Annotated in this window: 44 protein-coding genes, 3 tRNA genes and 1 pseudogene; 23 read left to right on the forward strand and 25 right to left on the reverse strand. The window is 71.7% G+C overall.

Annotation, left to right across the window (positions count from 1 at the left end; genetic code table 11):
• Window positions 1-116 precede the first annotated feature (116 nt).
• From ACME2J_RS11170 to ACME2J_RS11200, 7 genes are all read right to left on the reverse strand, one after another.
• Window positions 117-3,446 carry a Swt1 family HEPN domain-containing protein gene (locus ACME2J_RS11170; protein WP_495544993.1) on the reverse strand — a complete coding sequence of 1,110 codons (3,330 nt, stop codon included), beginning with the start codon at window positions 3,444-3,446 and terminating at the stop codon, window positions 117-119.
• A 3-nt stretch (window positions 3,447-3,449) separates the two neighbouring features.
• Window positions 3,450-6,260 (reverse strand): DUF1156 domain-containing protein, encoded by a 2,811-nt coding sequence (locus ACME2J_RS11175; RefSeq protein ID WP_495544994.1) that lies wholly within the window; start codon window positions 6,258-6,260, stop codon window positions 3,450-3,452.
• A 31-nt stretch (window positions 6,261-6,291) separates the two neighbouring features.
• Window positions 6,292-9,729: a helicase-related protein gene (locus ACME2J_RS11180; RefSeq protein WP_495544995.1), complete on the reverse strand. Its 3,438-nt coding sequence runs from the start codon at window positions 9,727-9,729 to the stop codon at window positions 6,292-6,294.
• 64 nt (window positions 9,730-9,793) lie between these two features.
• A complete protein-coding gene (locus ACME2J_RS11185; RefSeq protein ID WP_495544996.1) occupies window positions 9,794-10,327 on the reverse strand; it encodes a hypothetical protein in 534 nt (177 codons plus the stop codon).
• The gene (locus tag ACME2J_RS11190) at window positions 10,324-10,731 is read right to left on the reverse strand and encodes a hypothetical protein (RefSeq protein WP_495544997.1); all 408 of its coding nucleotides are present in this window, start codon (window positions 10,729-10,731) and stop codon (window positions 10,324-10,326) included. Before ACME2J_RS11190 ends, ACME2J_RS11185 begins: the two co-directional genes overlap by 4 nt.
• Window positions 10,732-10,739: 8 nt before the next feature.
• Window positions 10,740-11,837, reverse strand: coding sequence for a hypothetical protein (locus tag ACME2J_RS11195; RefSeq protein WP_495544998.1), 1,098 nt, complete (start codon window positions 11,835-11,837; stop codon window positions 10,740-10,742).
• A 233-nt stretch (window positions 11,838-12,070) separates the two neighbouring features.
• Window positions 12,071-13,093, reverse strand: coding sequence for a hypothetical protein (locus ACME2J_RS11200; RefSeq protein WP_495544999.1), 1,023 nt, complete (start codon window positions 13,091-13,093; stop codon window positions 12,071-12,073).
• A 158-nt stretch (window positions 13,094-13,251) separates the two neighbouring features.
• Here ACME2J_RS11200 and ACME2J_RS11205 point away from each other — a divergent pair, with 158 nt between their 5' ends.
• Window positions 13,252-14,121 (forward strand): hypothetical protein, encoded by an 870-nt coding sequence (locus ACME2J_RS11205; RefSeq protein WP_495545000.1) that lies wholly within the window; start codon window positions 13,252-13,254, stop codon window positions 14,119-14,121.
• A 99-nt stretch (window positions 14,122-14,220) separates the two neighbouring features.
• Here ACME2J_RS11205 and ACME2J_RS11210 read toward each other — a convergent pair whose 3' ends face one another.
• The 7 genes from ACME2J_RS11210 to ACME2J_RS11240 form a co-directional block, all read right to left on the reverse strand.
• A complete protein-coding gene (locus ACME2J_RS11210) occupies window positions 14,221-16,155 on the reverse strand; it encodes a DUF3732 domain-containing protein (RefSeq protein ID WP_495545001.1) in 1,935 nt (644 codons plus the stop codon).
• On the reverse strand, window positions 16,155-16,652 hold the full coding sequence (locus ACME2J_RS11215; protein ID WP_495545002.1) for a three component ABC system middle component: 498 nt from the start codon (window positions 16,650-16,652) through the stop codon (window positions 16,155-16,157). Before ACME2J_RS11215 ends, ACME2J_RS11210 begins: the two co-directional genes overlap by 1 nt.
• Window positions 16,649-17,881, reverse strand: a complete 1,233-nt coding sequence (locus ACME2J_RS11220; protein WP_495545003.1) for an ABC-three component system protein — start codon at window positions 17,879-17,881, stop codon at window positions 16,649-16,651. The genes ACME2J_RS11215 and ACME2J_RS11220 overlap by 4 nt, the downstream gene beginning before the upstream one ends.
• A 138-nt stretch (window positions 17,882-18,019) precedes the next feature.
• Window positions 18,020-18,093: transfer RNA gene (locus tag ACME2J_RS11225), tRNA-Arg, on the reverse strand.
• 126 nt (window positions 18,094-18,219) lie between these two features.
• Window positions 18,220-18,600 carry an FKBP-type peptidyl-prolyl cis-trans isomerase gene (locus tag ACME2J_RS11230; RefSeq protein WP_495545004.1) on the reverse strand — a complete coding sequence of 127 codons (381 nt, stop codon included), beginning with the start codon at window positions 18,598-18,600 and terminating at the stop codon, window positions 18,220-18,222.
• A 184-nt stretch (window positions 18,601-18,784) separates the two neighbouring features.
• Window positions 18,785-19,432: a hypothetical protein gene (locus ACME2J_RS11235; RefSeq protein WP_495545005.1), complete on the reverse strand. Its 648-nt coding sequence runs from the start codon at window positions 19,430-19,432 to the stop codon at window positions 18,785-18,787.
• A complete protein-coding gene (locus ACME2J_RS11240; RefSeq protein WP_495545006.1) occupies window positions 19,429-20,865 on the reverse strand; it encodes a hypothetical protein in 1,437 nt (478 codons plus the stop codon). Before ACME2J_RS11240 ends, ACME2J_RS11235 begins: the two co-directional genes overlap by 4 nt.
• Window positions 20,866-20,947: 82 nt before the next feature.
• Between ACME2J_RS11240 and nhaA the strand changes: the two genes are divergently transcribed.
• Window positions 20,948-22,813, forward strand: coding sequence for a Na+/H+ antiporter NhaA (gene nhaA, locus ACME2J_RS11245; RefSeq protein ID WP_495545007.1), 1,866 nt, complete (start codon window positions 20,948-20,950; stop codon window positions 22,811-22,813).
• Between the two features lie 54 nt (window positions 22,814-22,867).
• On the opposite strand, the gene asnB is transcribed toward nhaA, so the two are convergent.
• The 4 genes from asnB to ACME2J_RS11265 all read right to left on the reverse strand — a co-directional run bounded on the left by asnB (window position 22,868) and on the right by ACME2J_RS11265 (window position 26,152).
• Complete coding sequence (gene asnB, locus ACME2J_RS11250; protein WP_495545008.1) at window positions 22,868-24,394, reverse strand: asparagine synthase B; 1,527 nt, start codon at window positions 24,392-24,394, stop codon at window positions 22,868-22,870.
• A gap of 30 nt (window positions 24,395-24,424) precedes the next feature.
• Entirely contained in the window at window positions 24,425-25,309 is an 885-nt protein-coding gene (locus ACME2J_RS11255; RefSeq protein ID WP_495545009.1) for a carbon-nitrogen hydrolase family protein, read from the reverse strand.
• A gap of 51 nt (window positions 25,310-25,360) precedes the next feature.
• The gene (locus tag ACME2J_RS11260; RefSeq protein WP_495545010.1) at window positions 25,361-26,023 is read right to left on the reverse strand and encodes a TVP38/TMEM64 family protein; all 663 of its coding nucleotides are present in this window, start codon (window positions 26,021-26,023) and stop codon (window positions 25,361-25,363) included.
• Window positions 26,024-26,062: 39 nt separating this feature from the next.
• A tRNA-Ser gene (locus ACME2J_RS11265) sits at window positions 26,063-26,152 on the reverse strand.
• A 72-nt stretch (window positions 26,153-26,224) separates the two neighbouring features.
• Here ACME2J_RS11265 and ACME2J_RS11270 point away from each other — a divergent pair.
• The 4 genes from ACME2J_RS11270 (at window position 26,225) to ACME2J_RS11285 (ending at window position 29,452) form a co-directional block, all read left to right on the forward strand.
• Window positions 26,225-27,154, forward strand: coding sequence for a WD40/YVTN/BNR-like repeat-containing protein (locus ACME2J_RS11270; RefSeq protein WP_495545011.1), 930 nt, complete (start codon window positions 26,225-26,227; stop codon window positions 27,152-27,154).
• Window positions 27,155-27,208: 54 nt separating this feature from the next.
• Window positions 27,209-28,507 (forward strand): esterase/lipase family protein, encoded by a 1,299-nt coding sequence (locus ACME2J_RS11275; protein WP_495545012.1) that lies wholly within the window; start codon window positions 27,209-27,211, stop codon window positions 28,505-28,507.
• A 115-nt stretch (window positions 28,508-28,622) separates the two neighbouring features.
• Window positions 28,623-28,709: transfer RNA gene (locus ACME2J_RS11280), tRNA-Ser, on the forward strand.
• Between the two features lie 44 nt (window positions 28,710-28,753).
• Complete coding sequence (locus ACME2J_RS11285) at window positions 28,754-29,452, forward strand: CAP domain-containing protein (protein ID WP_495545013.1); 699 nt, start codon at window positions 28,754-28,756, stop codon at window positions 29,450-29,452.
• Here ACME2J_RS11285 and ACME2J_RS11290 read toward each other — a convergent pair whose 3' ends face one another.
• On the reverse strand, window positions 29,453-30,700 hold the full coding sequence (locus tag ACME2J_RS11290; protein ID WP_495545014.1) for a PucR family transcriptional regulator: 1,248 nt from the start codon (window positions 30,698-30,700) through the stop codon (window positions 29,453-29,455). It abuts the gene before it with no gap.
• A gap of 87 nt (window positions 30,701-30,787) precedes the next feature.
• On the opposite strand from ACME2J_RS11290, the gene ACME2J_RS11295 reads away from it, so the two are divergent.
• Window positions 30,788-32,311 (forward strand): flavin-containing monooxygenase, encoded by a 1,524-nt coding sequence (locus ACME2J_RS11295; protein ID WP_495545015.1) that lies wholly within the window; start codon window positions 30,788-30,790, stop codon window positions 32,309-32,311.
• A gap of 186 nt (window positions 32,312-32,497) precedes the next feature.
• Complete coding sequence (locus ACME2J_RS11300; protein ID WP_495545016.1) at window positions 32,498-33,784, forward strand: Glu/Leu/Phe/Val family dehydrogenase; 1,287 nt, start codon at window positions 32,498-32,500, stop codon at window positions 33,782-33,784.
• On the opposite strand, the gene ACME2J_RS11305 is transcribed toward ACME2J_RS11300, so the two are convergent.
• Together ACME2J_RS11305 and ACME2J_RS11310 are read right to left on the reverse strand one after the other, a co-directional pair.
• Window positions 33,769-35,229, reverse strand: coding sequence for a carotenoid oxygenase family protein (locus tag ACME2J_RS11305; protein WP_495545017.1), 1,461 nt, complete (start codon window positions 35,227-35,229; stop codon window positions 33,769-33,771). The two genes, ACME2J_RS11300 and ACME2J_RS11305, sit on opposite strands and share 16 nt — an antisense overlap.
• Before the next feature lie 54 nt (window positions 35,230-35,283).
• Window positions 35,284-36,519: a M28 family metallopeptidase gene (locus ACME2J_RS11310; protein WP_495545018.1), complete on the reverse strand. Its 1,236-nt coding sequence runs from the start codon at window positions 36,517-36,519 to the stop codon at window positions 35,284-35,286.
• Between the two features lie 97 nt (window positions 36,520-36,616).
• Here ACME2J_RS11310 and ACME2J_RS11315 point away from each other — a divergent pair.
• The 4 genes and pseudogenes from ACME2J_RS11315 to ACME2J_RS11330 all read left to right on the forward strand — a co-directional run bounded on the left by ACME2J_RS11315 (window position 36,617) and on the right by ACME2J_RS11330 (window position 40,623).
• A pseudogene (locus tag ACME2J_RS11315) lies at window positions 36,617-37,950 on the forward strand (D-arabinono-1,4-lactone oxidase).
• On the forward strand, window positions 37,947-39,149 hold the full coding sequence (locus tag ACME2J_RS11320; RefSeq protein WP_495545019.1) for an alanine racemase: 1,203 nt from the start codon (window positions 37,947-37,949) through the stop codon (window positions 39,147-39,149). Before ACME2J_RS11315 ends, ACME2J_RS11320 begins: the two are co-directional and overlap by 4 nt.
• Window positions 39,146-39,736 carry a TetR/AcrR family transcriptional regulator gene (locus tag ACME2J_RS11325; protein ID WP_495545020.1) on the forward strand — a complete coding sequence of 197 codons (591 nt, stop codon included), beginning with the start codon at window positions 39,146-39,148 and terminating at the stop codon, window positions 39,734-39,736. The genes ACME2J_RS11320 and ACME2J_RS11325 overlap by 4 nt, the downstream gene beginning before the upstream one ends.
• Window positions 39,737-39,774: 38 nt before the next feature.
• Window positions 39,775-40,623, forward strand: a complete 849-nt coding sequence (locus ACME2J_RS11330; protein WP_495545021.1) for an adenylate/guanylate cyclase domain-containing protein — start codon at window positions 39,775-39,777, stop codon at window positions 40,621-40,623.
• Between the two features lie 15 nt (window positions 40,624-40,638).
• Here the strand turns inward: ACME2J_RS11330 and ACME2J_RS11335 are convergent, their stop codons facing one another.
• On the reverse strand, window positions 40,639-41,097 hold the full coding sequence (locus ACME2J_RS11335; RefSeq protein WP_495545022.1) for a hypothetical protein: 459 nt from the start codon (window positions 41,095-41,097) through the stop codon (window positions 40,639-40,641).
• Window positions 41,094-42,353: a serine--tRNA ligase gene (gene serS / locus ACME2J_RS11340; RefSeq protein ID WP_495545023.1), complete on the reverse strand. Its 1,260-nt coding sequence runs from the start codon at window positions 42,351-42,353 to the stop codon at window positions 41,094-41,096. Before serS ends, ACME2J_RS11335 begins: the two co-directional genes overlap by 4 nt.
• A gap of 39 nt (window positions 42,354-42,392) precedes the next feature.
• On the opposite strand from serS, the gene msrB reads away from it, so the two are divergent.
• Window positions 42,393-42,794, forward strand: a complete 402-nt coding sequence (gene msrB, locus ACME2J_RS11345; RefSeq protein ID WP_495545024.1) for a peptide-methionine (R)-S-oxide reductase MsrB — start codon at window positions 42,393-42,395, stop codon at window positions 42,792-42,794.
• Between the two features lie 65 nt (window positions 42,795-42,859).
• Window positions 42,860-43,753 (forward strand): class I SAM-dependent methyltransferase, encoded by an 894-nt coding sequence (locus ACME2J_RS11350; protein ID WP_495545025.1) that lies wholly within the window; start codon window positions 42,860-42,862, stop codon window positions 43,751-43,753.
• Here ACME2J_RS11350 and ACME2J_RS11355 read toward each other — a convergent pair.
• Window positions 43,734-44,165 (reverse strand): c-type cytochrome, encoded by a 432-nt coding sequence (locus ACME2J_RS11355; RefSeq protein ID WP_495545026.1) that lies wholly within the window; start codon window positions 44,163-44,165, stop codon window positions 43,734-43,736. The genes ACME2J_RS11350 and ACME2J_RS11355 overlap by 20 nt on opposite strands.
• 77 nt (window positions 44,166-44,242) lie before the next feature.
• Between ACME2J_RS11355 and ACME2J_RS11360 the strand changes: the two genes are divergently transcribed.
• Window positions 44,243-44,608: a cupredoxin domain-containing protein gene (locus ACME2J_RS11360; protein ID WP_495545027.1), complete on the forward strand. Its 366-nt coding sequence runs from the start codon at window positions 44,243-44,245 to the stop codon at window positions 44,606-44,608.
• 168 nt (window positions 44,609-44,776) lie between these two features.
• The gene (locus ACME2J_RS11365; protein ID WP_495545028.1) at window positions 44,777-45,274 is read left to right on the forward strand and encodes a flavin reductase family protein; all 498 of its coding nucleotides are present in this window, start codon (window positions 44,777-44,779) and stop codon (window positions 45,272-45,274) included.
• Window positions 45,275-45,320: 46 nt separating this feature from the next.
• On the opposite strand, the gene ACME2J_RS11370 is transcribed toward ACME2J_RS11365, so the two are convergent.
• Window positions 45,321-45,776, reverse strand: coding sequence for a hypothetical protein (locus ACME2J_RS11370; protein WP_495545029.1), 456 nt, complete (start codon window positions 45,774-45,776; stop codon window positions 45,321-45,323).
• A gap of 151 nt (window positions 45,777-45,927) precedes the next feature.
• On the opposite strand from ACME2J_RS11370, the gene ACME2J_RS11375 reads away from it, so the two are divergent.
• From ACME2J_RS11375 to ACME2J_RS11405, 7 genes are all read left to right on the forward strand, one after another.
• Window positions 45,928-46,290 carry an NADH-quinone oxidoreductase subunit A gene (locus ACME2J_RS11375; RefSeq protein WP_495545030.1) on the forward strand — a complete coding sequence of 121 codons (363 nt, stop codon included), beginning with the start codon at window positions 45,928-45,930 and terminating at the stop codon, window positions 46,288-46,290.
• 15 nt (window positions 46,291-46,305) lie between these two features.
• On the forward strand, window positions 46,306-46,998 hold the full coding sequence (locus ACME2J_RS11380) for an NADH-quinone oxidoreductase subunit B (RefSeq protein WP_495545031.1): 693 nt from the start codon (window positions 46,306-46,308) through the stop codon (window positions 46,996-46,998).
• Window positions 46,991-47,500: an NADH-quinone oxidoreductase subunit C gene (locus tag ACME2J_RS11385; RefSeq protein WP_495545032.1), complete on the forward strand. Its 510-nt coding sequence runs from the start codon at window positions 46,991-46,993 to the stop codon at window positions 47,498-47,500. Before ACME2J_RS11380 ends, ACME2J_RS11385 begins: the two co-directional genes overlap by 8 nt.
• 41 nt (window positions 47,501-47,541) lie before the next feature.
• On the forward strand, window positions 47,542-48,759 hold the full coding sequence (locus ACME2J_RS11390; protein WP_495545036.1) for an NADH-quinone oxidoreductase subunit D: 1,218 nt from the start codon (window positions 47,542-47,544) through the stop codon (window positions 48,757-48,759).
• Window positions 48,756-49,409 (forward strand): NADH-quinone oxidoreductase subunit NuoE family protein, encoded by a 654-nt coding sequence (locus ACME2J_RS11395; protein WP_495545033.1) that lies wholly within the window; start codon window positions 48,756-48,758, stop codon window positions 49,407-49,409. The genes ACME2J_RS11390 and ACME2J_RS11395 overlap by 4 nt, the downstream gene beginning before the upstream one ends.
• Window positions 49,406-50,707, forward strand: coding sequence for an NADH-quinone oxidoreductase subunit NuoF (nuoF, locus tag ACME2J_RS11400; RefSeq protein ID WP_495545034.1), 1,302 nt, complete (start codon window positions 49,406-49,408; stop codon window positions 50,705-50,707). The genes ACME2J_RS11395 and nuoF overlap by 4 nt, the downstream gene beginning before the upstream one ends.
• A 20-nt stretch (window positions 50,708-50,727) precedes the next feature.
• The coding region (locus tag ACME2J_RS11405) for an NADH-quinone oxidoreductase subunit G (protein ID WP_495545035.1) at window positions 50,728-51,463 on the forward strand (736 nt) is incomplete at its 3' end.

Below are 51,463 nucleotides of genomic sequence, written 5' to 3' on the forward strand. Positions count from 1 at the left end.
TTACGCTCACCGTTCCAACAACCCGGTGTTGCGACGACCGCTTGAGAGCAGTCTGGGCACCTCCTCGGGTCTGGTGACCAGCACGACGCCCGGCGGGTGCCGCGTCCGGATAGTGGTCAGCCCTCCTCGAACCCGCTCTGCTCGAACTTCATCGTCGCTGCGTTCTCCGAGACCGTCCGTACCTTCGCGTCGTCAAACCCGCCAGCCGTCGTCGCCTCGATCTCGATCGTGACGTTGAGCGTGACACCCGGCGTCGCGCCCAGCGGGCCGAGAACCTCTTCGGCCAGCTTCTTGAAATCCGATGCGTAGCGGTCGGCCTGCAGGCGCTTGCTTCCGAAGAATCGTGTCTTGCCCGGAGCCGACGTCGGCTCGGTTCCTGGTTCAGGAGAGGTCCCGCCATCCGGTTCCGGGACAGCCCCTCCCCCGGCGGGTGACTCCTCGGGCACTTCGGCGGCCCGCTGCGCCTTGGCCAGCTCAGGTTTGACGATGAGCGTCGCGTCGGTCAATGCCGCCGAGACGTCGTCGGTCGGCAGGACGAGTCCGCGGTACTTCTGAGTTGCCTCGTCGTAGCCGTCGGCGACCGCGAAGCCCTCTTGCTCCCACAGCAGCTGTGGCCCGCCGATGCCGGCGTCCAGCACCGCGCGGTCGCGCAGGCGAGGCATGTAGGGGTACTCGGCGTAGAGCCGCCACAACGCGCCGACCGTCAGGTGACCGTCCTCCCAGAGCTTGGCGGCCGCGCTGTTGAGCTGGTGGCGAATCGCGGGAGCTGCGTGCTGGACCGTGAGGGCGCCGTCGTTTCCGAGGCGACGGCTCACGCGCTCGGCCAGCGACGTCGCTTGTCCCTCGACCTTCGTGGCTTCGATCTCGATGGGCTGCCCGGTCGGGACGAGCGCCCACTGGTAGGCGCCCAACAGCCGCGCCTCGGTGGTCTCGCTTGCCTTGGTCTGGCGCTCGAGGGCCTGGTTCTTCTGGCTCGTCGTCAGGTTGAGGTCGTCCTGCTTCTCCAGGATTCCCGACCAGCCGAGGTACTCGCGCACCGACCGCTCAAGCTCGTCCATGCGGTCTTGGTCACTAGCGAGGTAGACGACCATGTTGCGGTACGTGCGGTTGGCTGCACCGCGCCGCTCGGTCGCGGCCTTCGCGAACGTGACGGCACTCGACTCGCTGAACCCACGCTTGTGGGTGAGCTTCGGGTGCAGGATGACGAGACGCGCCTCGTCGAGGTCCGGGATGTCCGCCGCATCATCCGGGCAGACATGAACGCCGGCGAATGACCCGCGCGTCTTGGCCTGACTGTCGAGGCGACGCGCGATCTCGGCGTAGACCTCCTCGACGTGGAGCCGCTCTGCCTGGTCCTTGGCTCGCCGCGAGATGTTCGCCTGGAGGTCGTACCAGTACCTCCCGCCCGAGCTGTAGAAGTAGGTCGCGCGATCGGCGAGCGCGGCAAGTGCCGAATGGAAGTTCCCCGGGACGTCACCGGGCGCTGCGGTGCCGAGGAAGACGCGCTGCGTCTCCAAGCCCTTGTGCGCCGAACCGATCGTCGGAGCCGCGCCGAAGAACACGGTCCGTGCGAGGCGCCTGGTCAGCGACCGCTGGCCGAACAGCGGCTTGCCCGCGTCGATCTTCACCGGCTCGGCGTTCGGGCCCTCGACGTCGGCGTCGATGACGGCCTTCCACGAATCCTGGAGGTACTGCGTCAGCTCAGCGTTCACCGCGGCGGTCCCGATCGGGATCGACCCGGGCATGATCAGCGGCGACTGGTCTTCGCCCACCCACAACGCGTGGATGACGGTGTTCATCAGGCGCAGCACGCCACGGGTGCGCTGGAAGCGCTCGAGGCTCGACCAGTCCTCGTAGAGGCGGTCAAACAGCTCCGGGTGGATCGGGTAGGTCTGCTTGATGCGGTCCTCGTAGCCGCCGTCGCGCGCCTCGCGTGGAAAGTCGTCGGCGTGCCGGTGGTACAGCTCGACGAAGCCGCGGGCGGTGGCGTTGATCGATGCGAGCGCGTCGGCGTCCGGGGTGACGAACAACCGCTGTCGAACGATGTGGTAGGCCTCGTTCGGCGACGCCGGACGCCACTGGTCGGCGACTCGACGCACCACGTTCTGCAGCCGCTTGAGGGCTTCGAGACCATGTGCCCCGCCGACTTCCTCGGCGTTGCCGGCCACGAGCTTCGCGTCGTCGCCGCTCTCGGAAGCCGGGATCGAAACGGCAAGCAGCACGCCGGGCGTGCCCTTGACCGCCTCGGTCAGCGACTGCGCGAACGTGAACTGATCGTCGAACGTGCCGCCGGCCAGGTCGTCGCGGCCGACCAGGCTCCGCGCGTACGCCACCCACTCGTCGATGAGGATTACCGCCGGCGCGTATGCACCGAGCAGACTGTGGAGCGCCTCGCCGGGTGGTGTGCGTCCCGCATCCGCCTTCTCGACGATCGCAAACGCCTCGCGCCCGCCCAGCTGCCAGGCCAACTCGCCCCAGATCGTGTTGACCTGGGTCCCGTCGTCCTTCACGGAGCCGGACGGCGATGTGTGGTTTCCCACCAGCGCGACCCGCCGAATGCCAGCCGGCAGCTCCGCGAACCGGGTGTCGGCAAGTACCTCCTGGACGTCCTGCGGATAGTCGCCGAGAGGCGTTCCGGATGCCAGGTGCCACAGCGCGAGCATCGAGTGCGTCTTGCCGCCACCGAAGTTGGTCTGCAGGTTGATCACCGGCGAGGCGTTCTGATCGCCGTCGAGGCGACGCACCGCACGGGCGATCAGGTCACGCAGTCCCTCGGTCAGGTACGTGCGCGCGAAGAACTGAACCGGCTCGGCGTAGTCCGTGCCGGCCTCGTCGGTTGCAGCAACCTTGTAGAGGTCAGCGGCGAACTCGGCGGCCTGGAAGTTGCCGGTCGCGACGTCGTCGTGCGGCCGGAGCACCTCGCGCCAAGGGCGCAGGCCCGCGGACTCAGGGGAGACCACGGCCGACTGCAAGACCTTCTTGTCGTCCTTGCTCGCGGTCAAGCGGCGCAGCCCCAGACGGATGCCCTTGACCTCATCAGCCACCGGGGATGCGCCGACGGCGATAAGCAGACGCTCCGCGGTGTCCAAGCATCGGTATGCGTCGTCATCGCTGAACGACTTGTTGTGTGCCCAGTCGTTGCGCGCTTCTCGAAGTTCCTTGCTGTACCCCTGCCCGACACGCCCGATCGCGTCGTCGAACGGGTACCAGCCCGACTTAAGGTTGTGCGGGATGTTCTCGGTGAGCATCCGCAGCTGGACTTGCGGGTCGAGGCGGTGGTACTCCTTGTCCTCGATCCCCTTCTTCTTGTCCTTCATCGCGACGAGAGCGGTCCAGACCGCGTCCTCCGGGAGCTGCGGAGCCACAGACCGCGCGATGAAGTCATCGAGCGCCGGGGCGAGCAACTCGAACATCTTGCCGATCCGGTCGCGGTTAGACATCGCCATCGATCAGCCCTCCCCAAATTCGAACGCCGCCTGCTCACCCGTCGGCGCCGAGCGCGCGGCCTGGATCACGTCCGGCCATGCAGTTGCAACTGTGTTGAACGCAAGCGCGTCCTGCGTCCAACCGTTCTTCTCAGCAATCGAGAACAGCAAGAACGCCAGCTCCTTGACGAGCTCGGTGTCGACTGCGCCGTCAGGCCGTTCGCGCGCGTCAGCAAGGAAGGCTCCCGCAGCGGGAAGGCCATCGCGCTCCAAGAACGCAATGAGATGGTGGAGGACCTCCCAGGTCCCGACGCGATCGTCCGTGATCACGTCGTAATCCTCGGGCATCGCCGAAGGCGACAGGAGCGTTACCTTGCCGGCTGCGCTGACCAGGATTCCGTCACGCACCATGGTCTCAACCGAAGTGTTGCGAGCGCGCGCAAGATCGTCCGCGACTCCGAACTTCCCCGTGGCGTAGCCGTGCTGCCGGTACCAAGCGATCGCAAAGCGTGTCGAGGCGTCGAAGTCGCCTTCCTGCTCATTGAGGACCTGGTCAAGAATCTCGTTGATCCGGGCAAGCGCGGAACGCACCGTCATGGCCGTTCCATCGTTCTCGATCACTTTCGCGTAACGCGAGAACACCGCCATGCCGGGGCCAATGACGGCCTGCGGCAGGTCGACAGGTGCGATGGCACCCTGCTGGAGCTTGCGCAGCGCATCAGGCAGTTCATCGTGCAGCGCGGCGATTAGCCCACGCCGATCGGTCGTCGGGGCGTCCTCGGGACGCGGTCGCAGCGCTAGAACAATCGCCGAAGCGAGAGCGTTCGTCCCGACCGCCAGCATCCGACCGCCGCGCTCGCTCCGCATCGGCCAAGTCGCTGTGATCGCCCAGCCGGACCCGATCATGCCATCGAGCAACGTCTCCCAACCCGTGGAGGCAGTCCCGTCGTCGCCGGAGTCTGACTGTTTGAACGCGTAGTAGACCGTGATCGGAGACGTGTCGGAGGCATGGTCGCGAGCCCGCGCAAACACTTGACGAAAACCATCCTCGAAAAAGGCCTTTGCACCATCGTCGCCATCGTGGCGAAACGGATTGGCAACCAGTTCCTCGGATTTCGGAACGAGCATGGTGCTCAGGAGCTCCGGATGAACTTCTTGAAGTGACCGCCGAAGCCACACGTAAAAGAAGTCGGAGAGGTCGGAGTAGCCGATGTTGTCGTAGTACGGCGGGTCCGTCGAGATGATCGCCCGCCGCCCCACAGCGACAATGGCATCCGCTTGAGCGACGCTCGTCGATGCCTCGCTACCACCCAACCTATCGAGCACTTTTGCGACTGCAATGGTCATCCGGGTTACGCTGCCTGATCTGTCACCGAGCGCGTTCGCCTCAGCGAAGTCCCACATCATCGGAATCGCCTGCCTTGTGAACAGAGTCTTCACGATCTCCATTTGTGGGTTGTTGGCCCAGGCGCAAAGGTTCGACTGATATTCGGTCATCCGGCTCGTGACGAGCCCTAGGTATGTGGCAACCGCATCGGCGTAGGCTTCGGCACCGGTGCCGCCAGCCTCAAGTCGGTCCCCACTCAGTACGCCAGCGGCCAAGTTGTCCCGAAGCACGCGCTCCCGTGCCTCAATGACAAGCTCACTGAAAGTCGTCAGCGCTAGCAGTTGCCGGCTCGTGAAGAGGTCCGCCCAGCGCGTCATTCCGTAGTTCTGAACCCGGAATCCGAGGGCCTCCGTAGGAATGCCTTCCTCAGGCGCGGTCGCTGGTCGCCCTACGTCCGCTGCGGAGCGGTGCTCGTCAGTCGGTGCTAGATACACGCGGCGGCGATCGCCCTCCGCCACGGTTGCCATGAGCGCTGCCCCTAGTCGTCCCGCACGACCTTCCGCTCTCACATGGTCCAAAGCAACAGCCGAGCCGCACGCGACGCACGTCGCGCCGTTACGTCCGACCGTCCCGTCCTCGCTAGTGGTAGGTGCGCCAGTCCTTCCATTACCGATCTCGAACCTCACCCGCTTCCCGCTCGGGTGGTGAGGGTCCGCTGCGATGACGCAACGAATCCACGCCTCCTTACCTTTCTTTCTACCGAGCCACCAAGTACGCACCAGCGGCATCTCGATACCACACACGGGGTTCGGGCAGGTCACCGTGCGGGCCCAGACCCAGGCGATGACAGTTGCTTGTGTCCCATCGGCGAGCGTTGCTTGCGGGTAGTGCAAGCCGATGCGCTGCTGCGCCTGCTCGCACATCCACTCGCCGTAAGCGCGCACGTCAGCGGCGAGCCCTGTGGTTCCTTCCCAGCTACCCACGCGGCCGTCGGCGAGACCGGGGAAGGCCGGAGGCCGGCCGATGAACTTAGACGGGATCTCAATCATGGCCTTGTTGATCAAGACCGCAACAGGATTGAGATCTGACGCTTGCACCTCTAGACCCAGGCGCTGGGCCTCGAGTGGGATGGTTCCACCACCAGCGAACGGGTCCAGGATCGGCGGCAGGTTGTCACCGTTCGACGCTCGAATCTCAGCGCGAGCCTCAGCGAGCAGTTGCTGGTCGTTCGTGTTCTCCCAGACAACCAAACGTTCGATAACGCTGTGGAGCCGCTCACGCTCAGCCCGTTGGGCTTCGTCGGTCGGGAAGCGGTCCGGATTCGATGAAGGATCGTCCACCAGCTGAGCGAACAGAACGGCCCGCGCAGTCGCGAGCGGCCGCCGCGCCCACCATAGGTGCAGCGTTGATGGATGGCCGTCGTGGATGTACTTCTCACGAGTGGATGCTTTATTGATCGCCTCGAGTGGCAGGGCCACCTCAATCAACTTGCGCTTCGATGCGCTCACGCCGTCGTCCCTCGATTTGTCGTGGTCGGTCTCAGAACGGCTCCCGTCCCTGCGCCCAGGTTGTATCCCACTTGCCCCGATGGCCGGTGGCGTCGAAGTCGCCCGCGTCGAAGCGCGCAAACGGATTCTCGAGGTACCGCACCTCGTCGTGATCTGCGCCCCGAGGGTCGACGCGGACGAGCGCCAAGCGATAGCGCGGCGCGCTGTTGCGAGCCGTGAGGACCTCGTTGTGCGTGACGTAGAAGTCCTCTGCACCGGCGATACGCGCTTTGACCTCGATCCGGATCGGATCCTCCCCGTCGCGCTGGGACAGCACGTCGAAGCCTGGATTGTTGAACGCCTGCTCGATGGGCGTTCGCCCTAGCCCGCGCTCGGTGGCGAGGACCAGTTCCACCCCTCGCCGCTCGACCTCCTTCGTCTCAACGGCGTGCACCGGGGCGTCAGCCGGCACCTGGGTCTCAACGGCGGTGAGCGGCAACACCAAAGCTGCGGTGACGACCCGCGGGGGCTTGGCCTGCATCTGTAGCTGACGATCGAGCAACGCGAGTCGCTCGTTACGTCGCCTCTCGAGGTCGGCCGCCTTGTACATCAGGTTGGTCTGGCTCTCCTTGGGCTTCTTGCCAGCCTGCTCCTGCTCATGAGCGACCATCGACTCGAGGATCAGGCGGTTGCTCTCCTGATCAAGGCGTTGCGCAACCTGCTCGCGCACGCGGTGCAACTCCACCTCGCGGCGCACCTTGACCTCGTTCAGGAATGCCGACACCTGGTTGGCGATGATCCAGCTTGCCGCCTGCTCCTCTGCCGCTGGCAGCCAGGGCAGATCCCGCGCCGCCATCACCTCGTCGGTCAACGGTGCTGCGACGCAGTCGAGGTACGGAGCTGGTCCCGCGGCCTCGACATCGCCGTGCTCGTCGATGAACGCGTAGCCGAAGCGCCGGGCGACCGCGGTGTCCGTGGCGTCGGCGACCTCCTCGATCACGCCGACGAGCAGCCGTGGGGCGTCGATCGTCGGTGACACGAGGACGGTGCCGCGCTCGAGCGTCGCGTGCCAGCGGGTCACTGTCTCGTCGGTCACCGCGTCGTGAAGTGGGTGTCCGGGAGCGAGCAGCTCGGCGCGGGCTCCCGCATCATCCAGCACGTGGTCGAGGTCGAAGGTGACGCGCTCGTAGCGGGTGGCAATCGGTCCTCGGCTGATCGTCCGTAGTTCAGCTGGGACGTGCGTGATCTCGAACCGCCCTCGTTCGCGACGACGGATCTTTCCCCCGAGGCGAGTGAAGGCCATCCGGAACGCACCCTCGATGTAGTGGGGCTGCAGACGTCGCGCGCGCGCCTCGTCCATGAGTGCGCGCAGCTGCGCGATGTCCGCGCGCTGGATGGCGTCGGTAGCCAGCGCGCGCTCGGCGAGCAGCTCCTCGATGCCGCGGGCCACCCCGGCGTCGATGACCTTCTCCATGTTCGCCCTGGTCTCGGGCTGTTCGCCGTAGCGGATTGCCTCGATGAGCAGCGTGCGCAACGGCGTCTCGCCGAAAGCCGTGCCGAGAACGTCGAAGACCTTGCCGCCGTAGGCCTTGCGCTGTTCCTCGATCTTCTCCAGCAGCCGCGTGAAGACCTCGCCTTCGCGTGTGTTCTCGGCGACGAGGTTCCACAGCCGGCAGACCTCGTGCTGGCCGATGCGGTGGATTCGTCCGAAGCGCTGCTCGATCCGGTTCGGGTTCCACGGGAGGTCGTAGTTGACCATCAGGTGAGCTGCTTGGAGGTTGAGTCCCTCGCCCGCGGCATCGGTGGCGAGCAGGACCTGGACCTTGGGATTGGACGTGAACTCGGCGGTGACTTGCCGACGTTCAACCCTGCGTACACCCCCGTGAATCGCCTTGACGGCTTCCGGCCGTCCGAGCAGCGAGCTGATGCGCCGTGACAGGTAGTTGAGCGTGTCGCGGTGCTCGGTGAAGACGATGAGCTTGCGGCGCTCGTCCCCCGGTCCTGGCGTTGCGAGGGTGTTGTCCTCGAGGATCGTGCGCAGCTCAGACCACTTGCGGTCCGTGTCCGACGCGCGCACGTGGCCCGCGGCCTTGATCAGATCGCGGAGCTCGAGAATCTCGGTGTCGAGTTCCTCGACCGTCCGTGCAGCGGTCGCGGAGTCGACCAGCTCCTCCTCAATGTTCTCCAGCTCTTCGGCGGAGAACTCGTCGTCGTCGAACTCGTCGAGGTCGCCGACGAGCTCGGCCTGTTTGGGCTCAGCGAGCGTGCCGCCGGTGAGCACCTCCTGCTTGCGGCGTTCGAGACGTTCGACTCGGCGTTCCAGTGAGCGGTAGATGGCCTCGGGGCTGGAGGCGAGCCGGCGTTGGAGGACCGTCAGGGCGAACCCGACCGTGTTGCGGCGTTTGCCGTCGAGCTTCGCGGCGCGGTTCATTCCTTCGCGCACGTAGGTGGTGACCTGCTCGTAGAGGTCCTGCTCGAGCTCGGTGAGCTCGTACGGGACGGTCTCGGCGATCCGCTCGGGGAACAGCGGCTTGCCGTCGAAGGTCAGAAGGTCTTCCTTGACCATCCGGCGCATGACGCCAGACGTGTCGGCGGCGTGGACCGTGGACTGGTACTTGCCCTCGAAGCGATCGCGGTCGAGCAGCGTGAGGAAGAGCTGGAAGTCCTCCTCCTTCCCGCTGTGGGGTGTGGCGGTCATGAGGAGCAGATGGCGGGCGATGTCGCCGAGCATCTCTCCGAGGAGGAACCGCTTGGTCTTCTTCAGCTCGCCGCCGAAGTAGTGCGCGCCCATCCGGTGCGCCTCGTCGACGACGACGAGGTCCCACTCGGACTTGCTCAGTTCGGCGAGCAGGGTCTCGTTGCGTGCGAGCTGATCCATGCGCGCGATGACGAGTGGATGCTGCTCGAATGCTGTCGTGCCGAACACCGTCTCGCCGAGCTGCGGGGTGAAGATCTCGAACGCGAGCCCGAACTTCAGGTAGAGCTCGTCTTGCCACTGCTCGACCAGGCCGCCAGGGGCGACGATCAGGCAGCGCTTGACGTCCTCTCTGAGGATCAGCTCCTTGATGTAGAGCCCGGCCATGATGGTCTTGCCGGCGCCGGGATCGTCGGCGAGCAGGAACCGCAGCGGCGTGCGCGGCAACAGCTCGCCGTAGACCGCGCGCAGCTGGTGAGGCAGCGGCTGGATGTCCGAGGTCGTCACGGCCAGCATCGGATCCGAAAGGCCGGCCAGCTTGATGCGCTGGCACTCGGCGACGAGCTTGAAGTCGGCTGCGATGGCGTCCAGCGGCCGGGCCTGCGCCAGCACGACGTTCAGCGTGTCTTCGGCGTCTCGGCCCAGGACGCGCTGCCCGAGCTCGCCCTCTGCTGTCTTGTAGGTGAGCTCGATCGCGTCGCCACCGTGCGGCTGCACGGCGATGACTGAGACGCGTTGCCCGGGGATCACGCCAGCGAGATGCAGGCCGGGCTTGAGATCCTCGAGTTTGGACATGGGGGCAATTAGTCGTCGACCGTACCGGGTTCGATCTGACGCTCGGTGTGCGACTCGCGCTGCGCTATGACCGCTCCCTACGGTGCCGCGAAGCTGTCGACTTCGCCATCGCACGCTCGCACGCTTCGCGCACCGGCCCAATGGGTCCCAGCGCGTCGATGACGTCGCCCATTCCCATCTCGGCGTCAGACATGATCGGTTCCGAGTCCCATGCCGAGGATGCCTGCGTGCCGGCGTGCTGTTGGGTGGCGGTGACCAGCGCCGAGTAAGCCGTCCGGACCGCCGGGTCTGGGTCGGCGCGCATCAGCGCCGCGCAGCTGGCCAGCTCGGCTTGGACATCGGCGAACCGCTCGGTCAGGCGAGCCCGTTCGGCGCTGGGTTCGTCGTGACGTCGGCGCCGGATCAAGAACGGCATCTCGAAGTACCGAGCGATCGCTTCGAGCGCGCGCGCATGGATCTCACGACGCCGACGCCGCTCCTCGCGGGCGCCGTTCACGAAGAGCGTGATCGCGACACCCACCAGCGCGAACATCGGCCCGAAGTCGCGCACGACGTCTCCCAAGGAGTGGCCGCAGATCAAGGCGGTGATCACGCTCAAGGCCCTTCGCCTCCGCACGTCGTGCAGGCCTTGGGCCGCGGGTGCATGCCGGGCGACTCCTCGCCCGGCCATGAGTCACCCGCGCGGCAGACGGCCTCCTGGAAGAGGTGCCGCGCGACGTGGGCGCCGAGCTGGTCCAGCCCGTCGGCCATGGTCCACTTCTGCTCGGGGGCATCCGGGTCGAACCACATGCACAGCGACTGATCGCCGAAACGGTGCCGTCGACAGTCCGGCGCGTCCTTCACATGGACGACCGCGCTCATGCCATCCGATCCGATGCCGATGCGGGCCATCACCGTCACCTGCTCGCCCGTTGCCGGGACGGCCAGCGGGAAGGTGTACTCGACGCCCGATGCGGTGGCGCGTTCGCGCACGGGGATCTCGGTTCCGCCGTAGAGGATCACGGGCACCGTCAGCCGCCGTGGGAGCGCGTCGTCTTCTTCAGCTCGGGCACTCCCAGCGCCGCCCCGACCGCCGCAGCGTTCCCCGAACGAAGCGCCGGGTTCAGCGGGCTGCTGCGCGTCAGGGACTGGTGACGCGCACGGATCTCGTCGATCTCCACGCCGAACAGCGCCGACAGGATGCGGCGGGCCTCGGCGAGACTTGACGCGTCGGCTGCCGACTGGACGATGCGGGCCATCTGCGCCAGCCGCTCGGCGGACTGCTCGTTGGTCATCCCGTCGGGCAGCGCGATGGGGTCAGCGACACCGGCGGGGTCGTCCGTCAGGCCCGCCGCGATGCTCGTCGACGCGTCGGCGAGCAGGGACGTCAGTGCGGTGGCCAGCGGCTCGCGCTCATCCACGTGCTCAAGACCGAGCGCGCTGAAGTTCCACGAGCACATCGCGGGCGTGCGCGGCTCCTGGCCGTCCCGCTTGATGGCACGCTTGCCGAGGCGAATGAGGTGCGCCCGGTGAACGACGAGCTCCTGCGGATCGCGCTCGGTCATGAGCTCGGTGTGCTTCTGAGGGTCCGCGGCGTCCCAGCCGTTCTCGCGGCGGTTGGGGATCCAGATGCCCGGCGCGTCGCGGCGGTCGAGGCCGACGATCAGATCGACGTAGGGATCGACCTCGCCGAGCTCGCCGAAGTCGACTCGCGAGTTGAACATGAACTTGATCGCGCGATTGCCGCTCAGGTCGACGTCGGCGTCCGGGTAGCCGGCGGCGCGGACCTCAGGAAGGATCGCTTCGGCGAACGACTGGATGAACATCTCGGGCCCCAGCCCGGTGCCTTCGGCGTCCGGACCGTATGCGCGGAACTCCACGGAGCGCCGGTCGACCATGACGCCGCAGTCGGCGTCGCCGAGCGGGGAGTTGTGCGTGCCGTGCGCGATCGAGCCGGAGTACCACGTGGCGCGCGCCGCCGGGTGACGCATCGCGAGTTCGCACACGAGGTTGCGACGGGCCTTGGCCTCCGCCAGGACGTCCTTCGGGACAGCGATGTGCCGAAGGATCTCTTCGAGGGCCTTGTCGCCCGGGCGCGGAGCCAGGGGCGGATAACGGTATGCCTGCATGCCAGACCTTTCCTGTTGGACGACTAACGCGGCATGGGGGACCAACCCCAAGCAACAGGAAGGCAAGCAAACGGTCCGGACGGAAAACTCGACGGCCCGCCACCCGGGTGGTTAGTCCGGGTATGGGCGGGCCGCCGCACAACAGCGTTAGTTAGGTCCGGCACGTGGAGTTCTACATGTGAGGGCCGACGGATGCCGGCCCGCCGTCGCATTCAACCCCGGTTCGCGTGCGCTCATCGAAGCTGCTTGCGCGCCTCGAAGAGGTAGGAGTACGCGCTGCCCTCGGCCTTGCCGGGAAGCATCCCCAAGCCAGCGCCGAGCGCGGCCAGCGCGGCCGGGACTGGATTGCCGGTGGCCACCGACCATGCGGCGCCCGAGATCCCCAGCCCGAATCCGGACACCGCCTTCGGACTGCGCCATGCCTTGCTCGCACGCTCCCGCAGATCCCGTGCTTCGTCCTGGAGATCGGCTCGCCGATCGGCCAGCGCTCGCGCGCGGTCGGCCGCTTCTATGACCGAGAGTTCGAGTGCGAATGCGCGCAGGTTCTGCATGTAGCGCCGGTGCGCGCCGGCGGACTCCCGCTTGAACGCCAGCACGTCCTCCAGCGGGATCGTCTCGAGGTCCACGCTCACGACCTCGAGGTCGAAGTCGACGACCTGACCGCGCGACGGCATCACATCAACCTCGAGCAAGCGACGGAATCCGCTGCCCGTCCCTCGGCCGTTGGTCACGGGATGAAGATCGAGGCCGTGCCTCGCCCCGGTCGTCCGTGCGAGCTGCGCGAGGATCAGCAGGTAGGCGCTCCGCACGACCGGATGCATCGGCACCGAGACGCCGTCCTCGGTCGCCTTCGCGAGGCCACGTTCCTTGAGCTTCGCGTTCACCGACTCCGCCACAGCGCGGAGCGACGCCATCCCCATCCGCGACATCGAGAGCTCGGCCAACCGGTCGACCTCGCCCAGGCCGTCGAATGCCCCGCCCGCGACGAGCGCCTCGATCACGTCCGCCAACTGGGCGGCAGTCGCCTCGTCCACGAAGGTCTCGGGCTCGATCACGCGCAGAAGACCGAGATCTTCGACCGGACCTGCGAGCGTCGGGTCCGCGCTGACGTGGCGCCCGCGCATGTACTCCGGCAGCAGGATCGCGATCTCGTCGAAGAACAGCAGCAGGCTCTTGACCCAGCTGCCCTCGTCAGCCTGCCAGTACGGCTCGGGGTAGTAGTAGGCGATCTCGCTGGGCGCGGCTTGGGCATCCACCGGGACGAATCGTAAGACCGGGCTTCCCGCGCCTCGGTCCCCGACCACGTCGCCGCCGACCGCCTGACGTGTACCGCCCGGTCGACACACCCGTCTCAGCCACCAGCTGAGGACCGCGTCACCGCTCCGTCGCGTCACCGCCGTACCTTGGCTGGCCCATGTTGCGCAGCGCCCGCACCACCGGCTGTCTCACCTGTGGAAACGACGATGGCCGGTTCGAATCCGTCGAGCACGTGATCCCGGCGGCTCTCGGCAACACCGAGTCGTCCGGACTGGTCGAACGCGAGCTGACGATCCCCAAGGGCGAGACCTGTACGAAGTGCAACGGCCAGCGGCTCTCGCGCGCGGACCTCGCTCTCGCCGAATGGCCACCGATCTCGGTCTTTCGCTCGCTTGGCCTCATCCGTAAGCGTCGCGGGGGTCTGGCCGACGCGGTTGCGGGCACCGCCTGGCGCCTGGACCTGGGCGAGTCAGACCGCCGCGACTTCTCGCTGTACGTCGACGCTGACACAAGTTCGGCGTCACGCCGCGACGACGTAGCGCGGGCACTCTGCAAGATCGCGCTGGAGACGCGCTGGCTGCAAGATCCGAAAGACGCTCGGAGCGCTCGCTGGGATGCGATCGCGAATGCCGCGATCGGAGGTGAGCTGCCCAACGAGCTCGCGATGGGCCTCGTCCAGCCCGCATCGCCCTTCGACGTCGACCTCACGCCGCACGCCGACGTCCTGGCCACGCCGAACGAGACGACCTTGCGTCTCGGCTGTCGCGTCGAGGTCGTCGGTCTCGCGCTCCTGCTGATCGTCGGCACCCCACCGGCGCGGATGCCGCGAACGCAGTGGTGGACTCTCCACGACGAGGCCAGGACGCTTGAAGGACCGAGCCTCATGTGGGCGCGCTTCGACGGTCGCGCCGACTCCGCCACCCGTCTCACCGGGACGAGCGACACGCCCGCGAACAAGCGCATCGTGTTGCCGACCATCGCGGGCGCCCAGTTGCAGATCACGCCGGGCGCCACGCGCGACTCCTAGGCTGACGGCCTCGCGGTGTGCGCGCGCGGGCTCGACCGCTTAGTCTTGAGCCGCGGTCCTGCCGTCGTCGCGCGCCGACCCCCGAAGCCCCGTCTTCGCTCAGGAGTGGTACCAGTTGGCGGGAATGAGAGCGTCACCTCCGCGCCAACGCTGGATCACTGAATTTGCGAACCAGTCGTCCTCGAAGTCCGCGTGGTCGAGCGCGATCACCTGCAACTTGCCAGCGAGCTGTTGCACGACATCGAAGGTAAGCTTGTAGAGCTTGCGCGTGTTCTCGCGGTCGGTGTCGGTGAGCTCGTCCAGGTCGCCGCCGGTCTCGCGGTCTCGCGGGAAGAACGCCTGGCTGGGCTGATCGAGGACGATGAACGACGGGACGGGCCGCTGGCGCTTGATGAAGAAGTCCTGCAGAGCGAGGTAGGTCGTGAGGTGGTACCCCACCCAGTTCATGCCGCTGCCGATGCCGCCGGCGTTCATGTACGCAGGCCCTTGCGGGGTATCGGCCACGATGGTGAGCTCGTCGATGTCGATGAGCGCTCCGTGGTCGGCGTGCTCGAGGTCGAGCGCCTGCGCCCAGGTGGTCATCTGGCGGCTGACGGTACGTAGTAGCGACGTGGTCCGCGATCGCACGGCGTCGCTGTCGAGCGTCTCCACGAGGGAGGCGACGAGCTGTTCTGCGGACGTGACCTCGCGGCGCAGGCGCTCGAGCTCCTCATCTCCGGTGTCGTCGGAGCTGTCGAGGTACAGCGCGATGCGGCCGCGGACGTAGCTCTGCACGTTGACTGCGTCGCGTGCTCGCTGGACTGTCTCGTCCCGGGCCGCGAGCGCGTTGAGCGCTTGGTCGACGTCGCGGATCTCGTCGCGCGCGGTCCGCTGACGCTCGATCAGCGCGGTGCGCGCCGAGTCGATCCGCGGTGTGTCACGTCGCGCGAGCTCAAGTCGCCGCCCAGCCCGCCCGAGCGCGCGTTCGACCGTGTCACGCGGTTCGGCGTCTTCGCCCAGGCTCTGCCCGCAAAGCGCGCAGGTCGCGTCGGCATCCTCAGCGGGGATCAGTCCGATCGACGCGAGGCGGGCCTGTTGCTCGGCCAGCTCGGTCGAGTGGTTGTGGTCGGCGGTGGCGAACTGCTCGACAGCGCGAAGTTGCTCCCCGACGTCGCGCACACGGTCGCTGAGCTCGCGTCGGCGGTCGCGGAGACGGTCGAACTCCGCGCCCGACTCGACGGCCTCCGCAACGGCGGCGGGGTTGTCGACGATGCGCCGAAGCTCCGCACGGGCCGCAGCAAGATCAGCCACCTCCGGGCGATCAGCGAGCAGGCCGACGTCGAGGCTCTCGGTCAGCAGCGCGCCGGCTCGATCGAGCCCGGCCGCCCGCTCGGACTCCGCGGCCCGTAGCCGCTGGCTCAGGCGGCGTAGGTCGCGGCGGCGATCGACGAGCTCTTCGCGCTTGCGCAGGTCGTCGGCGCCTTGCGCTCCGAGGAAGTAGGGCAGCGTGTCCCGGATCGTCTGCGGAATCCACTCGCGATTCTGGCGATGGAACAGGATCTCCGGGTTGGCGATCTCACCCTGCCCCTGGAAGCAGTAGTAGAGCGCGTGCACGAACGACGCCGTGAGCGCCCGTCGCGTCTGCCCGAGCCGCGGCTCGTTGCGGTTGTCCTCGACCCCGAGCAGGCCACCGAGGTAGTCGCGCAGCGCTCCGCGCGACGTGTTGTGCTCCAACTCGTCGAGCGGCGGCGTCGTGATGCCCCCGACGACCAGCATCGCGTCGTTGCTCTCGTGGTCTCCATCGGGCGCCTTGCGCGCGACGAAGAAGCGCGTGTCGCCGACGTGGGCGTGGAGGGCGTACCAGGCCACGCTCTCCTGGATCGGCCCGAATGGCACGTTCGGCTTGCCGCTGCCCAAGAGGAACCGCACGATGTTGATGAGGCTCGACTTGCCGGTGCGCGAGTCCCCGGTGATCACGTTCAGCGCGCCGGGCTTGAACTCGATCGCGCGGGTCTCGCCGTCGGCGTTGAAGAGGACGAGCTTGTCGAGCTGCATCATGGCCGCAGTCCCCACAGGGCGAGCACGGTCAGAGCGTCGGGCTGCTCCGCGAACCAGCGTCCCAGGAACCCGGCCTTGTCGATGCAGGCGTCGACCTCGCCGCTGCGTGCCATCCCTCTCGGGCGCCGACGGAGCGCGAGGGCGCGTAGCGTGCCGTTCTCGCCGATGAGCACTCCATGCCGCAGGCCCATCGTGAGCCCGGACGACACGAGCGGTCGCAGCGCTCGGGTCCGTACGTCTAGCCCTGCTGACGCGTCGGGGTGGTTCCTGATCCACTCACCCATCTGCGTGGTGACATGGGTCGGCAGCTGGCGACGCGTTGGGCCGTGGAGCGCGAGCGGCGCAACGAGGTAGGCCAGGATCACGGGGAGAAGCCCGCCGCCGGCGCGCTGCTCGTGCTCCTCCGCAGCGCGGCGGATCATCAGGGCGAGGAAGGCGGCATTGAAGAGGGCCTGCTCCTCGACGGGCCGCGTGTCGGCGACGGTGACGCTCACGCGGCCTCGCCGGCTGCGGTCTGGTCGGCGACCTCGCCGAGACGGTCGCGGAGGTGCTCCAGCCACTTCGGGTGCCAGCCGATCTCCAGGCGGTCTGCGATGACGTGCAACGACCCACGGGCGACCCAGCCCTCCCGGACGTCGCGGCGGATCGGCGCCAGGTCGCTGCGGTCGAGCTCGACGAAGCGCTCGGCCGCCTCGCGTCGCAGCGCCCCCTCGTCGAGCTCGCCTTCGGCGTCGTCGTCGCTGACCGGCAGGAAGTGGCGCGCCCACGCCTCCTTGAGCTCACGGTCGTACCGGCCAAGCTCACCCACCTCGAGCAGCTGGTCACGCTGCCACAAGGAGCGCTGTGCGAACGCGCGGTTGTGGTCGTAGATGCACCTGCGCATCCGCTCGCTGCCGAGCGCGACGAGGCGCAGCTGCGCCACGAAGATGCGGTCGCTCTCGGAGACGTCCTGCTCGCTGGGCTCGGCCATGTCCAGAACATCGATCGGGAGGTTCTCGTCGCGCAGCGCGTCGGCGATCTCCAGCAGCTCGGACTCGAGCTCCGCGGCACCGATCCGGTCGTGCTCCCCCCGGGCGACAGCGGCGAGGTGGGCGATCGCGCGCTTGTGCCACCAGCCGCGCAGCCGGTCCACCAGCGCGGTGCGCCGTGCGGGCTTGACGCTCTTGCGCACGGCGCGCTCGAGCTGCTGCTGCACCTCGTCGGCGGGCAGCACGCCGTCGATGATGTCCACACGCGCGAGCAAGCCGCGGCGATCGTCGGCATGGAGATCGAGGAACGCCTTGTAGTAGTCGCCGTTCGAGACGCTCTCTGAGGTCCGCGCAGTGCGCTCAAGCCGCTCCTGGGCCTCGGCGACGTCGCGATCAGCGCCGACCCGCAGCAGCTGGGCCGTGGGCCCCGCGCCTGCGACCGCGAGCAATACGAGTCGCGTCATCGCGTCGCCCGGCTCGCCGATCCAGTTCGCCAGGGTCTTCCAGAGGTCCGTGCTCGCGTCTGTCAGCGAGCGCGTCGCGTTGATCGTGTGCTTGGTCTGCCACTTCTCGGTGGCGTCGTCGGTCTCGGCGTCGTGGAAGACGATGTCGTCGAGCGTCTCGATGCTGACGGCGAAGTCGTCCTCGTCGTCCATCCGCTCGAGCGCCGCCAGCAGGGCGTAGTCGACCTGTGCGATGTATCCGAGCGCCGGACCTGCCGCACCGAACGCGGATGTCGGGGTGGGCTCGGTCATGCCCAGACGCTATCCGCCGCGCCCGATGGCCGCCGGGGCCCCTGGTTCGGAGGCGCGATCGCGACAAAAACCAGCGACAAAATCTCGATCGCGGTACTATGTCCCAAGAAGAAGAGCCTGCTTTGCAGGCTCTTCTAGCGCGCCCGAGAGGATTCGAACCTCTGACCTTCGGTTCCGTAGACCGACGCTCTATCCAGCTGAGCTACGGGCGCAGCGACAGGGGAGTCTAGCGAGGTCGCCGCGCGGCGCGTCGCGAGCCGCGAGCCGACGGGCCTCTTTGCATGTCGGCAGCCAACGGTGGCCGTCGAGATGCAAAGAGTGCCGGGGGCTCGGGAGGCTCAGCGCACGTCGATGAGGTCCACGACGAAGACGAGGGTCTCGTCGGGGCCGATGACGCCGCCGGCGCCGCGCTTGCCGTACGCGAGCTCGGGGCTGATCGTGAGGCGGCGCCGGCCGCCGACCTTCATGCCCTCGACGCCCTGCTCCCAGCCGGGGATGACCTCGCCGCGGCCGAGGCCGAACGAGAAGGTCGAGTTGCGGTCCCACGAGGCGTCGAACTGCTTGCCGGTCGAGAACGACACGCCGACGTAGTGCACCTCGACGGCATGTCCCTTCGTCGCCGTCTCGCCGTGCCCCTCCGTGATGTCGTGCACGTCGAGCCCGTAGGGAGCGGGCTTCTCGGCCGGAACATCGACCTCGGGCTTCTCGATCTTGTCCATGTCCCGGACGGTATCGGGCGACGGAGCCCGTGCCGGTGTCGGACGTCGATCTGCACCCCCGCCGGTGTCGGACGTCGATCTGCACCCCTTGGAGGGGGTGAGGATCGACGTTCGCGCCGGGCCGGGGTGCAGATCGACGTTCGACCCGCGCCCGCGCGACCCGGGGGTGCAGATCGACGTTCGTTCACGCGCGTCGCAGCGTGCCCGCCCGCCAGCGCGGCACGAGCCCGACTCCCGCGGTGAACGCCGCGATGCCGCCGAAGAGCGGCCACATCCCTCCGAGCCCGGCCCCCGGCGACCCGCGCACGACGCGGAACTCGCGCTCCTCGCGCAGGATGCCCCGACGACCACGCCGGCCCCACGGGACGTGACGACACGTCACCGCGACAGGACCCGCCGACGGGGTGAAGGTGCCGATCGTCGCGTCGCGGTCGACCTCGACGCTCGAGCCCTGCCTGTTGCCCTGGAACCGCGCCGTCCGCCCGTCCCGCGACACGACGGCGCACGCCGTCCCGGCGACGACGACGTCACGCCGGTTCGACAGCCGCGGCGTGCGGATCCAGACGGCGTGCTCCTCCTCGGCACCGGCGGCGAAGACGGCCGCCGGCGTCGCGGCCGCGCCGAGCGCGGCGACCGTGCCGGTCGCGACGACGTCGTCCTCGTCGACGCCCGCGTCGAGGACGAGCCGCGTGACGCCGTACGCCGACGCGCCCGCACCGGCGACGACGAGCACGAGGACGAGGAGGCCGAGGAGGGGGTTGCGGCGCCGGCGCAGACCGGAGCCCGGCCCTCCGACGGCCCACCCCGCGCGCTCGACGTCGGGATCGCTCACCGGCCGACCGGCGGCCAGCAGTAGCGCGGGCGCGGCTCGCTCACGGTGACGTCGCCCTCGAGCGTGAAGAAGTCGTAGACGTCACCGGCCCGCTCGAGCGTGCGCTCGAGCCGGCTCGGCGGCCGCGGCACGGGCTCGCGCAGGCCGAGCCCGCGCGTGAGGTCGGCCTGGAGCTCGGTGGAGGCGTAGCGCGCGAACCGCTCGCGGCCCTCCGCGTAGGCGGGCCGGTCGCGGTAGGCGACGACGACGTGATGCCCGCCCGCCATCCGCGCGCGGTCCTTGCCGTCGGCGCACGGCAGGTCCGGGCCGCCTCCCGTGCGGCGCACGAATCCGCGCGCGCTCGTGCGCTCCATGAGGTCGAGCGGCGGGTCGTGCGTCACCTCGGCGGCGAAGGCATCGGAGGGCGCGATCCCGACGACGTCGAGGTACGCGCGCAGCAGCTCGACCGGCGTAAGCGGCAGGTGCGGGAACGGGGACGGCAGGACGGGCCTGTGCTGGCGGACGGGGTGGACCGCCCGCGCGATCGACTCCCACTGCAGGACGTCGACGCGCAGGCCGTCGGGCGGGGCCGCGGCGACCGGCCAGGGACGCGGCGCGTCGGCCGCCCGGCGGAGGGCGTCCCCTCCGCTCGCCGCGACGAGCACGTGCACGCCGCGGACGCCGGCGATGACGCGCCCGATCTCGTCGTCGCCCCCGCTCGTCTTGTCGATGACGACGTCGCGCGCGACACCGAGCGTCGCCTCGGGACCGATGCCCGCGCGCGCGAGGAGGTCGAGGGCGACGTCCTCGTCGAGGGGCGCGCGCTCCCCCACGCGCCGGGCGACGATCTGGTCGCGGGCCTCGAGGGAGACCGCGACCGGCGGCGGGGCGGGCGGGAGCCCCTCGGGCGCCGCGTGGACGACGTCCCACTCGACGACGCGGTTCTTCTCGCTCCCCATCTTCGACGGGCTGATGAAGTCGGGGACGCGCGCGGCGCCGTAGACGAGGTCGGGCCGGCCGGCGAGCCCGCTCGAGGCGAGGAAGTCGCACACCTCGGCGACCTGGCTCTTGCCGCGGGTCGCGATCCGCGTGACGCGGACCGGGTGGCGGTCCGGCGCGAGATACGGCTCCCGGGCGCGGTCGCGCGCCGCGCGCTCGGCATCGCGCTGCGCCGCCCACGCGGCGGGATCCTCGATCGCGTCGCGGACCTTCGGCGCCTTCCCGAGGCCGTTCGCGACGAGCCCGGCTTCCCCCTGGAGCACCGCCCCGACGAGCCGCGGGTCGGGCAGGTCCTCCGCAGGGACGCCCGCCCGCGCCGCCGCGGCGTGCGCCTCCCACGCCTCGTGGCGCTCCCGCTCGGCCGGCGTGAGCTTCGCGACGTCCGCCGCGTCCATCTTGTCGCCGAGCGCGTCCATCTTGTCGACGGCGGCTCCGAGCAGGCGGCGCAGACCCATGCCGCGGACGATACGCCGCCTTCCTGGCACGCGGGTCTCGGCGCGGTCTCAGCGTCGGGACGTGCGAGGATGCGCCGCGCCGATGAGCGTCGCCGCCCCCTCCCCCGCCGAGCAGACGCCGTCGGGTCAGCGGCGCTTCTCCGGCCAGCTCGCCGAGCCGATCCGCCGCCTCATCCGCGCCGAGACCGGCAGCGCCGCCCTCCTGCTCACCGCGACCGTCGTCGCGCTGCTGTGGGCGAACCTCGGCGGGGACACCTACGACGAGGTGTGGCACACCGAGCTCGCGATCCGACTCGGCGACTCCGAGCTCGTCCTCGACCTGCAGCACTGGGTCAACGACGGGTTGATGGTCCTCTTCTTCTTCGTCATCGGCCTCGAGGTGAAGCGCGAGCTGGTCATGGGCGAGCTCACCGACCGCAGCCGCGCGACCGTCCCGTTCGTCGCCGCGGTCGCCGGCCTCGCCGTGCCGGCCGTCGTCTTCCTCGCGCTCGCGCCCGGCGGCGAGGCCGCGGACGCCTGGGGCGTCGTCATCTCGACGGACACGGCGTTCGTCCTCGGCGTCCTCGCGCTCGTCGGCCCCGCGTGCCCGACGCAGCTGCGGATCTTCCTCCTCACGCTCGCGGTCGCCGACGACGTCGGCGCGCTCACGATCATCGCCCTCTTCTACTCCGAGGACCTCGAGGCGCTCGCGCTCCTCGGCGCGGCCGGCGGTCTCGCGCTCATGGTCGCGATGCGCGCGCTCGGCGTCCGCGGCGGCGGCCCGTACCTCCTCGTCGGGATCGGCGTGTGGTTCGCGATGCACGAGTCGGGGGTCCACCCGACGATCGCGGGCGTCCTCATCGCGCTCGTCGCGCCGACGCACCCGCCGAGCCGCGAGGCGGTCGAGCGCGCGGCGCAGGCGACCCGGGCGTTTCGCCAATCGCCGAACCCCGAGCTCGCGCGCCAGGCGCGCCGCAGCGTCCAGCGGTCGATCTCGGCGAACGAGCGACTGCAGCGCCTGTTCCTGCCGTGGACGAGCTACGTCATCGTCCCGGTCTTCGCCCTCGCGAACGCGGGCGTCCCGCTCGACGCCGACACGATCGACCGCGCGCTCTCCTCGTCGCTCTTCCTCGCGGTGGTCGCGGGTCTCGTCGGCGGCAAGCTCCTCGGCGTCGGCCTCGCGGCGATCACCACGGTGCGGCTCGGGCTCGGGACGCTCGGCCGCGGGCTCGGGTCGACCGAGATCGTCGCGGGCGCCGCGCTCACCGGCATCGGCTTCACGATCTCGCTCTTCATCGTCGACCTCGCGATGGAGGATCCCGCGCTCGCCGAGGAGGCGCGGATGGGCGTCCTCGCCGCCTCGCTGCTCGCGGCGACGCTCGGCTGGGCGCTGTTCGCCGCCGGTCGCCGGCTCGGGCGCGCGCAGGACGCCGAGCCGCGGACGCTCGACCCGCCGGTCGACGCCGTGCGCGACCACGTCCTCGGACCGCTCGACGCGCCGCTCACGCTCGTCGAGTACAGCGACTTCGAGTGCCCGTTCTGCGGGCGGGTGACCGGCGCCGTCGACGAGGTGCGCGCGCACTTCGGCGACCGCCTGCGCTACGTCGTGCGCAACCTGCCGCTCGACGAGGTCCACCCGCACGCCGCCCTCGCCGCCGAGGCCGCGGAGGCCGCCGCGGCGCAGGGGCGCTTCTGGGAGATGCACGACCGGCTGCTCGCCGCCCAGGACGCGCTCGGTCCCGACGACCTCGTCGAGCACGCTCGCGCGCTCGGCCTCGACCTCGACCGCTTCGCCGAGGACCTCCGCACCGGGCGGCACGGCCCGCGCGTGCGCCGCGACGTCGCGAGCGCGGAGTCCAGCGGCGTGCGCGGCACGCCGACGTTCTTCGTCGGCGACGAGCGCTACACGGGCCACACCGACGCGCGCAGCCTCATCGCGGCGCTCGAGGCGAGCGACCGCGGGGGCTGACTTTGCATCTCGACGGCCACCGTTGGCCGTCGAGATGCAAACCGCGGCGGGTGGTCAGGCGACCGCGAAGCGGCCGATCGTCCGCTCGGGGCGGACGCCGGGGAGGTGGTCGCTCAGGAGGCGCCAGTAGTGCAGCTCCTGCTTCGACCGCAGCGGCGGCGTCACCTCGCGGCGGGCCGACTCGTACTCCTCGTCGGAGATCTGCGCGTCGATCGCCTCCTGGAGGACGTCGCGGGCGCCGCTGCCGTCGCCGAACTCGGCCTTGTCGCGCCAGAGGACGCTGTCCGGCAGGCGGCCGTCGAAGGCCTCACGCAGGAGGGCCTTCTCGGGGCGGTCCGGCGCCGGGCGCTTGAGCGCGGCGGGGATCCGCATCGCGAAGTCGATGACCTCGCGGTCGAGGAACGGGACGCGCGCCTCGAGGCCGTGGGCCATCGTCACGCGGTCGCAGCGCTGGAGGTTGAGGTCGTGGAGGCCCTCGATCGTGCGGACGAGCTCGCGGTGGAGCGCGTCGGCGTCGAGGCCGCGCACGTACTCGTAGCCGGCGAAGAGCTCGTCGGCGCCCTCGCCGGTGAGCACGACCTTCACGTGCTCGGCCGTCGCGCGGGCGAGGAAGAAGTTCGGCACCGCCGAGCGGACGAGCCCGGGGTCGAAGTTCTCGATCGTCCGGACGACCTCGGGAAGCGCCTCGAGCGCCTCGTCGGCGTCGTAGAGCGTCTCGTGGTGCTCGGTGTCGAGGAAGCGGGCGACCTCACGAGCGGCGGCGAGGTCGGGCGAGTCGGGCGTGCCGACGGCGAACGTCGGCAGGCGCTCGCCGCGCTCGGCGGCGACCTTCGCCGCGACCGCGGCGACGATCGACGAGTCGAGCCCGCCGGAGAGGAAGACGCCGACGCGGACGTCGCCCATCATCTGCCGGCGCACGCTGCCCTCGAGGACGTCGGCGATCGCGGCGACGACCTCGTCGCGGTGCGTGATCTCGGCCATGACGCCCTCGCGGATCTCCGCCGCGACGGGCGCGGCGAACCGCTGGAGGCCGTGCTCCGGCGTCCACGCGCAGCCGGGCGGGAAGCTCTCCACGCGGGGCAGCCAGCGCTCGTCGAAGGCGCGCATCTCCGAGGCGAAGCGGACCGGGCCCTCGTCGCCCGGGGCGGGCGGCGTCCAGTACAGCGGCTTGATGCCGACCGGGTCGCGCGCCGCGAGGAAGCGCCCGTCCTCGGCGGCGGCGCAGACGGCGAACATGCCCTCGAGGTGCCCGAGCGCCTCCGGGTCCCCCTCGCTGAGGAGGTGGAGGGCGACCTCGTTGTCGGACCGGGTCGCGAAGGGCGCCTCGGAGAGGTGCTCGCGACGGACGTCGGCGTGGTTGTAGATCTCGCCGTTGCCGACGAGGTGGAGGCCGCACTCACCGGGCCCGAGGGGCTGGCGGCCGTTGTCGAGGTCGACGATCGAGAGGCGGCGATGACCGAGCCATGCGTCCCCGATCGTCACCGCCCCGGTGTCGTCCGGTCCGCGGTGCGTGATCCGCTCGAGCATCTGCTCGAGCTCCGCGGCGTCGGGCCTTCCGTACTGGGCGACGATTCCGCACATGTGTTCGACTGTACCCCATAAGTGGGAGATCTACCCCTGGTCTACCACCAGACCGGCGCCTTGACGCCCTGTCGAGCCGTAGGCGTGCGGGCGCCGATCTGCGAGATGGCTGATGATCGCGCGGGCGTCGCTCGCCGCCTGCGCAGGCGCGATCTCCGCGATCGCGGCGCCGCCCTCGGGCCCCGTCTCCGCGAGCGTGATCCCGTGCGGATCGACGATGCGCGAGCGGCCGAGGAACCGCAGCGCGCCCTGCCGTCCCGCGTGGTTCGCCGACACCCACATCACCTGGTTCTCGACGGCACGGGCGACGTCGAGCGCGTCGAACGCGCGCATCTGCCGGTCGTCCTCGATCCGCTCCGCGGGCGCGCGGCGGTCCGCCGGCCACGCGGCCGAGGACACGATGAGATCGGCGCCGTCGAGGGCGAGCGCGCGGGCGGCCTCGGGGAAGCACTTGTCGTAGCAGAGGAGCAGCCCGACCCGGCCGATCGGGGTGTCGAAGGCGGAGAAGCCGTCACCGGGGCTGAAGATGAAGCGCTCGCTCGGCGGCAGGTGCACCTTGCGGTGGACGCCGTGGACGCCGTCGCCGCTGAGGCAGACGAGCGACGAGGAGAGGGCGCCGTCCGGGCCCTCCTCCGTGAGGCCGACGCACAGCACGACGTCCCCCGCGTGCCCGACGAGACGGGCGATCTCCGGACCGTCGAGCGAGAGGGCCGGCGGCAGCTGCGGGGCGAAGCGGTCGTCGACGCCCGGCTCGAGGATGTAGCCGCCGAGCGCGCACTCGGGGAGCACGAGGAGCCCGATCCCCTCGTACCGCGCGCGGCCGAGGAGCATCGCGAGGTCGAAGAGCCCCGCGTCGACGTCGCGCCCGAGAGACGAGGAGACGGCGCAAGCGGTGAGGGGGCCGGAGCGGCTCATCTGCAGGCAATATCGCCCCCCTGCGGCGTGGGCGCCATCGCCCGACGGTCCCTATCGACCACCCGTCGAGTTGTCCACGGTGTCGGTTCCCGCCGCGGCCGCCGCCGCCCTCCCGCGGCGGTGCGCGACGAGGACGCGCCGCCCGAGCTCCGCGCCGACGAGCGACACGGCGACGAGCACGACGACGCCGGCGATCGCGCCCGTCGAGGTGGGGTCGTCGAGCGACGCCCCGATCGCCGTGTAGGAGAAGGCGCGCGGCGCCGCGCCGATCGCCGTCCCCACCGCGATCTGCACGACGGTGATGCCGACGAGCCCGGCGGCGTAGGACATCGGCGCGTCCGGGACGCCCGGCATGAGCCGCTGCGCGACGACGGCCCCCGTGCCGTGCCGGGCGAGGAGCCGCTCGGCGACCGCGAGCCGCTCCCCCGCGATCTCGCGGGCTCCCTCGCGCCCGACGCGCCGCGCGACGAGGAGCGCCGCCGTCGCGCTGAGCACCGCGGCGGCGATCGTGACGACGGTGCCGACCGCGGTGCCGAAGAGGAGCCCCGCGGTCCCGGCGAGCACCGGGCCGGGCACGAGCGCGAGACCGAGGAGCGCGGAGAGGACGACGTACGCCACCGGGGCGATCGGGCCGAACGCGTCGACCCAGTCGCGGACGTCCTCGCGGTCGACGACGTCGGCCCCCCAGAAGAGGACGAACGCCGCGATGAGCACTGCGACGAGGAGGGCGAGCCGCGCCCGCGGCCCGCGGAGCGGAGAGGGGGGGATTCGAACCCCCGATACGGCTCTAAACCGCATACCCACTTAGCAGGCGGGCGCCTTCAGCCACTCGGCCACCTCTCCGGGTTCTCCCCCAGTCTAAGCACTCGCAGCGCGGTCGGCGCGGCCGCCCGACCGATCGACGATCCTTGCGCGGTGACCGCCCGCCGACTCGCGCTGCTCGCCGTCCTCGCCGCCGCCTCGCTCCTCACCGGATGCGGGTCGGAGGACGCCGCCGCCCCGTCCCCGGCGTCATCCGCCGCCTCCGCCTCCGGAGACGTCGGCCTCGTCGACCCCGACAGCGACGAGCCGCCCGTCAACGCCTTCGCCGTGGACGCGTCGACCGGCGAGTACCTCCTCACGACGAACACGGGCTTCTACCGCATCGACCCCGACGCCGGACGCATCCGCGAGGTCGCCTCGCGCGTCGTGACGCCGAGTCGCGAGGCGCCCGTCGGCTCGTTCCTCCACGTCGTCCCGGTCGACGGCGGCCGGCGGCTCCTCGGCTCGGGTCACCCCGACACCTCCGCGCTGCCGGAGTTCCTCGGGCTCCTCTCCTCGACCGACGGCGGCGAGACGTGGGAGGTCGTCTCGCGCCTCGGAGAGTCCGACCTCCACCGGATCATCCAGCGCCACGGGCGCCTCTACGCGTACGACGCGGTGGTCGGCGCGGTCCTCGTCTCCCGCGACGGCGGTCGCACGTTCGACGAGCGCGTGACGCCCCGCAGCCTCGTCATCGACATGGCCGTCCACCCGGACGACCCGGAGACGATCGTCATCTCGACCGAGGACGGCGAGCTGCACCGCTCGACCGACGGCGGCCGCACCTGGAGGGCGCTCGCAGGCGGCGACGGGATGCGCCTCGCCTGGCCGCAGGACGGCCCGCTGCTCGTCGCCCACGCCGACGGCACGATCTCGGCGAGCGACGACGAGGGGCGGTCCTCGCGCGAGGTCGGCTCGGTCGGCGGCGTGCCCGCCCGGCTGCTCGACCGCGGCGACGGGCGCCTCGACCTCGCGCTCGCCGACGGGCGCATCGTCACCTCGACGGACGGCGGCGGCCTCTGGGAGGACGTCGTCACGCCGTGACGGACGCGCGCGGCGTCCGTCGACCGTGCCACCGGACGGTGTTACCCTCGCCCGATGCCGCCGACGGACCCGCCCGCCACCGCGCTGGTCCCGGCGGGCACGAGCGACCTCGTCGCACCCCGCGAGCGCCCCGAGGTCACCCGCCCCGAGGAGCTGCGCGCGATCGGCGACCTCGGCGCCCTCGCCGTCGACGTCTTCACCGAGCGCGTCGCCGAGCTGCACAACGCGGTCTCGACGCGCGCCTTCGAGGCCATCGGCGCCGCCGCCTCGCCCGTGCGCAGCGTCCACGACGCCGTCGCCGGGACGATCTACTCCGGCGTCCGCGAGGCGGGGACCGCCGCCGTCCGCGCCGTCGCGGCGACGGTCGCGCGACTCACCGACGACGACGCCCGCGCGCTCAGCGACACGACGCAGGGCGCCGCGGCCCGGGCCGCCGTCAACGGGCTCCTCGGCGACCAGCTCGAGGCGCAGGGCAGCCCGCTCGCCATCAACCTCGCCGCGCGCCGCCGGGCCCGCGACGTCCCGCCGACCCCCGACGGGCTGCGCGAGGCCTACCCCACGGCGACCCCGCGGCTCGTCGTGTTCCTCCACGGCCTCGGCGAGACGGAGGCGGCCTGGTGGCTGCGGCCGCGCAACCACGGCGTGGGTCCGGTCGTCCCGTTCGCCGAGCGGCTGCGGAGCGACCTCGACTTCACCCCGGTCGACGTGCGCTTCAACAGCGGCCTGCGCATCAGCGAGAACGGCGCGCGACTCGCGACGCTGCTCCACTCGCTCACCGAGTGCTGGCCGTGCGAGGTCGAGGAGGTCGCGCTCATCGGGCACTCGATGGGCGGCCTCGTCGCCCGCGCCGCCGTCCACGTCGCCGACGAGGCGGGGCACCCGTGGGTCGAGCGGGCCGAGCACGTCGTCTGCCTCGGGACGCCGCACCACGGCGCGCCGCTCGAGAAGGGCGTCAACCTCGCCTCGTCCGTCCTGCGGCTCGTTCCCGAGGCGGCGCCGCTCGCCTCCATCCTCGACATGCGGTCGGTGGGCATCAAGGACCTGCGGTTCGGTCACGTCGCCGCCGAGCACTGGCGCGACCGCGACCCGGACGCGCTCCTCACTGACACGCGGACCGCGCTCGCGACGCCGCCCCACGTGTGCATCCACGCGATCGCCGCGACGCTCTGGCCGGGCGTCGCCGGCGGGGCCATGGGTGACCTCCTCGTTCGCCTCGACTCCGCCTCGGGGTCGCACGGGCGCCACGACCTGGGCGTCGCGTCGGAGCACCGCGCGCACCTCCGCGGCCTCTCGCACTTCGACCTGCTCGGCGACCCGCAGGTCTACCGCCTCGTCCGCGACTGGCTCGCGTAGCGGCGGCGGCGGCGACGTCGGCGGACGGGCGCACGCGGCTGCGCTGCCGCGCATCCTTCCCGCGAAGCGAGAACAATGCGCGGCGCGCCGCGTACGCTTGTGCGCGCGACGCCCCGGAGGGGTGGCAGAGCGGTCGAATGCACCGGTCTTGAAAACCGGAGTCCGTCAACGCGGACCGCGGGTTCGAATCCCGCCCCCTCCGCTGCAGCGCGTGCCGGCGCGCCGACCGGGTACCGGACCGGGGACATGCCGCTCCGCCTGCCCCTCCTCGCCCCTCTCGCCGTCGGCCTCGCCCTCGTGCTCGCCGGGTGCGGCGATGACATCGCCGACACGCTCAGCGGCGGCACGGAGACGATCACGATCGAGATCGGGACGGGGCCGAACGCGTCCGGCGACGCGGGCGAGGCGAGGCCGACCCGTCCGGCCGGCGAGCCGCCGCAGGTGCCCGGGGACGAGGACTGCGCGGGCGCGCGCGAGTCGATGACCGCGGAGACGACCGACGCGGCCGAGCGGACGCTCGTCTGCCTCACGAACGCCGTCCGCCGCCGCGAGGGGCTCGCCGAGCTGGCGATCGACGACCGGCTCGCCCGCGCCGCCGCGGACCGCTCGCGGGCGATGGCCGACGAGGACTACTTCGGCCACGACGGCCCCGGCGACAGCAGGGTGACGCGCGCGGTGCGCGACGCGGGCTGGGTCCCGTCCAACGAGAGCTGGCTCGTCGGCGAGAACATCGCGGCCGCCCCGCGCGGCGCGGCGACGCCAGCGCGGATCATGCGCGGCTGGCTCGACAGCCCCTCGCACCGCGAGAACATCCTCAACCCGGCGTTCGCCGAGATCGGCATCGGCGTCGTCGCCGCGATGCCCTCCGACCGTCCGGCGGGAGCGACGATCACCCAGGTCTTCGGCGTCACCGGCGCCGCGGCCCGCGCCGCCCAGACCCGCTGATCAGACGCCACGCCAGTGCGCGATCTCGAGCGCGAGGGCGAGGCCGAGGCGGTCCTCGGTGACCTCGCGCCCGAGGAGCTCCTCGGCACGAGCGACGCGCTGCAGGACCGTGTTGCGATGGACGTGGAGCCGCTCCGCGGCACGCGGCGCGTTGCCCCCCTCGGCGAGGTGGACGCGGACCGTCTCGCGCAGCGTCGCCGCCTGCTCGTCGTCGGCGCCCAGCGCACCGAGGGTCACGGCGACGAAGCGCCCTGCCCGCTCCTCGTCGCGCGTCGCGAGGACGACGGGCTCGACGTCGCGGAAGGCGACGAGCGCCGGCTCCCGCTCGGTCGTCGCCGCGGACTCGGCGACGAGGCGCTGCACCTCGAGCGCCGCCTCGTGGCTGAGGCGGAAGCCGAGCGGGCCCCCCTCGACCGTCCCGGCGGCGACATGCACGCCCGCCGGCGCGGACTCGGCGGCGTCGCGGAGCGCGGCGACGTCGAGCGCGTCCGCGACCGCGCACCACGCCCAGAGCGCGGCGGCCCCGGCGTCGAGGGTGAGCGGCCGCGTGGAGCCCGCGGCGCGGGCGACGGCGAGCGCGGTGCTCTCGAGCGCGCCCTGCGGCACCTCGCCGCCCATCGCCCAGACGACGAGCGCGAGGTGGCGGCGGTCGAGGTCGTACCCGAGGTGCGTGTTCGCCCGCCCGGTGTCGAGCGGCGCGCCGTCGAGGAGGAGGCGCACCGTCTCGCGGCGCCGCGCGAGCGCGCCGCCGAGCAGCTCCTCGCGCTCCTGCTGCACCTGGTCGAGGATGCGCGCGAGCACGGTGTCGACGTAGCCGAAGAGGAGCGCCGAGGATCTCTCGAGGACGGTGACGAGCTCCTCCCGCGAGGCCGCCTCCTCGCTCGCCTTCGCCATCCAGTGCTGCCAGGCGACGTTCTGCGCCCGCCGGTAGGCGCCGAGGAGCGGGCCGAGGTCGAAGCCGCGTCGCACGAGGGTCCGCGCGACGTCGATCGCCTCCGGCGGCGGCTCGGTGGGCGTGCCCGTGGCCGGGTCGTCGCGAGCGCGGTCGAGCAGCGCGACCGCGTTGGCGCGGTTGCTCGCGATCGCCTCGGCGGCGAGGGTGACGTCGGCCCCCAGCTCGGGGTTCGCCTCGAGCGCCGCGAGGTTCATCGCCTCGACGAGCTGCTCGAACTCCTCGTCGCGCAGACGCGCGGCGATGCGCCGGATGACCTCGTCCACGCGCCTCTCGCTGTGCGGCTGCACACCCACGGCGACGAATGCTAGGCGAGCAGCCGTCGATCCTCCAACTGACCGTGCGTACAGTTCCCTTCAACGACCAGTCGCAGAGGAGACCGCATGGCCGAGCACACCACCACCCCCGAGACCGAGCACCTCGACGTCCTCATCGTCGGCGCCGGCCTGTCCGGCATCGGCGCCGCCTGGCACCTGCAGGACCGCTGCCCGACGAAGAGCTACGCGATCCTCGAGGCGCGCGACGCGATCGGCGGCACGTGGGACCTCTTCCGCTACCCGGGCATCCGCTCGGACTCGGACATGTACACGCTCGGCTACCGCTTCAAGCCGTGGACGGGCACGAAGGCGCTCGCCGACGGGCCCGCCATCCGCGAGTACGTCACCGAGACGGCACGCGAGAACGGCATCGACCAGCACATCCGCTTCGGCCACAAGGTGGTCCGCGCCTCTTGGTCGTCCCCCGACGCCCGCTGGACGGTCGAGTGCGAGCGCACCGACACCGGCGAGGCCGTCACGCTCACGGCGAACGTCCTCCTCGGCTGCAGCGGCTACTACAAGTACGACGAGGCGTTCACCCCCGAGTTCCCGGGCCGCGAGCGCTTCCGCGGCGACGTCGTCCACCCCCAGTTCTGGCCCGAGGACCTCGACTTCCAGGGCAAGAAGGTCGTCGTCATCGGGTCGGGCGCGACCGCGGTGACGCTCGTCCCCTCGATGGCCGACGAGGGCGCGGGGCACGTGACGATGCTCCAGCGCTCACCGACGTACATCCTCCCGATCCCCGAGAAGGACCCCGTCGCGCGGCTGCTGGGCCGCCTCCCCGACAAGGTGAGCTACCCGATCATCCGCTGGAAGAACGTCGCGCTCTTCACCGCGAACTACCGCCTCAGCCAGCGCTTCCCGAACGCGATGCGCAAGCTCATCCGCGCGGTGAACAAGAAGATGCTCCCCGAGGGCTACGAGGTCGACACGCACTTCAAGCCGAAGTACGGCCCGTGGGACCAGCGCCTGTGCGTCGTCCCCGACGGCGACCTCTTCCGCTCGATCCGGTCGGGCAAGGCGTCGATCGCGACCGGGAACATCGACACCTTCACCGAGACCGGCGTCCGTCTCCAGGACGGCACCGAGCTCGAGGCCGACGTCATCGTCACCGCGACCGGCTTCCAGCTCGAGCTGTTCGGCGGCGCGGAGTTCGTCGTCGACGGGGAGAAGGTCCACTTCCCCGACACGACGGCCTACAAGGGCATGATGCTCAGCGACATCCCCAACTTCATCTACACGATCGGCTACACGAACATCTCGTGGACGCTGAAGGCCGACCTCGTGAGCGAGTACGCGTGCCGCGTCATCAACCACATGGACGAGACGGGGACCGACATCGCCGTCCCGGTCGTCGACGACCCCGAGATGGAGCGGGGACCGTTCATGGACTTCCAGGCGGGCTACGTCCTGCGGGCGCTCGACGAGCTGCCCAAGCAGGGCTCGGCGGCGCCGTGGAAGCTCAACATGAACTACCCGCTCGACCTCCGCGCGATCCGCCGCGGTGAGCTCGAGGACGGCGGCCTGCGGTTCCGCTCGTCGAAGGCCCTCTCGCGGCCCGAGGAGGAGCGCCCGCTCGCGGCGGCATGACCGCCGCGTAACTCCTCCCGGCCGCTCGCGGGCGCCGCAGGTCCAGCGGCAGGCGAGCTGCAGGGAGCCGATCTGACGTTCCTCACGCCTGGCGTGAGGAACGTCAGGGGCGTCGGGGATCGCGTGCGGCGCGCCAGGACCGCCGGTCGAGGTGAGACGGCGCGCTGCCTCGGGTACCCGCCCCGCGTGGCGACGACGACCGACGACCTGACGACGGAGGCGACGGACGCGACCGATCTCGCGTCGATCGCCGAGCACCACCTCCGGTGCGCCGCACAGCGCGCCGGGCTCGACCCGGGGGCGGCCTCGCTCCTCGTCGAGCCGGAGCGCGCGCTCGAGGTGAGCGTGCGGCTCGAGCGCGACGACGGGTCGATCACCGCCGTCCGCGGCTGGCGCGTCCAGCACTCGACGCTCCGCGGGCCCGGGAAGGGCGGCGTGCGGCTCGCGGCGGACGCGTCCCTCGACGAGGTGCGCGCGCTCGCGCAGCTCATGACCGTGAAGACCGGGCTCGCCGATCTCCCCTTCGGCGGGGCGAAGGGCGCGCTCGCGATCGACCCGTCCGAGCTCTCGCGCACCGAGCTCGAGCGGCTCGTGCGCGGCTACACGAAGGCGGTCGCGCCGCTCGTCGGCGAGGACCTCAACGTCATGGCGCCCGACAGCGGCATCGGCGAGGAGGCGCTCGGGTGGATGGCGGACGTGCTCGCCGAGCGCGGGCCGCTCCGGCCGGCGGCGCTCACCGGGAAGCCGGTCGGCCTCGGCGGGTCGCACGGACGCGAGGCCGCGACCGGCCGGGGCCTCGCCCTCGCGTTCCGCGCCTTCCGCGACGAGGCGGGCCTGCCGGCGACGCCGACCGTCGCCGTCCAGGGGGCGGGGAACGTCGGGCTGTGGGCGGCTCGGCACATCGCCGCCGAGGGCGGCCGCGTCGTCGCCGTGAGCCGTTCGCGCACCGCCGTGCGACGCGACGAGGGCCTCGACGTCGGCGCACTCGCCGCCCATGTCGCCGAGGGCGGGGACCTCGACGACTTCCCCGGCGGCGAGCCTGCCGACCCGGACGTCGTCACCGCCCTCGACGCCGACGTCTTCGTCCCCGCGGCGAAGGAGGGGACGGTGCCCGCCGAGGTCGCCGAGACGCTCGTCGGGAGGACGAAGCTCGTGCTCGAGGGCGCCAACGGCGCGATCACCCCCGCGGCGGACGCGGTCTTCGACGCCGACGGGACGCTCGTCGTGCCCGGCGTCCTCGCGAACGCCGGCGGCGTCGTCGTCTCGGCGTGCGAGCACCGTCAGAGCCTCCTGCGGGAGCAGTGGACCGCCCGCGAGGTCGACGCGCGCCTCTCGGCGACGATGGACCGCGCGAGCGCCACGGTCCGCGATCGCGCCGCGCGCGGCGGGCTCGCCCTCCGCGAGGCGGCGTTCGACCTCGGCGTCGAGCGCGTCCTCGAGGCAGCGCGCCTGCGCGGTCACCCGCTGCGGTAGCCGCCCCGCGGCGCGGCGACGCGCGAGGTGAACGTCCCGTGGAAGGACTGCGGGACGTGGTGGCGCAGATGCCCGACCCACAGCGCGTCCCGGCGCGGGTCGCGCGCGTCGAGCACGAGCAGTCGCGAGCGATGCGCCGCGGGGTCGTAGGCGACGGCGAGCAGCCAGCCGTCGTCCTCCGCGGCGTCCGGCCGGCGAGGGGCGAAGATCGGCTCGCTCACCGCGTGATCGGCGGGCAGCTCGTGCAGGAGCGTGCTGCCGTCGCGGTGGTCCACCTTCGCGATCGCGTTCGCCTCCTCGGCCTCGCCGTGGCGACCCGCGAAGTAGGTGAAGCGGTGCTCGACGCAGCCGCGGCGGGCGTCGACCTGCGGGAACTCGCCGGGGACGTCGGTGAGCGCGTCGCGCAGCACCCGGCCGCGGGCGGTCACCCGGAGCCGGGTGAGCTCGCCGCCGAACGCCCAGTCCGCCGGGCGGCTCGGGTCGGCCGGGTCGTAGGCGCGGAGCCCCTGGCTGAGCGAGGACCAGCTCCGGGTCCAGCGGACGAGATCGACGACGGTGTCCGCCCCGTCCTCGTAGGAGCCGGCGACGTGGAAGTGCAGCAGCGCCTCGGTCTGCACGACCGTCGGCGTCGACCCGTCGCGGGGGACGAGGACGACCGTCGTCCCGCGGTCGGCGTCGAAGCGCAGCGCCCGGTCGAAGGTCGTCCGGCCGAGGAGGACGGACGGGGCCGCCCGCGCGGAGATGCCGAGCGGGTCGAGCACGAAGACGAGGTGCTTCTCGGTGAGCGCGACGTCGTGGTTGAAGACCGGCTCGGGCAGGCGCACGTCGCGGATGTGGTGCATCTCGCCCTCGACGTCGACGCGGTAGCAGCGCAGGCGGGGCCACGGCACGAGCTCGATCCCGAAGTTGAAGAGCTCGCCCGACCGCGGGTCGACCTTCGGGTGCGCCGAGAAGGCCCCGAGCCAGCGCAGTCCCCCGTCGAAGTCGTGCTCCCCCCGCGTCTCGAGCGTGTCGGGATCGAGTGCGTGGGGTCGCCCGCCCTCCCAGAGGGCGAGGAGCTGTCCGGCGTGCAGGACGACGCTCGTGTTCGCGACGTTGGCCGGGAGACGCAGCGCGTTGGCGAGCATCCCGCCCGGCCGCAGCGTCCCGAAGCCGCGCAGCGGCGGCCCCGGCCGGCCGGTCTCCTGAGCCTCGAGGAAGTGGCGGGTGCGGACGTACCGGTTGCGGTACCGCACGGCGCGGCCGTCGAAGGCGAACATCGACAGCAGGCCGTCGCCGTCGAAGAGGTGCCCGAGCGGCTGCCCGCCGACCTCGAGGCGGCCGGGCCCGTTGCGGTAGAGCGTGCCGGTCAACTCGCTCGGCAGCCGGCCCTCCGCCTCGTCGATGACGTAGTCGTGCTCCTCCTCGAGGGCGTCGAAGATGCGGCCGGCGGGGGCGTGCGGCACGGTCGAGGTCATTCTGGTCACAGATGTTGCCAGATCGGACCGTCCACCCGGGACCTACGTCGGATCGCCCCGCCCGGCCCCCCGCGCGACCTCCGTGCAGACGTCGACGCAGTCGCCGACGGTCGAGTACGCGACGCGGTCCGGCGTGTCCGTCGGCCAGTGGTAGTTCGCCGGCACCTTGTAGCGCGTCACCGACCCGAGCACCGCGGTCGGGTAGCCGGCCTTGTGGGAGATGAGGCCGTCGGTCGCGTTGCGGAAGCGCAGCCCGCGGACGAGCTCGACGCCGCGCGTGTCGGCGCAGCGCTGCACGTACTCCTTGATGCCCTCGTCGTACTCGTTCATCGCGAGCATCCCCTCGCCCTCGAGGAGCGTGAGCCGCGGCGAGCCGACCGTGTCGACGCACACGAAGGCCGTGCTGTCCGGCGGCAGCGACGGCGCATGACGGGCGACGAACGCCTGCATCCCCTCCATGAACGACTCCTCGCTGCCGGTGCTCACGAGCAGCACGCGGACGCCGCGGGGCGGATCCGCGCGGAGGGCCCGCGCCACCCCGAGGAGCGTCGCGACGCCGGTGAGGTTGTCGTTCGCCCCCGGGACGACGCCGCGCGAGCCGATCTCCGCCATCGTCGCCGCGGCCCCGAGCGACAGGGCGGCGCCCGCCGCGCGCAGGCGCCGCGAGCCGGTGATCCCCGCGAGCGCGACGAGCCCGGGCCCGCCGATGACGGGATACATGAGAGGCGGCGTGTCGTTGGCGAGCGGGAGCAGCGCCGGGAAGCGGTCGAACACGGCCGGCGCGACGCCGGGATGGAAGAGGAGCGAGGTGTGCGCGGCGTCGTGGTGCGCGGCGACGACGACCGTGCGCGTGCCCTGCGGGTCGCCGGTCCGCGCGACCACGTTCCAGCACGATCGGGTCGGCAGCGCGCGGCGACGGAACCACAGCCGGCCGCCGGTGACGTCGTCGCGGATGCCCGCCACCGCGGCGACGCCCGCCGCCGCCATGAAGGCCCGCCGCCCGCTCAGCGCGGCGAGCCCGGCGGCCGCCGTCATGAGGCCGAGCGGCCACCAGTAGGTGCCGTGCGCGGGCTCCTCCTCGACCGTCGCGTCGCACCCCTCCTCGCGGAGCGCCGCAGCGATCCACTCGGCCGCGCGACGCTCGCCGTCCGACGCGCTGCCGCGCTCGAAGGAGGCGAGATGCTCGATCGCGCCGCGGAGGAGGTCCGCGTCGGGTCGCGCGGCGAAGCGCGTCGCCCCCGCCTCGTCGTCGCCGATGTCGTCCCGGGTGCTCGTCACTGCCTCTCCTGGGTTCGCTCATCGCCCGTCTTGCCGACGGGTCGCGCGGACGATACCGTGGACTTGTTCGTTCGAACGAACAGGAGGCGAGCCGACGATGGGACGACGCGCCGAGAGGGGTCGCTGGTCGACGTGGGCGGGCACCGAGTCGTGCCGGCCCGCCGAGGTCGCGCGCCCGCGCTCCGAGACGGAGGTCGCCGCCGTCCTCGCCCGCGCGGCGGAGGACGGACGACGCGTGCGGGCCGTCGGGAGCGGCCACTCCTTCACGCCGCTCTGCCTCACCGAGGGGATCCAGGTGGACCTCTCCGGCATGCACCGGATCCTCGACGTCGACGCCGGGACGGGTCGCGTGCGCGTGCAGGCCGGGGCGACGATCCGCGCGCTCGCCGAGAGCCTCCACGCCCACGGGCTCGCGCTCGAGAACCAGGGCGACATCGACGTCCAGGCGCTCGCCGGCGCGCTCGCGACCGCGACCCACGGGACCGGGGCGCGCTTCGGCAACCTCTCCTCCCGCGTCGTCGGGGCGCGCGTCGCGACGCCCTCGGGCGAGATCGTCGACTGCGGGGAGGGCAGCGCGGAGCTGCGTGCGGCACGCGTGTCGGTCGGCGCGCTCGGCGTCCTCACCGAGGTGACGATCCAGTGCGTCCCCGCCTTCCGCATCCACCGCGTCGACGAGCCGATGCCGCTGCGCGACGTCCTCGCCGACCTCGACGCGCTCGTCGACGACCACGACCACTTCGAGGTCTTCGCCTTCCCGCACGCCGACCGCTGCCTCACGATGCGCTCGACGCGCACGGACGCCCCCGCCCGCCGCGCTCACGAGCCGCCGCCCTGTGGCAGGACGAGGTCGTCTCCAACGGCCTCTTCGGCGCGGCGATGGAGCTCGGCCGCCGCGTGCCCGCCCTCACTCCGCGGCTCGCGCGCGCCGTCGCGGGCGTCCTCTCCCGCGAGGAGCACCTCGACGACAGCTTCCGCGTCTACGCCCACCCGCGGCGCGTGCGGTTCGTCGAGCAGGAGTACGCGATCCCGCGCGCGGCGGCCCGGCCGGCCCTCGAGGCGGTCACCGACCTCATCGCCGAGCGCGGGATCCGCGTCGCGTTCCCGATCGAGCTGCGCTTCGCGGCGCCCGACGACGCGTTCCTCTCCACGGCCGCCGGCCGCGACACCGCCTACATCGCCGTCCACCAGCGCGTCGGCCTGCCGTGGGCGGACTACTTCCGCGCCGTCGAGGAGGTGATGCTCGCGCACGACGGGCGCCCGCACTGGGGCAAGCGCCACACGCTGCGCGCCGCCGATCTCGCGCCGAGGTACCCGGAGTGGGACGCGTTCCAGGCCGTGCGCGCCCGACTCGACCCGGGCGGCGTCTGCGGCAACGCCCACACCGACGCGGTCCTCGGCCCGGTCACCTCCACGGTGGACGCGACGACATGAACGACCCCGCCCGCCTCCTCGCCGCCGTCGCGGACCGCGAACCGCCGCTCGCCCTCGTCGATCTCGACGCCTTCGACCTCAACGCCCGCGTCCTCCTCGGCCGGGCGGGCGGCCTGCCGGTCCGGGTCGGGACGAAGTCGGTCCGCTGCATCGCGCTCACCCGCCGCGCGCTCGCCGCGGGCTTCCGCGGCGCGCTCGCCTTCACCCCGGACGAGGCTCTCCACCTCCTCGACGCGGGCATCGACGACGTCCTCGTCGCCTACCCGTCGGTCGACGCGGGGGCGATCGCACGGGTGGCGCGGCGTCGCGCCGACGGCCGGCCCGCCCCCGTGCTCATGGTCGACTGCGCCGCGCACGTGCACCGCATCGGCGACGTCGCGCGCACAGAGGGGGCGACGGTCGAGGTCTGCCTCGACGTCGACCTCGGGCTCCGTCTCGGCGGCGGCCGCGTCCACATCGGGCCCAAGCGCTCGCCGGTGCGCACGCCCCGGCAGGCGGGCGCCCTCGCCCGCCTGGCGGTCGCGACGGAGGGCGTCGAACCTGTCGCCCTCATGGCCTACGACGGGCACATCGCCGGCGTCGGCGACGACGATCCGGAGAGGCCGCTGCGCTCGCGCGCGATCCGGGCGATGCAGGCGACGTCGCTGCGCGAGATCCGCCGCCGCCTGCCCCGCGTCGTCGACGCCGTGCGCGCCGTCGTCGAGGGCGAGGGCGGGCAGCTGCGCTTCGTCAACAGCTCGGGGACCGGGAGCCTCGACCGGCTCGCGGCCGTGCGGGGGGTCAGCGAGCTCACCGCCGGGTCGGGCCTCTACGCGAGCCACCTCTTCGACACCTACCGCGGGCTCGCGCTCCGCCCGGCCGCGGCCTTCGTCCTCCCGGTCGTGCGCCGGCCGTCGGACGACGTCGCGACGCTCCTCGGGGGCGGCTACGTCGCCTCGGGCGCCGCGGGGCCGGACCGCCTCCCACGTCCGTGGTGGCCCGAGGGCCTCGAGCTCGACCGCGACGAGGGCGCCGGCGAGGTGCAGACGCCGCTCCGCGGCCCCGGCGCGCGCTCGCTGGAGATCGGCGACCGCGTCCTCATGCGGCACGCGAAGGCCGGGGAGCTCTGCGAGCGCTTCGCGTCGCTCCTCCTCGTCGAGGACGGACGCGTCGTCGACGAGGTGCCGACCTACCGCGGCGAGGGATGCACGTTCCTGTGAGCGCGCCGCGCGGCGAGGCGATGCGGCGGCGGCTCCTCGACGCCGTTCTCGCGATCGCCGGGGAGGACGGCGTCGCCGGCGTCACGAACCGGCGCGTCGCCGAGCGGGCGGGCACGTCGCCGGGGTCGATCACCTACCACTTCCCGAGCCAGGAGGCGCTCCTGCAGGAGGCTCTCCGGGCGTTCGTCGCCGCCGAGACCGAGAGGCTCCGCGTCGTCGGCGCGCGCCTGGCGGAGAGCCCGTCGGGGACGGCCGAGGCCGCGCGCGCGGTCGCGCGGGTCGTGGAGGAGGAGGCGACGCGGGCCGAGCAGCTCGCCCAGCTCGACCTCATGCTCCACGCCGCCCGCGACCCCGCGCTCCGCGACGCCGCCCGCGACTGCGTCGCCGCCTACGACGCCATCGCCGCGGCGGCGCTGCGAGCCCTCGGCGTCGGCGAGGAGGACGCCGCGCGCCACGCCCCCCTCGTCGTCGCGCTGCTCGACGGCCTCGCCCTGCGGCGCCTCGCCACGGGCGGGACGGCGCCGGTGGAGACCGCCGCGGCGATCCAGACCGTCGTCGGCGCGCTCACCCGACGCGGCGGGCGCTGATCGCGGGCCCAGGTCCGCGCTCTCGTACGATCCGGACGATGGCCGACGGCGACGACAGCGGGGACCGCGAGCACGACGACGCCGGTCCGCAGAGCCCCGAGGCCGATCCTCGCCCGCTCTCCGTCGCCATCGGCACCGTCCGGACGCTCGACAGCCAGCCGCTCCTGCTCCGGGTCGCCGGGCGCCTCCGTCGCCACCTCCCCGGGGACGATCGCTTCGGGGACCCGCTGTCCGTCGCGGGCAAGGCACCCGCCGAGGTCGTCGGCCGCCAGGTCTCCTCCCTCTCCTCGGCCCGCCCGTCGGTCCTCCGCGAGCTCGGGCTCGGCGCGCTCCAGGTCTGGCAGGCGCTCTCCGAGAGCGCCGGGCGCGGCCGCGGCGACCGCGAGGTCGCGATGCTCTTCACCGACCTCGTCGGCTTCTCGTCGTGGACGCTCCGCGCCGGCGACGAGTCCGCCGTCCGGCTCCTCCGCGAGGTGGGCGTGAGCGTCGAGGGAGCCGTGCTCGCGCGCCGCGGCGCGATCGTCAAGCGGCTCGGCGACGGGCTCATGGCCGTCTTCCCCCGGGTCGACGACGCGGTCGACGCCGCGCTCGACGCGCAGGACGCGATCGCGGGGATCGAGGTCGACGGCTACCGGCCGAAGCTCCGGGCCGGCGTCCACGTCGGCCGGCCGCGCCGGATCGGCGGCGACTACCTCGGCGTCGACGTCAACATCGCGGCCCGGGTCGCCGACCAGGCGGGACCGCGGCGCGTCCTCGTCTCGGACGCCGTCGCGGAGCGCCTCGACCCGCAGACGCACGACATCGGGCGCCGCAAGCGCCTGCGTGCGAGCGGGACCCCGCGCGACATGCGCGTCTGCGAGGTCCGGCGGGTCGGGACGGAGGGCTGAGCGCCCTCGGCGGCCTCAGCGGCCGAGGGTGCGGATGAAGCCCGGCGCGCTGCGCGTCGTCTCGGCGATCGCGCGCCGCACGGCCGAGAGGGCGTCCCGCAGCTCCTCGTCGCCGACCTCGACGGGGAGCATCGTGTCCTGGAGGTCGCCGAGCGTCTCGTCGGCGGAGTGCGCGGAGTCGACCGCGTCGTCGACGAGCGCCCGGATCCCGCTCGCCGGGCTCCGCGCACCGGCCGGAGGGACGCGCGGCGCCTCGAGGCCGTGCCGGGCGGCGAAGCCCGCGTGGGCGCGCTGCGCGAGCCCGGACGCGGTCTGGAGCGGCCGGAAGAGCTGCTCCTCCATGCGGTCGCCCGTCGTCTCGTCGAGGAGCTCGTAGGCCTCCCCGAGCGCGGCGAGCGCCTCGCCGAGCGCCTCGATCCCCTCGCGGAGACGATCGAGGATCTCGCGGCGCCCCTCATCGGCCGTGTAGGTCATGCGCCCTCCTCCACGGGACCGACGACCGCCGGGGCCCCCGCCGAGACGAGGCACTCCGGGATCGCCACCGTCCCGTCGTCGCGCTGGTGGTTCTCGAGGATCGCGATGATCGTCCGCCCGACCGCGACGGCCGTCCCGTTGAGGGTGTGGAGCGTCGCGGGCTTCCCGCCCTCCGGCCGGTAGCGGATGTCGAGCCGGCGGGCCTGGAAGTCGGTCGTGTTCGAGCAGGACGTCAGCTCGCGATACCGCCCCTGGCTCGGGATCCACGCCTCGCAGTCGTACTTCTTCGCGGCGCTCGCCCCGAGGTCGTCGACCGCGATGTTCACGACGCGGTACGGGATCCCGAGCGCCCCGAGGATCTCCTCCTCGATCGCGAGGATCCGCTCGTGCTCCTCGCCGGAGGCGTCCGGCTCGACGAAGCAGAACATCTCGACCTTGTCGAACTGGTGGACGCGGAAGATCCCGCGCGTGTCCTTGCCGGCGGCGCCGGCCTCCCGGCGGAAGCAGGGGGAGAACCCCGCGTAGCGCCGCGGGAGGCTCGCGGCCTCGAGGATCTCGCCCGCGTGGAGAGAGGCGAGCGCGACCTCGCTCGTGCCCACGAGGTAGAGGTCGTCGTCGGCGGTCCGGTAGATCTGCTGCTCGGTGTCGGGGAGGAACCCGGTGCCGTAGAGCGCCTCCTCGCGGACGAGCACGGGCGGGATGACCGGTTCGTGACCACGGCCGCGGAGGAGCCCGAGGGCCCACTGCACGAGCGCGAGCTCGAGGAGGACGAGGTCGCCGCGGAGGTAGGCGAAGCGCGAGCCGCTCAGCCTCGCCGCGCGCTCCATGTCGATCATCGCGCCCGCGAGCTCGAGGTGGTCCTTCGGCTCGGCGACCGGCTGCACGGCCTCGCCGACCTCGCGGACGACCGTGTCCTGCGGGGCGGCGCTCGGGTCCGGCAGGTTCGGCAGCGTCGCGAGCGCGGACTGCAGCTGCTCCTCGACCCCGGAGAGCTCGTCCTGGAGGGCCTTCGCGCGCGCCTTCACGTCGTTCATCGCGGCGAGCGCCTCGGTCGCGTCCTCCCCGGCCTGCTTCGCCTTCGCGATCGCCTGGCCCGCGGAGTTCTGCTCGGCACGGAGGCCCTCCACCTGCGGGATGAGAGCGCGCCGGCGCTCGTCGAGGGCGAGCACGGGGTCGAGGCGGCCGTCGTCGCCGCGCCGGGCGAGTGCCGCGCGGACGCCCTCGGGGTCGCTGCGCAGGAGCTTGAGATCGAGCATCGCGCCCGGACGCTACCGCTCGCCCGATACGCTCGTCGTATGGAGCCGAAGGTGCAGAAGTCCGACGAGGAATGGCGCGAGGAGCTCGGGCCGGACCGCTACCAGATCCTCCGTCGCGCGGGGACCGAGCCGCCGTTCAGCGGCGAGCTCCTCCACGTGAAGGAGGACGGCGCGTTCACGTGCGGCGCCTGCGGCGCGCACCTCTTCTCGAGCGACGCGAAGTACGACTCGGGGAGCGGCTGGCCGAGCTTCGTCGAGCCGGCGGACAACGAGGCGGTCGTGCTCCGGCCCGACGACAGCCACGGGATGATCCGCACGGAGGTCCTCTGCGCGACGTGCGGCTCGCACCTCGGGCACGTCTTCGACGACGGGCCGCGCGACCGCGGCGGGCAGCGCTTCTGCATCAACTCGCTCTCGCTCGGCTTCGAGAAGGACGCCTGACCCCCTCCGGCGCGCGCGACGGCATGGGCGCCCGAGGAGGCCGTGCGCGCCGCACCGCCCGCGCGGTGAGCGCACCGCTGCGCCGCGCGCTCGACAAGCGCGTGGAGTGGGGCATCTCGCTCCTCGACGACCGCCTCGGGCTGCACGACGGGCCGCGGCCCACGATCCACGACCGCATCGACGACCTCCAGCGCCTCTCGCGGCTCTCGCTCACGGCGCAGGGCCTCCCGGAGGCCCGCCCCGACGAGGGCCCGCTCGCCCTCGGAGCGCTCGACGAGCGCACCGCGACCTTCCTCGACTGGGCGAACGGCCCGGACGGCTTCGCGGCGCAGGCGGGCCTCTTCCTCAACCCGCCGGTCCCCGTCCAGCACAGGCCGGGAGGCGTGGACGTCCTCCACGTCACCGAGCGGATCCTCGAGCAGCCCTACGTCTTCGGCGTCCTGCTCGCGCGCGGCGCGCGGCGCGTGCTCGACCTCGGCGGCGGTGAGAGCACGGTCGCGCTCTCCCTCGCCTCGCTCGGGCTCGACGTCGAGGTCGTCGACCCGCGCGGCGTGCCGGTCGAGCACCCGCGCCTCACGCTCCGCCGCTGCCGGGCCGAGGAGCTCCCGGAGGGCATCGGCCCGTTCGACGCGGCCGTCGCGCTGTCCTCGGTCGAGCACTTCGGCCTCGGGCACTACGAGGGCGACGACGCCGGCGGCGAGCGAGCCGATCTCGCGGCGCTGCGCCGCGCCCGCGACCTCCTGCGTCCCGGCGGTGTCCTCGTCCTCACCGTGCCGTTCGGCGAGGCGGCCGAGGACGCGCTCCAGCGCACCTACGACGACGATGGACTCGACGCGCTCCTCGAGGGCTACGTCGTCGAGGACCGCAGGATCTTCACGCGGTCGGGGACGACGGTGTGGAGCGAGGGACGCGCGGGCGAGGGCCCGGGCGTCGCGCTCGTCACGGCGCGGAGGAGCTGAGGTCGGAGCTGTCCGTGCCGCCGAGGACGCCGCTGTCGCGCTTGTAGCCGGCGACCTCGGTGAGGAAGCGGGCGACCGCCATCGCGTCCTCGCCGACGACGATGTTCTCGGGCATGATGCCGCCGCCGAACCCGCCGTTGCGGATCGCGTAGAGGACGGTGTCGAGGTCCTCGGGGCGGACGTTGAAGTTCGGGCCGTCGACGCGCTCGCGGTCGTTGACGCTCACGGCGCCGCCGTTCGCCCCCACCGCGTCGAGCGTGTGGCAGCCGGAGCAGCGCTCGACGAAGAGCTCGGAGCCCCGCTCGAGGTAGCCGCCGGCGTTCGCGAAGTCGTTGTCCTCGGAGCCGCAGGCAGCGAGGCCTCCGGCGGCGAGGGCGGCGAGAGCGGTGGCGGTGACGACGCGAAAACGCATGGCGGCGGCATCATACGAAAGCGATGCCGGAACCGCGCGCCACGTCCTGGGCGGCCGTCGTCCTGTCCGCTGGCGCCATGGCGCTCGCGGGCTGCGACGGCGAGCCCGATCCCGTCTCCGTCCCCGGTGGGGAGATCCGCGTCGAGCTCTCGGAGTACCGCATCGAGCCCCAGGTGGTCCAGGTGCCCTCCGGGGAGGTGACGCTCGTCGCGACCAACACCGGGAAGCTCACGCACAACCTCAAGGTGCGCTCGCTCGACCGCGAGCGCGGCCAGGCCCAGGAGGTCTTCGGCGAGGTCGAGGACACGATGTTCCCGGGCGAGTCGTCGAGCGGCACGTTCACCCTCGGGCCGGGGAAGTACGAGCTCGTGTGCACGATCGGCAACCACGACGATCTCGGGCAGACCGGCACGCTCATCGTGGGCGACGGCGCCGAGCCCTGAACGACGCAGGACCCGGGCCCGCCGCGTCGAATCACGGCGTCGAGACCCGGCGCCGGCCCGCGACCGGCCGCGCTCTTGCACATACCGCGCGGCGTCGTGAACGGCGGCAACCACCGGTCGGCGCCGGGTCGCCCCCTTCCCTCCGGCAGCGCGTACTACGGTTCGGGCGTGACCGCCGTGGACCCGACCTCCTACCGCGCCGCGATCGGCCGCTTCCCGACCGGGGTCGCGGTCGTGACGTGCTCGGGCCCCGACGGCCCGGCGGGGCTCACGACGAACGCCGTCACCTCGCTCTCGCTCGATCCGCTCCTCCTCCTCGTCTGCTTCGACCGCGGCTCGCGGACGCTGCCGGCCGTCGAGGCGGCGGGACGCTTCGCCGTCAACGTCCTGCGCGCCGACCAGGAGGACGTCGCGACGGCGTTCGCGAGCAAGCGCCCGCAGGACGAGAAGTTCGCGGCGGCGACGCATCGGGAGGCGGGCGGCGTCCCGGTGCTCGACGACGCGCTCGCCTGGCTCGCGTGCGACCTGCGCGAGATGCTCCCCGGCGGCGACCACGCGATCGGCATCGGCGCGGTGACGGAGGTCCACGTCGCCCCGGAGGGCGAGCCGCTCGTCTTCTTCGGAGGCCGCTACGCGGGCCTCGACCCGTCCTGCCTCGACCGCTGAGCCCCACCCAAACCGTCGCCCGGGGGCGACGGCGAGACGGTCCGCGCTACAGCCCCTCGGTGACCCCGAGCGCCCGGACCGCGAGGAACGCGATCGTCAGGGCGGCGATCGTCATGACGCCCATCTCCTTGCGGACGATCTGGACGACGATCGAGCGCTGGGTCGCCGCGTCGAGGTCCCGCATCTGCTGGGCGTCCTGCAGGCCGCGCGCGTCGAGGACGGTCTGCGCGCTCACCGCCCGCAGCTGCTCGGCGACGAAGCCGACCGGCACCGGGAGGAGGAGATAGAGCCAGAGCAGGCCGTCCTCGGGCTCGGCGCCGGAGGCGAACAGCACGCCCGCGACGAGGGCCATCCCCGCCGCCGCGGCCTGCCCGACGCGGACGAGCCGCCAGAAGAGGACGCTCGCCGTCTCGACGCGCCACCAGAGCCACGCGCCGACGAGACCGGCGACGGCGTTGAGGGACGCGACGGCGATGGCCGTCACCTGGGCGGTCGACTCCACGTCGCGGATCCTGCCACGCCCCCGCCGCGACCGGCCGCCCGCGACCTGACGAGGCGCTTCGGAGCCCTCGCGCACGTGCCGATCGTCACTTCGTGACGGTGTGTCACAAGCAGGCGCGGCTCAGCGCTCGAAACTGATAGAACCGGAGTTCGTGCTGCGCTCCTACGCCCCCGCCATCGTCTTCCTCGCGCTCGGAGGCGTCGTCGGCCTCGCCTTCGCGTTCCTCAACACGCTGTTCGGCCCGCGCAAGAAGATGGCGGTCGGGAGCAAGTCCGATCCGTACGAGTGCGGCCTCCCCTCCGACGTCAAGAAGAACTTCCGGTTCGGGATCAGCTTCTACCTCGTCGGGATGCTCTTCATCCTCTTCGACATCGAGGTCCTCTTCCTCTACCCGGTCGCGGTCCAGCTCAAGGAGCTCGGGACCTTCGCCCTCATCGAGATCTCCGTCTTCATCACTCTCCTCACGGTCGCCCTCGTGTACGTGTGGCGCCGCGGGGCGCTCGAGTGGCGATAGGAAGGAGCAGCGCACATGGACGTCACTCGTCAGAAGCTCACCACCGGCGAGAGCGCCGAGGACTTCCGCGTCCGGCAGCTCCGCGCCCGCGACATGCTCCGCGGCGACCTCGAGGGCGAGGACCTCGAGAAGTACGTCGAGGAGCGCATCATCACGACGACGCTCGACAAGGCCGTCGCCTGGGCCCGCGGCAACGCGATGTTCCCCGCGACGTTCGGCCTCGCCTGCTGCGCGATCGAGATGATGAGCATCGTCGCCGCCCGCGTCGACGTCGCGCGGTTCGGCTTCGAGGCGTTCCGCGCGAGCCCGCGCCAGGCCGACCTCCTCATCCTGTCGGGCCGGGTCTCGATCAAGATGGCGCCGGTCGTCCGCCGCATCTACGACCAGATGCTCGAGCCGAAGTGGGCGATCGCCATGGGCGCGTGCTCCTCGTCGATGGGCGTGTTCAACAACTACGCCATCGTCCCGGCCGACAAGTTCATGCCGGTCGACGTCCACGTCCCGGGCTGCCCGCCGCGGCCCGAGGCGCTCATGCACGGGATCCTCAAGCTCCGCGCCCAGATCCAGCTCGACCCGAGCCTCGGCTGGCGCAGCCGCTACGGCGCGACGGACACGGTCGAGGTCCTCCCCGACGAGGGCGACGACCTCATGCGGCGAGCCCAGGAGCTGACGGTCATGAAGCCCGGCGAGGAGCGCGACGGTGCCTGACGCGACCGGCCTCGAGCTCGTCGCCGGCGAGCTCCGCGACGCGCTGCCCGAGGCCATCCTCGGCACGCTCCACTTCCGCGGCCGCGCGACGCTGCTCGTCGCCGCCCCTCACGTCCCCGACGTCCTCGAGCGTCTCCGCGAGCGAGGCTACGACTTCCTCGCGAGCGTCCACGGGGTCGACTACTTCCCCGAGGAGCCGCGCCTCGGCGTCCACTACGAGCTCCTCGACATGGCCGGCCTCGACCGGATCAACGTCAAGACGCGGGTCCACACCGAGAAGCCCGTCGTCCCCTCCGTCACGCCCGCATGGCCGACCGCGAACCATCAGGAGCGCGAGGTCTACGACATGTTCGGCGTCATCTTCGAAGGCCACCCGGACCACCGGCGCATCCTCATGCCGGAGGACTACGAGGGCCACCCCCAGCGCCGCGACTTCCCGATCGGGGGCGAGCCGGTGCTCTTCACCTACAACGAGGACGAGGTCCCGGGGTGGACGAAGTGAGCGAGCTGCAGTCGCAGTCGACGAAGTCGACCTACCGGCGGATGGAGGAGTCGATCGACCTCTCCGAGATGCAGCACCCGGTCGGCGAGCTCGAGGACGAGCTTCTCACGCTCAACATGGGGCCGCACCACCCCGCCACGCACGGCGTCCTGCGGCTCCTCGTCACGCTCGACGGCGAGATCGTCCGCGACCTCAAGCCGATCATCGGCTACGTCCACACCGGCATCGAGAAGACGGCCGAGGACAAGAGCTACTGGAAGGTCATCCCCGTCATCGAGCGGATGGACTACCTCTCCTACTTCTTCAACGCCTACGCGTACTGCGGCGCGGTGGAGATGCTCCTCGACGTCGAGGTGCCCAAGCGCGCGCAGTACCTGCGCGTCGCGCACATGGAGCTCAACCGCATCATGAGCCACCTCGTGTGGCTCGGGACGAGCGCCCTCGACCTCGGCGCGATGTCGATGTTCTGGTTCTGCTTCCGCGAGCGCGAGAAGGTCCTCGACCTCTTCGAGCAGTCGACCGGCCAGCGCATGCACACGCGCTACTTCCAGGTCGGCGGCGTCATCGAGGACGTGCCGGACGGCTGGATCGAGAACGTCAGGAAGTTCACGGCGGAGATGCCCGAGCGCGTCGGCCAGTACCGCGACATGCTCTACAAGAACGAGATCGCGCTGCAGCGGCTCAAGCACGTCTGCACGCTCGACGAGAAGACGCTCCTCGATCTCGGCGTCACCGGCCCGCTCCTGCGCGCCGCGGGCAATCCGTGGGACCTCCGCAAGGCGATGCCGTACTGCTCCTACGAGGAGTTCGACTTCCAGATCCCGGTCGGGACGGTCGGCGACAACTACGACCGCTTCATCGTCCGCCTCGCGGAGATGGAGGAGTCGGTGAAGATCATCGACCAGGCGATCGACAACCTCCCCGACGGGCGGTTCATGGTCGACGACCGCAAGATCGCCCTGCCGCCGCGTCACGAGCTGGCGACGTCGATGGAGGCCCTCATCCATCACTTCAAGCTCGTCACGGAGGGCTTCCGCGTCCCGCCGGGCGAGGTCTACCACCCGTGCGAGGCGCCCCGCGGCGAGCTCGCGTGCTTCGTGCGCTCCGACGGCAGCTCGAAGCCGGCGCGCGTCCACATGCGCGACCCCTCGTTCGTCAACCTCCAGGCGACCGCGCCGATGTGCAAGGACGCCTACATCGCGGACCTCATCGCGACGCTCGCGATGCTCGACCCCGTCCTCGGAGGCATCGACCGGTGAACCGCGACCTCTACGGCCAGCACGTCGGCAGCGGCGAGATCCCCCGCTCGTCGACGCGGTCGCGCGTCCCGGGCTGGGACGACGCCGTCGACCTCGAGAAGGACCCCGCCGCCGTCCCCGACCCCGCGGTGACGCCCGTCCCCGCTGAGCTGCGGGCCGAGATCGAGGACCTCATGGCCCGCTACCCGGACCGGCGCAGCGCCTCGATCCCCGCGCTCGCCGCGGCCCAGCGCCTGCACGGCTGGTGCTCGCCGCAGGCCATCGAGCAGGTCGCCTGCGTCATGCGGCTCACGCCCGGCTACCTCATCGCCGTCGCCGGCTTCTACGACATGCTCGAGACGAAGCCGGTCGGCCGCCACACGGTCTACGTCTGCACGAACATCTCGTGCTCGCTGCGCGGCGCGGACGACCTCCTGCAGAGGATGCTCGACGAGACCGACGGCGATCCCGACTTCAACGTCCGCGGCTTCGAGTGCCTCGGCGCGTGCGACATCGCGCCCATGGCTTCGGTGAACGGCGCCTACGTCGGGCCCGTCGAGCTCGACGAGGTCCCGGACCTCGTGCAGCAGATCCGCGACGGCGCGGAGCCGCTGCCCGAGAAGCGCCTCATCCGCCGCAAGAGCGTCGACCCCAACGCGACCACCTCATGAGCCAGGCGATCCTCTTCAAGAACATCGACGAGCCGGGCCTGAACACGCTCGACGTCTACAAGGCGCGCGGCGGCTACGACCGCCTCCAGCGCGCGTTCTCGATGCCGCGCGAGGCGCTCGTCGAGGAGTTCAAGGCCTCCGGCCTGCGCGGCCGCGGCGGCGCGGGGTTCTCGATGGGCACGAAGGCGTCCTTCATGCCGCACGGGGACATGGACAAGTACCTCGTCTGCAACGCCGACGAGTCGGAGCCGGGCACCTTCAAGGACCGCGAGCTCATGCAGAAGTGCCCGCACATGCTCATCGAGGGCATGATCATCGCCGCCTACGCGGCGGGCGCGACCCGTGCCTTCATCTACATCCGCGGGGAGTACGCCGAGCAGGCGTCGATCCTCGAGGAGGCGATCGAGGAGGCGAAGGCCGCCGGCTACCTCGGCGACAACATCCTCGGCTCGGGCGTCTCGCTCGAGCTGTGGGTCCACCGCGGCGCCGGCGCCTACATCTGCGGCGAGGAGACGGGTCTCCTCGACTCCCTCGAGGGCAAGCGCGGCAACCCGCGCCTCAAGCCCCCGTTCCCCGCGAACCAGGGCCTCTACCAGGGCCCGACGCTCATCAACAACGTCGAGACGCTCGCGACGCTGCCCCACATCGTCGAGATGGGCGCGACCGAGTACGCGAAGCTCGGCGTCGACAACTCGACGGGCACGAAGCTCGTGAGCGTCTCCGGCCACGTCACGCGGCCCGGCAACTACGAGATCGAGCTCGGCATGAGCTCGCGGGACATCATCTACGGGCTCGCCGGCGGTCCCGGCGAGGGCCGCAGCGTGAAGTTCTGGTTCCCGGGCGGCTCGTCGTCCCCGGTCCTCACCGGCGACGACCTCGACCTCCCCTACGACTTCGACACCCTCGCGAAGGCCGGCTCGATGCTCGGCTCCGGCGCGATCATCGTCTGCGACGACCAGAGCTCGGTCGTCGAGGTCTGCCTCAAGCTCGCGAAGTTCTACAAGCACGAGTCGTGCGGGAAGTGCACGCCGTGCCGCGAGGGCACGAACTGGACGGTGAAGATGCTCGAGCGCGTCCGCACCGGCCTCGCGACGCCCATGGACCTCGACATCATGGCCTCGGTCCAGGACCAGATCATGGGCAACTGCCTCTGCGTCCTCGGCGACGCGATGGCGATGCCGGTCGCCTCGATGATCACGAAGTTCCGCACGGAGTTCGAGGAGCACATCGAGCGCGCCCGCGAGGCCGATCCCTACCCCGACGACTCCGCGCTCACCGAGCCGTCCGTCGCCGCCTAGAAGGCCGATCCCGGAGACGCATGCCCCGCCCCGCGACGCGCACCATCACCTTCTCGATCGACGGTCGGGAGGTCGAGGCGCCCGAGAACATGATGCTCGTCGACGCTGCGAAGCTCGGCGACGTCGAGATCCCCGTCTTCTGCTACGAGCCGAAGCTCGGCGCCCCCGTCGGCGCCTGCCGGATGTGCCTCGTCGACATCGAGGGCATCCCGAAGCTCCAGACCGCGTGCTCGACGCCCGTGAAGGACGGGATGATCGTCCACACGCAGACGCCGCGGGTGAAGGAGGCGCAGGAGGCCGTCGTCGAGTTCCTCCTCGTCAACCACCCGCTCGACTGCCCGGTCTGCGACAAGGGCGGCGAGTGCCCGCTGCAGGACATCAGCTTCGGCTGGGGCGGCGGGAAGAGCCGCTTCATCGAGCCGAAGCGCCACTTCGAGAAGCCGCTCGCCCTCTCGCCGCTCATCGCGATCGACCGCGAGCGCTGCATCCTCTGCTACCGCTGCGTGCGGTTCAGCCAGGAGATCAGCGAGGACTACCAGCTCGTCCTCCACGATCGCGGCGCCGCGACCTACGTCGGCACCTTCGACGGGCATCCCTACGTCGCGCCGTTCAGCGGCAACATCATCGAGCTCTGCCCCGTCGGCGCGCTCACCTCGCGCCCGTACCGCTTCCGCGCGCGGCCCTGGGACATCGAGGGCGGCGGCTCGGTCTGCACGCTCTGCCCGGGCCAGTGCAACGTCCACTTCACCGTCCGCG

The sequence above is a fragment of the Paraconexibacter sp. genome (genome assembly GCF_059438195.1).

Excerpts from the sequence above, each read along its gene's own strand:
- ACME2J_RS11170 (WP_495544993.1), bottom strand. The coding sequence starts at position 3,446 with ATGGCGATGTCTAACCGCGACCGGATCGGCAAGATGTTCGAGTTGCTC.
- ACME2J_RS11180 (WP_495544995.1), bottom strand. The coding sequence starts at position 9,729 with ATGTCCAAACTCGAGGATCTCAAGCCCGGCCTGCATCTCGCTGGCGTG.
- ACME2J_RS11195 (WP_495544998.1), bottom strand. The coding sequence starts at position 11,837 with ATGCAGGCATACCGTTATCCGCCCCTGGCTCCGCGCCCGGGCGACAAG.
- ACME2J_RS11205 (WP_495545000.1), top strand. The coding sequence starts at position 13,252 with ATGTTGCGCAGCGCCCGCACCACCGGCTGTCTCACCTGTGGAAACGAC.
- ACME2J_RS11210 (WP_495545001.1), bottom strand. The coding sequence starts at position 16,155 with ATGCAGCTCGACAAGCTCGTCCTCTTCAACGCCGACGGCGAGACCCGC.
- ACME2J_RS11220 (WP_495545003.1), bottom strand. The coding sequence starts at position 17,881 with ATGACCGAGCCCACCCCGACATCCGCGTTCGGTGCGGCAGGTCCGGCG.
- ACME2J_RS11230 (WP_495545004.1), bottom strand. The coding sequence starts at position 18,600 with ATGGACAAGATCGAGAAGCCCGAGGTCGATGTTCCGGCCGAGAAGCCC.
- ACME2J_RS11240 (WP_495545006.1), bottom strand. The coding sequence starts at position 20,865 with ATGGGTCTGCGCCGCCTGCTCGGAGCCGCCGTCGACAAGATGGACGCG.
- nhaA (WP_495545007.1), top strand. The coding sequence starts at position 20,948 with ATGAGCGTCGCCGCCCCCTCCCCCGCCGAGCAGACGCCGTCGGGTCAG.
- asnB (WP_495545008.1), bottom strand. The coding sequence starts at position 24,394 with ATGTGCGGAATCGTCGCCCAGTACGGAAGGCCCGACGCCGCGGAGCTC.
- ACME2J_RS11255 (WP_495545009.1), bottom strand. The coding sequence starts at position 25,309 with ATGAGCCGCTCCGGCCCCCTCACCGCTTGCGCCGTCTCCTCGTCTCTC.
- ACME2J_RS11275 (WP_495545012.1), top strand. The coding sequence starts at position 27,209 with ATGCCGCCGACGGACCCGCCCGCCACCGCGCTGGTCCCGGCGGGCACG.
- ACME2J_RS11285 (WP_495545013.1), top strand. The coding sequence starts at position 28,754 with ATGCCGCTCCGCCTGCCCCTCCTCGCCCCTCTCGCCGTCGGCCTCGCC.
- ACME2J_RS11295 (WP_495545015.1), top strand. The coding sequence starts at position 30,788 with ATGGCCGAGCACACCACCACCCCCGAGACCGAGCACCTCGACGTCCTC.
- ACME2J_RS11320 (WP_495545019.1), top strand. The coding sequence starts at position 37,947 with ATGAACGACCCCGCCCGCCTCCTCGCCGCCGTCGCGGACCGCGAACCG.
- ACME2J_RS11330 (WP_495545021.1), top strand. The coding sequence starts at position 39,775 with ATGGCCGACGGCGACGACAGCGGGGACCGCGAGCACGACGACGCCGGT.
- ACME2J_RS11335 (WP_495545022.1), bottom strand. The coding sequence starts at position 41,097 with ATGACCTACACGGCCGATGAGGGGCGCCGCGAGATCCTCGATCGTCTC.
- serS (WP_495545023.1), bottom strand. The coding sequence starts at position 42,353 with ATGCTCGATCTCAAGCTCCTGCGCAGCGACCCCGAGGGCGTCCGCGCG.
- msrB (WP_495545024.1), top strand. The coding sequence starts at position 42,393 with ATGGAGCCGAAGGTGCAGAAGTCCGACGAGGAATGGCGCGAGGAGCTC.
- ACME2J_RS11355 (WP_495545026.1), bottom strand. The coding sequence starts at position 44,165 with ATGCGTTTTCGCGTCGTCACCGCCACCGCTCTCGCCGCCCTCGCCGCC.
- ACME2J_RS11360 (WP_495545027.1), top strand. The coding sequence starts at position 44,243 with ATGGCGCTCGCGGGCTGCGACGGCGAGCCCGATCCCGTCTCCGTCCCC.
- ACME2J_RS11380 (WP_495545031.1), top strand. The coding sequence starts at position 46,306 with ATGGACGTCACTCGTCAGAAGCTCACCACCGGCGAGAGCGCCGAGGAC.
- ACME2J_RS11390 (WP_495545036.1), top strand. The coding sequence starts at position 47,542 with ATGGAGGAGTCGATCGACCTCTCCGAGATGCAGCACCCGGTCGGCGAG.
- nuoF (WP_495545034.1), top strand. The coding sequence starts at position 49,406 with ATGAGCCAGGCGATCCTCTTCAAGAACATCGACGAGCCGGGCCTGAAC.